Here is a 57,671-nt window from a genome sequence, read left to right as displayed (position 1 = left end):
ATGGCTAAGCAACATGCGATTATTCGTAAGCTGCCAGCCGTCGAAGCACTTGGATCAACCAGTGTCATCTGTACGGACAAAACCGGTACTCTGACCCAAAATAAAATGACGGTTGTAGATTACTTTTTACCGGAAGGTGAACGTGATCAATTCAATCAAGAGCCCGAAGAATGGTCTGAGGAAGCCCGGCGCCTCCTACACATTGCCGTGCTTTGTAACGACTCTAACATTAATGAGGATGGTAAAGAACTAGGCGATCCAACTGAGGTGGCACTTATTGCCTTCAGTAACAGCATGAATAAAGATTACAAGGAAATACGCGACAATTTCCCTCGTGAAGCCGAACTTCCTTTTGACTCGGATCGCAAGCTAATGACGACCTTACACACTTTTAACGGACAAAAAGCAATGATCACTAAAGGCGGACCAGATGTACTCTTTAGTCTTTGTACGCATGTACTACTAAGTGGACAAGAAGTGCCGATGACACCGGAAGTTCTTGATCGTTTCATTGAAGCCAATGAGGAATTCTCCAGCAGAGCACTACGTGTACTTGCCTATGCTTACAAAACTGTACCAAATACGGTCACTGAAGTGGGTCTTGAGGATGAACAAAATCTGGTGCTCGTAGGCTTGACAGCTATGATTGATCCCCCTCGGGAAGCTGTCTATGGCGCGATCGCAGAATCCAAGAAGGCTGGAATTCGGACCATCATGATTACTGGTGATCATAAGACAACCGCACAAGCGATCGGACGTGATATCGGCCTGATGACCGAAAAAGAAATTGCCGTAACCGGTCAAGAGCTTGATGCCATGTCCGACGAAGAATTGGATAAAAAGCTTGAGCAGATTGGTGTGTACGCCCGAGTCTCCCCGGAGAATAAGATCAGAATTGTCCGGGCGTGGCAACGAAAAGGCAAAATCACAGCCATGACCGGTGATGGCGTAAATGACGCGCCTGCCTTGAAGCAAGCAGATATCGGTGTTGCCATGGGTAGTGGAACCGACGTTGCTAAAGACGCGGCTGCCATGATTTTGACTGATGATAATTTTGTATCCATTGTGAATGCTGTATCTGTGGGCAGAACGGTATTCGACAATATCAAAAAAGCGATCGCCTATTTATTTTCAGGCAACCTGGGTGCGATTATCGCCATTCTGTTTGCCCTGATCTTCGACTGGATTAATCCCTTCACAGCGATTCAGCTTCTATTTATCAATCTGGCGAATGATTCACTGCCCGCCATTGCCCTTGGTATGGAGAAACCTGAACCTAACGTGATGAATAGAAATCCAAGGGAACTGAAGGAAGGTATATTTGCCGGAGGAATGATGCAGGCTATTATTACCCGTGGTCTACTTATAGGTATAGCCGTAATTATATCCCTGTATATCGGACTCCAGCATTCCCCTGATATGGGCGTGGCTATGGCATTTACAACCCTGATCCTGTCTCGTACACTTCAGACCTTTGCCGCTCGCTCGAACAGTCAAACAGCTATTGAAGCTGGGTTTTTCAGCAACAAATACGTCATCGGAGCCGTTTTGGTCTGCTTTGCCTTTTACGGGATTGCGGTTCTGCCAGGGGTTAGAGAAATCTTCTCGATTCCAGCTTCATTCGGAATGTCCGATTGGCTGATTGCAAGCGGTCTGGCACTCGGCGCCGTCATCCTAATGGAATTGACGAAGGTTATTCGTAGAGCGTTTACTCCTAAATCAGCTTCTTAATCACAATTGAACAAAAAATCAAAACAGCGATTCTCCAAGGATGGAGAATCGCTGTTCTTCTGTCATTTTCAGATCTGATTTAAACATCTGTATTATGATCAAAATATCACGTAAATTTTTAATATTTGACTATGTATTCACAACATTCATCCCCATGAACATTACATTTCACTTCCCGGACGGAAACTCGTTTCCCACGTATTTTGCTAAGTGCTCCTTCGATAATGGCCCCCTCTAGGTCACATACCATTTTCCCTTCCATAATAGGTAACCCTTCGCAGAAACAATCGTGTACTGCAATTGACATTCCCTTGTCATCTTCATGGGTTATTATTGGGATCCCTATCTTCATTTGTTCGAATAACCCGAATAGTTCATTAACGGAGGTAACACCAAACTCTTCCCCAATTTTTCTTCCTATCGTCAACGTTGTGCCCTTACCATTCATGGGTAACGCTTGGTATAATCCAATAAGTCTAATCGTTCTGAAAAGCTCTAAGGGTACAGCATCACCCAAATTTTCTCTCTTTATTTTTTTCATATCTGTAAAAGTAAAATGATCCATACCCGTAGCCTCCAAATTCTTATGTAATTTATATTTCAAATTTAATTAATATATTGAGTATAAACGTATCCAATAAATGCTTTGTGATCCTACGCACTTCCTATCCCTAATGATTGGAAGAACAAGGGTTAAAAATCATTATTTTATATTCTGACACTTGACTGTTAGCGCTTCATCTATGATAATTACAACCTCACCCAAAAAACTGGGACTGGAAGAAAATTGATTTTGAAAAGAGGCGGTCGTTATTAGCTGGTTAAGTGATCTATATAAATTACAGAAGCAGGAGCTAAAAAAGGACACCGAACCCTCTTTAGTCAATGCCATCTTTCGGATGTATGATAGATTTCCCAGGATTGGACTTAAAGAGCGGATCGGCCAGCAAGATATGTCTCTGGATATCGCTGATGCTTATATTAATGGTAGAAACGCAATGATTGAAGCTGGAGTCGGCATCGGTAAGTCCTTTGCATACCTCATACCCAGCCTGCTCATTAACCAAGTCTCAAGACAACCGATCATTATTGCAACATCCTCCATACAACTTTCAGAACAGATCCATAAAGATCTGAGATTCATCGGAAGCCGGCTCGGATTTACATCGGTTCGCTCCGTAGTCGGAAAAGGCATGGGGCAATATGCTTGCCGATACAGGGCAGCAGACCTGTTACAACCTGATGATTCAAGCTCTCCTCTATCTACACTTGCCCAGCGTATTGTGAATTATGACATTGATGAGAGAGCAGACATTAAGGGCGGGGTTAGTGATGCAGTATGGTCTAATGTTTGTGTGAATGATTGTAAATTTGAACGATGCCATTATAAAAGCACATGTTCATTTTACGAGATGAGAGCGAAGATTAACGCCGACGCCAGCGACATGGATTTTATTATCGTCAACTAGGACCTGCTCATCCGTGATTTGATCAAGAAAAAAGAAGGAACGAAGGGATTAATCACTGAACGGCCAGCTCTGATCGTAATTGATGAAGCTCATAATCTGGAAGCAAAGGTTAGAGATGCTAGAACGCTCGAGTTTACATACCGGGGAACCTGCCGTATTCTGGATGACACCTTACAGATTCTCTTCAAGCAATCCGCAGATAACGGCCTTTTGCCGCAATTTAAATTTTTAAAAAGATGCATGGGTCATATTTTCAAACAGGTAGAAACGGATTTGCTGCAAACAGCCAAGCAGGATAATGACCGGATAAAAGTGTCGGAAATCACAGGGATTCCGTTAAAGCGGGGGGCTCAGGTTTTGAAAGAGTTTAATCTCAGCTTATCCGTCTTAACTTCCAAGCATGAGCGAGAAATCGATAATCTTTTTGAAGCCATGAACGGACTTATAGATCTCTTTGATGTACTCGCCGGAGTCCAGGATAACTACCTGATTTGGGGAAGCAATACCCAGCGTGAGGCCACTATTAGTATCTGTCCTAAAGGCATAAGCCAGTTCCTAAGATATAGCTTATTTAACGGGAAAACATCTGTTATTTTAACGTCAGCAACCATGTGCCAAACCGGAGAAACACTAGAGGAACAATATGCATATCTGACGCAGTCGCTCGGTTACAAGGGAGATTATATGGAGCGCCAGGCTTCGCCGTTTGATTATGACAACCACACCATGCTGTATATTGCTAAGGACATCCCTTACTACAACCATCAGAACAAGGTAGGTTATCTTGAAGCGGCATACAAGGAAATGCTGAGGCTCTGTAATTTAACGGACGGACGGACATTGGTTCTTTTTTCAGCGAAGGAAGATATGAAGTACATTCATAATAAGTTAAAATCCGAGAAGCTAGCATGGGCGGTGCATGTTCAAAGAGAAGGATCGTCTCAGGACGGGGTGATCGCTGAATTCCGTGGCAGTAAAGGCGTCCTTCTTAGTACCGGTGTATTCTGGGAAGGCGTGAACATCGAAGGTTCTGATTTGTCGCAGTTAATTATTTTCCGTCTGCCCTTCCCTGTTCCTTCCGATCCTGTCTATGAATATAAGGCATCTTTGACGAAGGATCCCTTAAATGACGTTTTTGTACCGGACATGCTGCTTCGGTTAAGACAAGGAACCGGGCGACTGATCCGTAGTGAGACTGACCTTGGTGTACTCAGCATACTTGATTCCCGTCTGTCTGCTGCTGCGAAAAAGGATTACCGGGATAAGGCACTGGAATCTTTACCATTTAAAAAGGTTACCGAGGATTTTAGAGTGCTGGAGAAGTTTGTAAAAGAAAAAGAGATACAACTTAGCGTTAAGTAGAATAGGCTGTACCGTCCTCTAAGGAACGCGTATTTTTGAATAGCGATACTGTGTATCGTTTGGAGGATCCTTTTCAGCATGAAAAAAAACAAACAAGCCTGAAGAGCTTCTGTGCCAGGCTTGTTTATTTTTGCTGTATCAGCTCTAAGAAGCTGATGATCCATTTATCATCCTTCATTCAATCATTCAAATTGTTCGTAGCCTCAAATGTGATAATCATTTACCCAAGGCAAAATAACCATCACGCTAGTACCTACCTGAACTTCTGAGTCTACCTTAATTTGTCCCCCATACATTTCTATTAATTGTTTACAAATTGATAATCCAATTCCTGTCCCTTTTTGCTTGGTTGTAAAGAAAGGGTCAAATATTCGATTTAGTTTATCCAGTGGAATTCCTTCTCCATTGTCTTTAAAAATAAGGATAATTTCGTTAGTCTCATTAGCTGTGCTAACTGTAATGTCTATTCTGCCTCTAAACGCTGTGAATGAATCGATACTATTTTTTAAAATGTTAAGGATTACCTGTTCTAGTTGAGAGGCGTTTCCATACGTCATTACTTTCTCTAGAGAATACTCCACGGAAAGAATAATATCATCACTAAGTATGAGTTGATTCACGATGTTATTAACTCTATGTATAACCTCGATAACGTTATATACTACGCCGGTATTTTTCGAACTATCTCCTTTTCGAGCCAGTACTAGGAAGTCCGTTACTAATCCGTTCAGAGCATCAATCTCTTTAATGGTTATATCCAGATACGCACGCAATTCATCCGCCTTGATCACCGGTTCATATAGCCTGTTATTTACAAGCTGGGCAAATCCTTTAATCGAAGCAAGCGGATTCCGTATTTCATGTGCCATACCAGCTGCCATTTGTCCCATAACAGCAATTTTTTGTTCATGCAAATTGTCAATCTGTTGATTTTTATTAGATAAATACCCCTTTGCAAAGCCCGTAAAACCGGTCCAGTTGCTTTCCATTAAACGATTATAAAAAAACAATCGAGTCGTAGAATCATCTTCCATCTCTTCAATGATCTTAAACATCATATTCTGAGCGATTAAGTTTAAATCCTTGCTCATTTCAAGTAAGATATCAAAATGATCACCGAATATTTCTGCAGTATAAATCCCTCGCTCCACCCCCTCTTTTTCTAGTAGGTTTAGGTATTGGTCGTAACCAAAGGAATCCAAGAACAGTGCCTCTATCATACTCATTAATATCGTGCTGAATGTTGAATCTAACAATTCCTTATGCGTCTCTATAAACCAGGCGGATTCGATATTTTTCATAGTTATAGAATGATAATGCCTATCTAAAATAATTGGAACAGCTAGGGTTAATGACGAACGTAATGCATTTGCTCTGTATGACATTTTCATCCTCCCTCTTTGTTGTTTTGTATTCAATATATATGTATATTTTCCTGCTTCAAAAGTAACAGTAAGTCACTATATTTCACAAAACCAATAGTTTTACTTAATTAATAATTATAAGCGCTATAAAAAATGAAACACCCCAAGCTATTCCGCCTGTAACGGAATGATTTGGGGTGTTGATTACTTGTATGATAAATCTATATAACCAAGGGGAGCTTGTTAGCCCCTACTTACCTTCAAAAGACCAACCTTCCTCATTCTAGTATAACTATGCAATTGAAACGATGTAGTCTTTGTACTATCAAAAAAGCATTTGATCCAGGATCATATGCTTTTTACGTTACTCCTTGGTTATTCAAACAGATCATTCACGGAACGAATAGGCTTCACATCCATGGATTCCTTCGATGCGGCTAGATTCAAATACACTCCTACCCAGATGATTGCGCATAAAATGATATAAACCATCTCTTTATCCCCTCCCTTGCGTGGGTTTTATCAGCAATCTATTAATCGTCTCTGTACTCAAAAACATCAATGTTAGTAGGGCAAATACTATGAACCAGAGCATCGATGGAGCAATGAAAAATCCAAGTGGCGCAACCGCAGTAAGGAAACAACTGAACAATGTGATTCTACCCGTACCCAGACGCTCGACCATCCTGTTGCTGAACAGACTGGATGCTAATGGTCCCTCCCGCAATGATCATGGACATGATACCTGCCGAGCCGAGTAAAGAGTCAGGAAGTCCTAAACTGATAAAAGCCAGATATATAAAAATCAAAAACCAGGTAGATAAGCATGCTTCCCCCTCGTGATAAAAATGATTCGTTGCACGCGTAAAGAAATACATTTATACACTTAATAAATATACTTTATAAAGTCTATGTATGAAGTATGCGATATAAGCATTTTTTTGTCAAGCAACCTATTCACTGATCTGGAGCTGTATCATTAGTGTGCAGTGCATATCAGCAATTGGATCAATACTCATATTGATCACCTAAAAAAGAGGCTTGTCCCATAAGTCATTCATCTCATGACTTATGGGACAACCTCTTAATGGAGCTCGACCAAATCCGGCTCCAATGACTTCAATGTCAACCAGCGCAGGCCGGCCTCGAAGTCTTCTTGAAATGTATTTTGCATAACAATCTGTGGATAAATGGGCATTGGATGTCGAAGCTGATAAGCTTCCCAAGCAGATGTCCAGATTTCTAATTCCACCTTATCCTGATATATTACAATTTTGTCCGGAGCAAGAACAGCATTCAGGGTTTGGATAATCCGGCAGGCAGTATCGATGAACGTGTCCTTGCCCATCTCGAGACTCCAGTCAGGCATGTCGGGCAGGAATTTTATTTCCCCTGACATGCCCTGATTACCTTTAAGGATCTTTCCATTCAGATAGATACCCATGCCAGGTGGGTACCTGTTTGGAAAGTAAAGACCGAGCAAGTACTGTTCCTCTCCCTCTCCCTGGTTCATGCAATATCCGCTGATAGCTGCATTAACGTCATTTTCAACCAAGATAGGCAACTCAAATTGTTGCTCAATCTCTTGAATCATCCGTGAGCCAGTCAGCTCATGGTGGCTGCTGACTTTAATTTCGCCGTTGACAACCTGTCCCGGAATGCCTATGCCAATAACCTTGATAGAAGGATACAAGGCTATAGAGTGTTCAATAATATCACAAAAAAATTGTCTTTCGAAGACTGGAATGATATGTTCATCCTTCGCCAGAATCTCGTTCTCCAAATTCACAACGGTGGCTGAAATCAGTACCTGTCCCTCTTTATCCTTCAGATAAATAACCAGCCCGAGGCTGAAGTTGTAATTGTAGCGATAAGTTTGTGCTGGCCTACCGCCATTTGATGGTACAGTCAAGTCTTCGAACAGCTCACCTAACTCGTGCAGCTCCTTGACTAATGAGTTTACTGTTACGACGCTCAGTTTGGTCAGTGTTGCCAGCTGGGGTTTGGTGGCTGTATTTATACGTTTCATCACTTGACGAACGTTGTTAAGATTAATTTCCTTCATTAAGTTGGCGTTTGCTGTTCTCATAAGCCCCCCTGCTCGATGAACGTAGGGATCAATTCATCAGGTATTCCTTTTAAGTATGATTGTACCTTAATGTCGTCTAGTTTTCATCTTCATACCTTAAATACGACAGTGTTAACTATTATATCTCGGGGTCCATCAAACTAAATTGCAAAGAATTGAACCTGGCTCGGATTAACAAAAAGGACCTTTAATGATTAAGAAGAAGAGCCGCCAATTTTAGCCGCTCTCCCATTAGTTCCATCATTCTCATTTTAATTCGTAACTACCCATTTTTGTTGATCAAGAGTAGGATCAAGCTCGCTTAGAGACAGTGTCGACCCATCCGCTGATACTTCCAGCGCTTTCTTATGATGAGCAGAAATAATACTTACGGTACCATCATCATTTTTGTGAAAAATCCAACGCTGATTGTTATATCCGAGATAATGGTATAACTGAATTTTATTTTGCCCTGTGTCTAGATCAAGCGCCTGACCGGCTGTTGTACGAATAGAATAGGAACCTGAATCGTCCCCCGTCGGCACGAATACCCACTTCTGATCCGTAGAATCATTCGCATCCTTCAGGGTAACAGCTTCACCATTTGCGAGATTTGCTGTATAGAGAGATTTCTGTAGTTTTGCATTTACTAGACTGGATGTGGTCAAATTAGCCGGTGTTGCTCCGCTCACGTTAACGTTTTGATATGAAGCATATCCGCCAAATACATGTAATCCAAAGCGACCTTTTGCAAAAGTGCCATCCTGCAGGTCGATCACTTTCTGCCCGTCCACATAAACTACAATATGCGGGCCCTTCGCTTCGATTTTTACTTTATAGGTTTGACCTGGCTGAATGAACGTCGGAACTTTCGCCAGTATTTGACGCTCTTCAAAACGGCCTTCGATTTTATAAAAGAGACGTACGGACTTCATATTCGGATCGAGATTTAAGTAGTATCCGCTGCGTCCATCTTCGCTGGCGCGGAACAACATAGAGCCTGCTCCCCCGGATTTCCCTAACATCATATCTGCTTCATAAGTAAAGTCTCCAGCCTGCTTCTCTGCGATATAATTCGCGTCACTCAAGTAATTTCCACGAATTCCATTTTCACTAATGACCCAGGAGGCTGCAGAAAGATCTTTAGTCCATCCACCTAAGTTCGTATGAAATTCACCATCAGTTACCTTAACTAATACGCTTGTTGATATCTTCCCATTTGGAGTAGAGACAGTAATGATCGACTCGCCTTCTTTTTTAGCTACAATGGTTGCCTGTAAGTTATCTGCTATGTTTAGTTCAACTACATCTTTGTTACTGGAATTCCATTTCAGCGGCTGTGCACCATTGCCTGTTCCATTCTCTACCATTGCAAAGAGTGTGTCGCTTTGCCCCTTGCTCAGTTCACGATCATTTGTATCCATCATTATCTTGATAGCGGAATTGGACTCCTGATTCCATACAGAGCCTAACCGATTCACCTTCAGAGATACGACCTTTACGTTGCCTCCATTGGTGTAAAAGCTCAAAGCTCTGCTGGCTGGATCCGGAAAAATGACATCAGAGAAAACGACTTTACCGTTGTTGCCAAAAACCTCAACAGAAGACTCGTCTACAAGGATACGCATCTTAACACGCTTATTCTCCGTTTGCATTGGCGCTTCATGTCTTGTACTAAATAGACTCGAAAAATCCGTCAAACCAGATGCAGACCGATCCACGAAAATCTGACTCTCACTAGGTTTATATCCAACTACCGTTTTCTGACTTCCACCTACACGAACGTTAAAACCAAATTCACTAACCTGACTACCTGTTGGAATTTCTACTTCAGCTTCAATCTCGTATATACCAGAGGTAACCCCTTTCAATAGATTCTGAGAAGAAGGACTCACCTCTTTGTTAACAGTAGAATACAGCTGACTACGCAGCAATTCCAACTCCTTGATCGGACTTTGAGCGAGCTGAATCCCATCTTTTGTCGTCACTAATGAGACTTCTCTTGGGATTGACAGTACGCCCTTCCAATGGGTCGTTGGGAAAGCAAACGGATAGTCCCAGTTTGTCATCCAAGCCATCATTACGCTGCGATGATCTGGCATGTTCGAAAAAGACATCGAAGCGTAGAATTCTTTTCCAAAATCTGTTCGCAATACTTTCCCTGCCGGATTATCATTAACGAATTTACCTTCCGCTGTTAAATGACCCACAAAATATTCAGCATCTGATCCGCCTGTTTTTGGATTCGCTCCTGTACTTATCATCAGAACCCATTTCTTCTGTGATGTTCCGTCTACCGAAAGTTGAAGCAAATCTGGACATTCCCATACACCGCCGCGAACATAATCCCCGTATCCCCAACTATCTGTCAGGGTCCAATCAAGTAGATTCGTTGAAGTAAAGAAACGAATATGATCTCCACCGGATACAACCATGACCCACCTGTTATTGTCGTTATCACGAATCACTTTCGGATCACGGAAATCCCAACCTCCGGGCTCCCCTCCATTATCGCCTGGATTCTCGATAACCATTGGACGCGCCTTGGAATATTCCCAAGTACGACCTTGGTCCTTGCTGTATGCAAGACCGATACGCTGATTCCCATTCGGGCCATCGGGATTATAGGAAGTGTAGTAGGCAATTAGCCCCTTACCTCCTGAATCCCCGAACAAGCCTGATGCATTCGTCAAATCTGCCACAGCCGATCCAGACCAGACATGTCCATGATCATTCCACGGCAGCGCAATCGGAAGCCGCTTCCAGTTCAGCATATCTTTACTGACAGAATGTGCCCATGTGCCTCCGTCCTGATGGAATAGATGATATTCTCCTTCGAAGTAGACCAGTCCATTCGGATCACTTGCAGAACCATGAATTGGCGTATAGTGATATTGAGGACGATATTTTTCATTATAATAACTGCTAGCATCCGTCACATAAGTATCCTGGAAGTAAGCCGTTCCTTGTTTAACGACGATTCCTGCATATCCATCGGTGTAGGTTTTATCTGTTAGATCGATTGCAGCCGGCGTGTATCCGTCTAGGAAGACCTGAATTCTGTTTCCATTTGCCTTTATCTCTACGTGATGTTTTGCTCCGATCTGACTTGGATAGGTATGCTGTGAACTTGCAATGGTTGTTCCGTTAGCTTTCGTCAAGCTTACACGGACCTGATTTCCTTCCTTCGTAAGGACAGCTTCATATCCCTTTGATCCATCAGCCGATGAACGAAAGGCGAGCGCTGCAACAGAATCAGGACGAAGAGATATATTACCTTCATATACAAAATCAGCAGCTTGTTTGTTATATATTTGCAGTGACTTACTCTGGTTTGCCACCATTCCTTTTTTGCCGCTGATATTAGGCTGCCATTGTCCTTGATTTGTAACCACAGCATCAAGATTTCCTTTCAGATCACTTACGATTATGTTTTGGAACAAAACAGAACCATCCCATACATTGAGTCCTAGCCTACCTGTACGATACGCGTTATCCTGAACCTCAATCACAGGTTTATATGCATTGTCCCAATATACTTTCAGCGATGCCCCCTCTGCTTTCACCTTGAGATGATAGATTTCGCCTGCCTTGACTGTAACTTTTCGCTCCTCTTTTAATTTCCCTTCACTACCACTTGCGTCTTGTAAACGAATCATACCTGCATTCGGTACGATTTGGAGCATGTAGGAACCCCAGCCATCTTCATTAGAACGGAACAATAAGGTCGCGTCAGCTTTCATATCCTTGATCATGACGTCAGCTTCATAGATAAAATCCTCTGACACCGTTTCGGAGATTGCCATTACATTTTCTTTTGGATCGGAAGTCAGTAAGATTCCTTCAGGAGTATCCACCAAGTTACCTTTTCCTTTTATTTGCCAACCTGTCAAATTCGTTTTTGTATTGGTTACGCTTTCAAAAATAGAAAGTCCCTCCTTAGCTCGTTTGCTTACCTCCTGTTCAGCGAGCGCAGCCCATCCAGTCCCGGGATTTGCTACATAAATGCCTGCTGAAGTCATTACAAGTCCTATTGCCATAAGAAAGCATATTGCGACTTTTCCTTTATTTTTCATCTTCTTTGCCCTCTTTTTCTATCATTAATATTGAAAAACAAGAAGGAGGCCAATTCATTACTGCACTGACCTCCTCTATATATTCTTTTACAATTGAGCAGAAATCTGACTTTCCAGTGCTGTGAGTCCAAGAGCCAGAGCACCGCATAATCCCGCCTGTTGGCCTAACCCTGGTGGAACGATATACTCATCTATGTGTTCCAAAATAGTACTTGAGCTGACATAGCCGTTCAGGTTCTGAAGCACAGCCTGACGGATCAGTGGAAACAATTGTGACTGCTGCATAACACCACCACCCAGAATGATTTTCTGAGGAGAGTTAAGCAATATAGCACCCGTAATCGACTGTGCAATATAAAATGCTTCCATTTCCCATGCAAGATGATCCATAGGAAGTTCATGGCCCTTCTTCCCCCACCTTGCTTCAATAGCAGGACCTGCCGCCATCCCTTCTAGGCAGTCCCCATGATAGGGACATCCCCCTGGGAATACATCGTCAGGATGGCGTCTCGTAAGAACATGACCCCCTTCAGGATGCACAAGACCATGAATGAGTTTACCTTCTGAATACACTCCCACACCAACACCCGTGCCAACTGTATAGTACAAACAGCTGGATAACCCTTGGGCAGCGCCCCATTTGGCTTCACCAAATGCCGCTGCATTGACATCCGTGTCCCATCCAAAAGGAACCGAAAAGTTTCTTTTCAAAGTGCCCAGCATATCGTAATTTCCCCACCCTGGCTTTGGTGTTGTAGTAACGTAACCATACGCCCTGCTGTCTGGGCGTATATCGATCGGACCGAACGATCCAATTCCGATAGCTTCTACTTGCTTGCCTTGAAAATATTGAATAACTTTGGGCAACGTCACCTCAGGATGTTCTGTTGGGAAACTAATCTGATCTTCAATTTCCCCATTTTCATTCCCAATGCCACATATAAACTTCGTCCCGCCAGCTTCAATCGCTCCTATACGCATATACATGACTCCTCTCGATGACTAATTCTTGTCTTGCTCAGCAGAGGGAGTAAGCTCATAGATATCCAGGGAAATCAGCAAGTCATTCTCATTTTCTGCAAACACAGCTATACCTTTAGATTCTAGTCCAGGGAATATAAGATCCGTAATCACTGCCTGACCACCATTACTGAACGCCTCAACTGAAGAGCGATCCACATAAATACGGAGATCATTTGACTCATCAAGCGCTTCGAGCTTGGCTGAATGATGTCCTACGAAATGTTCGTGGAAATCATGCTGACCTGAAGCCATCCGATCTACATAAAGCTCCTCTGTCTCACCGTTAATACCGATTATTGTTTGACTATCCGCACCTACTCTTACTTTGAAGCCTACAGATTTACCTCGAGTGAACTCAGCTATAATCTCATAAGATTCCAAGTGAATCTCCTTAAGAAGAGTATTGATTTCTTGCACCGTTGCCTCTTTCACAGAAAGGACTTGTACACGAGCAGATTCCAACTCTTGTACCGGCTTCTGCACAAGAAAGATCTCCCCTTGTCTTGATTCGAGTTGAAGCTCCCTTGCAATCGTCATCGCGCCGCGGAATTCTTCTGCCGGCGTCTTGTTAGCATACATCCAGTTGCTCATCCAGCCGATAAATAGTCGTCTTCCATCTTCAGCCGGTATATCAGACCAGCTTACACCTGCATAATTATCTCTTCCATAATCAATCCAGCGAACTTTTATCGAATCTTCATCTGGCGTGAACACTTCTCCATCAAAATCCCCTGTGAAATACTGAGTTCTTGACCCTTCCACAAAAGCGGGATCCGCACCGATGCTCACAAGCATCACCCATTTCGTGTTCGAATGATCGCCATCAATAGCAAGTGGAAACAAGTCTGGGCATTCCCATACCCCGTCATGAGAACCGATTCCGTTACCAAATTCGCTGGCATATGTCCAGTTAATTAGATCAGGAGAATGAAATAAACACACCGTTTGACCACAAGCTACAATCATCACCCATTGATTCGTATCTTGATTCCAAAATACTTTGGGGTCACGGAAATCAATGAATGTATCATGTTCAAGTACCGGGTTTCCTTCATATTTCGTCCAGGTTCTTCCGTTATCTTTACTGTAGGCCAAGCTTTGACGCTGAATGGCTGGCTTGCCTTCAGGCATATCCAAATGATGCGTAAAAATCGCTACTAAACCTGGTTTACCTTCAAAAAATCCAGTCGTATTATTCCAGTCAACTACAGCACTGCCGGAAAAAATCATACCTAATTCATCTGGAGCGAGAGCGATAGGCAGTTCCTCCCATGTAACAAGATCCTTGCTAACCGCATGGCCCCAGTGCATAGCTCCCATGGTCATTCCACCCGGATGGTGCTGAAAGAACAAATGATATTCACCCTCAAAATAAACCATTCCGTTTGGATCGTTCATCCACTTTTCCTTAGGGGAAAAATGATACACACCTCGGTAATTTTGTTTCGCAATCGTAGACATTATTGTTTTCTCCTTTACTCCCGTAATAAGATCTTAGCTCTAAGATCATCTCTCTTTATATAGATGAAGGTCGTGTATAGCAGTGTAACTGCATCGAACACGGCCTTCACCCCACAATATTAATCATTTGTTATTGGGTTGCTCTATCATATCCGCCTTGTTTAATTTCAAGCCATTCTTGCAAGCCCAGACGGTCCAATTCTTTCAGATATTCATCCCACTGCGCTTCGATTTTACCGTTTTGGTACCATTCCGTGCGCATTCTAAGCACGTAGGCAAAAAGATCCGTTTCAATTGTCGTAAGGCGATCAAGCTCTTGAATGGAGTGGAATACACTCGGCATTACGTTTTCTGCTTTCATCTTTGGCGCCATGATATTCTTGATAATATCCATTCTGCTTTTGGCATCATCCGGCATGGTTGTGTATTTCCCATAATAAGAATCAAGAATAGCTAGGGGTCCACCGACACTTGTTTTCTCACGTAGTTCTACAGGAGCTGCACCCTCCAGTGGCAAATGTTTCAGCATTCCTTTTTCTTTATCAAATTCGAAAATATTCTGCTGTTTTTCATCTCCATACGTCCCCCAGTTGTTCTGTACAGATTGAATCGGATCGAAGAGCTGATCAACCCATTTCGCTGTCGTTTCCAAGTTCTTATTGGCGCTTGTGACAACCATCTTACCTCTTCCCAAACCAAGCGCGTTCGTTCTTGTTACGTTAACTTCACCATCGGGTCCAGCAAGTGGAGGCATAACTTCGTAGCTGTCATTATCTCCGGTGATGTTGGCCTTATCCCATGAGAAGTAAAGTCCGTATTTCTGATCCTTTCCTTTTGCAAGGTAAGTACTCCAGTCTTGTGTGTAGGCTTCAATATCAATGAGTCCTTCTTTATACAGCTCGTTAATAAAAGAAACTGCTTCCTTGTAGTCTTCTTGTGCCGCCGTAAATATCACTTTCCCATCATTGCTCACAACCGCATGGTCAGGGTTCTCACCCAATCCAAACGAAGCAAATAGGAATGCCAGATCTTCTGCTCCCGGCTTGTTAATAAAGGACAATGGAATTTCGTCAGCCTTACCGTTGCCATTTGGATCTTTTGTCTTGAATGCAATTAATACTTCCTTTAATTCTTCTGTTGTTTTAGGCATATCAAGGCCAAGCTTCTTAAGCCATTCCACATTGATCCAAGGCATACTATCTACCGCCTGGATTCTTTCTTTACCGCTACCCAGCTCTTCAATCCATGGAAAGGCATAAATATTGCCATCTGGTGCCGTAATCATACTCTTATATTCTGGTGCTTCTTCCAGCACCTTTTTGAAGTTTGGCATATTATTCTCGATGAGATCATTCAGCGGGACGATGGCACCATCTTTAGCAAGCTTGAGCAGCTCATAGTCACTGTAGTCCGCATTAAAAATAGCATCAGGAAGATCACCGCTTGCCACAGCCAAGTTTCTTTTTTCAACAAATACGTCTTTCGTGAAATTCTTCCAATTAATATGAACATTCGTCTTTTCTTCAAGACGTTTATTAATCAGTTTTTCATTTGGATCCGTTGGTGCAAGTGGAGAGCTTTGCGTAATAAAGTTCAAAGTTACTTTACCGCTGGCGTCCTGTTCTTTACTAGCTGCACTTCCCCCTCCTCCTCCACCGCATGCACTAAGGAACATAAGTGAAGCAAGTACAGTTACAGAAGCTGCTTTCGTCGAAACTCTTGATTTCTTAATTCTTTTCATAGGGTATGACCTCCAAATTAGATATGAATGAATTAATTTTTATCTATGTGCAGCCTGTTTCCTACTTAAGGGAACCGACCATAACACCTTTTTCAAAGTACTTCTGGAAGAACGGATACATAACAATGAGTGGCAAACTGGAAACAACGATGGCAGCATACTTGATGATTTCAGACAATCGTTTCATTTCCGCCATGGCGAGTTGATCGCTGATCATGCCCGGATCTACCTGATTCTGGATCAAGATGGAACGCAACACGAGCTGCAGTGGATGAAGATTAGGATTATCTAAATAGATCATAGCGTCAAAGTAGGAATTCCACTGGCCAACAAAGGCATAAAGAGCGAGCACAAAAACAATCGGTTTGGAGAGCGGTAATACGACACTGAAGAAAATCCGCATCTCCGAAGCTCCGTCTACATTAGCGGCTTCCTTCATTTCATTCGGAACTCCTTTGAAGAAAGTTCTAGAGAGAATGATGTTCCAAACATTGACCGCCCCTGGAATGATCACCGCCCATACTGTATCAAGCAGACCAAGGTTCTTAACGAGCAGATATGTAGGTATGAGTCCACCCCCAAAGAACATGGTGATAATAAACAAGGTCATGAAAAACCCTTTTCCTTTGAGCCTGTCATCGGACAGTGCGTAACCGGCACAGATTGAGACGAGAACGGTAATCATAGCAAATGAAACAGAGTATAAAACAGAGTTTCCAAAACCTCGGATCATGGCCGGATTAGAAAGAATTTTTTTATACCCTTCTAATGACCAGTCCGAAAGATTGAATGATAATCCTTTACTGAGCAGCACAGATGGATCCATAAAAGAAGCAATCACTACATAAATCAAAGGAAGTACGATGATAAGTACGGCCAGTGTCAGGAAGATCGCGTTCAGCACGACGATAAAGCGATCTAATCCGGAATGTTTAATAGGCATAGCTTGTTGCTCCTTTCTTAGTAAAGACCGTCACCCTCATTCAGTTTCTTCACGGTGAAGTTAACTGTGAGGAGCAAGACGATGTTGATGATAGAGTTAAACAATCCTACTGCGGCTGAATAGGCATAATCGCCCGACTGCAAACCAATTTTATAAACGTAAGTCGGAATGATTTCTGAGGTTGGCAAGTTCATCGCCGTTTGCATGAGGTAGGCTTTTTCGAAGCCAATTGACATAATCCCACCAGCTGCAAGGATAAATACGATAGCCATAATTGGACGAATGGTTGGCAGATCGATATGGCGTATTCTTTGTAGAAGATTAGCGCCATCGAGATTGGCTGCATTATGTAACTCAGGATCGACATTAGCAAGCGCTGCTACATAAATAATGGATGCCCAACCGGCTCCGGTCCAAATATCAGATAAAATGTAGATCGAACGGAAGTACTCGGGACGAGACATGAACATAATTGGTTCACCTGTAAGCCAGGTAAAAAACTGGTTAATCGGTCCCGTTGGGGACAAGAAGATAAACAACATCCCGACCACAACGACAACAGAAATAAAGTTAGGTGCATACAAGAACAATTGAATGTTCTTTTTGACGCCTGCACGGCGAATTTGATTCAACATCAAGGCAAGCAGGATCGGAATTGGAAAACTCAGAATTAATCCGAAGAAACTTAATTTAAGCGTATTCAAAAAGATTACTTCGAAATTGGGAGAAGAAAGGAATTTCTCGAAGTTGTACAAACCTACCCATTCACTCCCCATGATTCCTTTGATTGGGCTGAAATCTTTAAAGGCTATAATCGCACCATACATAGGACCGTATTTAAAAATAAGGGTCAGAATCACAGCTGGTGCGAGCAAAATATAAAGAAAGTAGTGCTTCTTTAAATAATCCATTAAGGAACTCTTATGTCGCGTCACCGTTATTCCGTGTTCGGCTTCTATTGGGTTATGCAATGCCTTTACCTCCGTTCTTATCAATGTTTACATCTTGATGCAGTAAGGGCTTTCAATCTCACTTATGTCCTGCTGCTTTTACAATTTACCAAACACTTAATCGTTCGTCAATACATTTTGTAAAAATATTTATGTGCATATGACAAATTATTCTGTTCATAAATGACGCATACTATTTTACATAATTACAAATACAGCCAATTTAAATAAGGATATATACTTTAATCTCATCATTTTCTCAATAACATAAAAACAAAGCTATTTTTTTGCACATATACAACCTAATAAAATGTAAACTAAATTGTGCATTTGTAAATATAATGTTGCTATTTTTAGCAAACTAATATACATTAAAGAGAGTTGGAATAATGGCAAATAGTACACTATTTGTGGCGAATATTAAGAACAAGAATATAGAGGTGAATTACATAGGTGGCCAGAGAAAAAGTAACCATACAAGATATCGCGGATGCTTTAGGAATCTCCAGAAATACAGCTTCTAAAGCCCTAAATGGAACGAACGGTATACCTGATGAAACCAGAAACAAAGTAATTAAGAAAGCAATAGAGTTAAAATATAAACAATTTGCTTTTATGGACACCGAGAGTGTTCAATCCAGAAACTCTGGAAACATCGCTTTATTAACAGAAAACTTACCTAACACTTCCCATTTTGGGTCGAAACTGATCAGTGGCATGGAAAAAAGAATCAGTGCAGAGGGATATAATTTATCCATGCACATTATTAGAGACATTGATCAAGAGTCCCTGTCTCTTCCTAATAATTTTGATGTCTCCAATGTAGACGGAATTATTTGTATTGAATTGTTCAATTCGGAATATAGTAAGTTGATTACAAGTCTAGGTATTCCAACTATTTTCATCGACTGCTCTGCAGATGTCTGTTACCCTGAATTCCAAGCAGATGTACTTCTCATGGAGAACGAACACAGCACATACCAACTTACCAAAAAGTTAATTGAGGGCGGTTACAAATCACTGGGGTTCATCGGGGACTATAATCACTGTAGGAGTTTCAATGAAAGATGGGTGGGCTTTAATCGCGCACTAATAGAATCCGGGATTCAGCTTGATCTCACACAATGCATTCTCGATGACGATCAACTATTTTTCTCAAGTCCAGAGTGGGCAGATACTAGACTAAGTCAAATCAATGAGCTCCCTTCTGCTTTCGTGTGTGCTAACGATTATATTGCGGTTACCTTTATGAAGTCACTCAAAAATGTACTTTCCATTCCTAACGACATCGTCATTTGTGGTTTTGATAACGGTCCTGAATCAAGCATTGTAGAACCCCATCTTACTACGGTTCATATTTATAGTAATGAGATGGGTGTGAAAGCAGCCGAAATGCTACTTTCCCGAATTCATGATCCGAAGCAACCCTATCAGGTTTCTCATATTTATACCAAACTCATCATAAGAGACTCTACACCTAATATCAGTTGATGAATTCATAATTTAGAGATAAAAAAATAACCTATAAAAATGAAGCAAAGAACCCAAGCGATTAAAAATTCCGTCGCTGGGGTTCTTTATGTTTGTTAGACTACAAGAATGACCGTCTACTCCCTTTATTGGGACGATAGCTCTTAATGGCATTAATCAAGCCGATGCACGATGTGATGTCAACAAAGAGGGCGTCTCTTATTCATTCCCCATCGTGCTGATGTCGATGACAAACCGGTAACGGACATCTGAAGCAAGCACACGCTCCCAGGCTTCGTCAATCCGGTCAGCTGAAATGACCTCGATTTCAGATGCAATATTATGTTCAGCGCAGAAATCAAGCATTTCTTGCGTTTCACGAATTCCGCCAATCATCGATCCGGCAAACGAGCGGCGGTGGCCGATCAGCGAGAATACGTTTACTGCCAAAGGATCAGCAGGCGCACCGACATTGACTAATGTACCATCCAGCGCCAGGAGCGAAAGATAGGCATCGATATTAATCTGCGCGCTTACAGTATTTACGATTAGATCGAACGAACCGGCAAGCTGTTTAAATGTCTCCGGATCGCTAGTGGCATAATAATGATCCGCCCCTAATTGCAATCCGTCTTCCTTCTTCTTCAGGGACTGTGATAAAACAGTAACCTCAGCCCCCATGGCATGAGCGATCTTCACAGCCATATGTCCAAGCCCGCCAAGACCCACTACAGCTACTTTTTTACCGGGAGCTGCTCCCCAATGACGCAGAGGTGAATAGGTGGTGATTCCTGCACACAGAAGCGGTGCAGCAGCAGCAAGCGGAATACTGTCAGGGATCCGAACCACAAAATCTTCGGTTACGACGATATGAGTGGAGTAGCCGCCTTGCGTATACTGCCCGTACCGGTCGATAGCTCCATAGGTGCCCGTATTTCCACTCAGGCAATACTGCTCCTCACCTTTATGGCAATTACTGCACTCTCCACAGGAGTCAACCATACAACCTACACCTACCCGGTCGCCCACTGAGTACTTTGTGACTTCAGAACCAATCTGGCTGACAATTCCGGCGATCTCATGCCCCGGAACGAGTGGATAGTTGACCGGTCCCCATTCCCCCCGGGCAGTATGAATGTCCGAGTGGCAAATGCCAGCGTATTTAATCTCAATAAGAACATCGTGCGGCTGCAGATCTCTGCGTTCGATTGTGGTTAGCTTAAATGGACCTTCCTGACTGAATGTAGCGCGTGCATTAACTTTTATCATAGTGAAACCTCTCTTCTGGTTAATAATAAAATCTAAAACGTCAGCTTTACAAAACATATGTTATTACTTAAAGTTAACTCTAAGTCAAGCACAAAATATATTTGAGATTGGAGATAGATGATGAAGACATACTCCATAAGTGAAGTTGCAGAGTCCTTTAACATGACACCACATACCCTGCGTTACTATGACAAGGAAGGTCTTTTCCCTTCTATAGAAAGAACCTCCGGCGGTAAACGTATATTCAAACAATCCGATATGGACGCTTTAAAGGTAATTGAATGCCTGAAGTCATCCGGGATGCCAATTAAAGAAATAAAACATTTCATTGAGTGGTGCTCTGAGGGGGATTCCACCTTACAGCAAAGATATGATATGTTCCTGGAGCGGAAAGCTTCCGTAGAAGCACAGATGGAAGAATTGAAAAAAACGATGGAAGTCATAGAACATAAATGCTTCTACTACAAGACCGCCTTGGATAGTGGTACGGAAGATATCCATAAAAATAATGAAATAAAAAGTTCATCCGCTCATTAGGAATGGACCTTCAAATTACAGTAAAGGCGGGGCAGATTGATCTGCCCCGCCTTTCTTCAATTCATAAACTTTTTAGTTGGTACGCCTTTTTGCCAGAAGCTTCTCCGTAAAATTCACATCAAAAAAATGAATGATGGGTCCCAGACCAAGTGCTGACACCAAAGTTCCTAAGCCCACAATGCCTCCTGCCAGGAAACAAATCAGAGCACAAAGCGCATCCGTAAACATCCGGTGCCAAAAATAAGATATTTTAGGGAAATTCTCTCTCATAATCAGGGACAAGCTGTCGTAGGGAGCTACTCCCACCTTCGATGTCTGATACAGGGAGACCCCAAAACTGCATACCACCACGCCAATTGCTACGATAACCACTCGCTGCCATAACAAATGAGGTTCGCCGAACAGAGATAGCCAATTATTATGAAAGAAAGTAGCAATATATCCTAAAAGAATTGCGTTTACGAAAGTCCCGACTCCAATAAACTTTCGTCCTGTTATGAATTCGATTACAAACAATAGCAGGTTCAGTAAGATCAAAAAATTCGCATATGTTATACCGACGCTCTCTGCAAGTGCCATTGCCATACCGCTGAAGGGATCATTCCCCATACCGGACAGCTTGAAAATACTAATTCCCATGCCCAGAAATACATTGCCGATAATCATAATAAGCAATCGTTTTTTATCGACGTTATGAATATATCCCCTCATATTGTCCATCCTATTTTCATATTAAAAATGCAACTTACAATAACGACGTCATTATATCATATTTTCTTGATTTGGATTGGAAAGAAATACAAAGACTACACAGAAAGGAGACGATTAAATGAAGGACGACAAGAAAGCTCCGCTTGACGGACGCGGCCCGGGTGTTGATCCCATAACCGAACCCGATTCAAGCCTGGCTGGCGATATGGGAGCAACAGGTAAGCTGGAAGAAATCGTGGGTGCTTTGCAGGGCGACCCTGTCCGATATTATTACAGCTAATGAGGTATCCCGTTTTATAATATTCCAGGATCCGGGATACTTTGTTATCTAATCAACTTTCCTAAAAAGGCAACTTATCCGCAGACAAGTCGCCTTTTAGTACTTTAATGTTAGCTTAACTCCGTGAGATCCTACACTTCCCAATGGCTTTAATCAAGCCGATGGAGATTAAATCCTCTATCGCTCTCCAACTCAATAATATCCAGTCCTTCATGTAACAAATGCATATTGTCATTGCCATTCGATTTTAAAGTTATAAATCCAACCTTTGATCGATATGGAGTGGCTGCTATATCAGTTCTTTCATAACTGACAGTTAGTTTAATTGATACAGATTCCAATTTTGCGCGTTCGAGCCATTGTCATCCCAAATTTGAACATTCGTACCGTTTTCAGTGCCTGCGGAAGCTACATCCAAAGCTTTACCATTATGGCTGGCAATCAATTTATAAGCGCTCCCAACCTTGACAATTTTCCACTTCTGATTAGCTCCGGCACCATAGCTCCATATTTGTACATTCGAACCACTAACTGTACCCGCTACATCCAAACCTTTATTGCTATTGACGTTAATGACGTTGTACAGCCCGCCGCCGACATCTGTGATTACCCACTGCTGAGCACCGGTTCCGTTATCATCCCAGATCTGTACATTTGTACCGTCTGAAGTACCCGCAGCAGTTACATCCAATACTTTGCCGCTGCCTACGTTAACCAATTTGTAGATTTTACCTGAAACAATGCCATCGCTTGGCGGTTGCGAGGATCCATACATTTGGTCTTTGACAAACTTACCGGATGCAGTTAACTGTGCATCTGACCACCCACCATACGGGCTTGCGCCTGGTACCAGTGCAGCGGATACCTCCGATTTATCGCATAACGACCAGTTGGCCCAGCTTATTTTTCTATCTTGCATAAAGTCCGTCCAAACCTTAGATTCGGCAAGGAATGGACCGCCATCTCCAGAGGCATCGCTTGTTCCCCACTCCGTGATGAATACAGCTACACCTTTGCTTCTCGCATAATCTATACGGTCTCTTAGCCATTGACCATGAGTACCAGCGTAAAAATGCGTTGTATACATAATGTTGCTGTAATAGAGCGGATTGTTCGCCGCATCCTGCACATCCTGGCTCCATGTTCCGGTTCCTACGATAATAATACTACCCGGAGCAATGGAACGGATAACCGGAATGACTTCCTCAGCATAAGGCTTAATTTTACCGTTCCATGTAGTGGCAGACCCATTAGGCTCATTACATATTTCATAAATCACGTTCGGATAATCCTTATATAAGGAGGCCATTTCACTAAAAAATCCCTTTGCTTGTTGTTTGTAGACGTTCGGGTCTTGCTCACCCAACACATGCCAGTCGATGATTACATAGATGCCAAGATCAATAGCGTTTTGTACAGCTTGTTTCACTTTATTTTTTTGGGAAGGGTCATTGATATATCCGCCATCTTGCGTATACATCGCAGCACGAAACACGGTCATACCCCAATTGTCTCTTAGCCATTTCATACTGTCGTAGTTCGAAAACTGTCCAAACCACTGCAAGCCGTGTGAACTCATACCCTTTAATTGGATCGCTTCTCCTGCCTGGTTCACTAATTGGTTTCCAGAAACTCGCAATTGGCCGTTTTTGGATACTACCGAATTAACTTCTTCGGCCTTTACTTTTTCAGTTGGGACGAAGGATACGGCCATGAAGGTGATAAGAGATGCAAAAAAAAACGCAATCATTCTTTTCAACATGTATAACTACCTCCTTAAATTGTTTGTTGCACTTTTCTCGGCTTACCGAAACCTTCATATACCTGATGGTCAGTGGACGCTCAGATGGAGGTTGTCCGCACCATTCTCTGCTGTACAAGAATTGAAGCGTCTAGGCAATTCCCCGTTAATCCCCCCCTTTATCAAAGGATCACTCGCTTATCTATATGGTATCTCTTGGTGTCTCATTGTCATTTAGCGAATTACGCATTAAGTTGTAAAGATAATCGGATAATTGGTATCTTTATGGATGCCTTACATAATAAAAATCCATAGAGATTTAATGATGTAAAAAGATAAAATAAATAACTTGAGGGATGGATAGGTAGGAAAAAGAAGATCCAAACTAAGAGCCGATGGTAATGTTGGCTAGAACGTTGAAGGAATATAAAGTAGGTGTACTCTGGTGAAATTGCATTATAATGGACAACGGTTCATCTACAAATAAATAGGCTGACTACTGCGTAATAAAAGCACATGGCTACCAAAAAGTAGCGTGTCAAATCGGTATAGTTTAGTTGATAGGCATATAGAGGTGGAAAGGGTCAGATCTAAGAGGTATTATCAATCGAGTATAATAGTTATTTAAATTGAGATTCACAAGATGCGTTCTCAAGCAGGTTTCTCCATAACAAGAAACCGCTTACATTTCTATTTGATTATAAAATATACAAATACTTTTTAATACCCAACATTCTACTACTAAATTTCATATAAAATTTATAGGCTCATTCCTCCTCACACTGGACTCCCCCGCGCTTGGCTAGGGTAAACACTGGCCTGACCCGTTTAGGACTTGAATGATACTGCTGAATTCAACGCAAGGCACATTACAAAAACAATCGACCCGGTCAAAAAGACCGAGCCTTCACTCACCCTTACCTTAAGCGCTTCTACTGTAAAGAATGGGCTTTCCTGTAATCGGAAGGGGAACAACCGACATATTTTCTAAACTTAAAATGAAAGTAATCAACGTTTGGAAAACCAACCAACTCTGCTACTTTATATACTTTATATCCCTGCTCCAACAAGGATTTGGCGCGATCCATACGTACTTTATCTAAATAAGTCCTAAAGGGCTCTCCCGTATAATTCCTGAAAATTTTACCTAAATATGCGTTGTTATAATTAAAGGAATCCGCTAGGCTCTCCAGCTTGAGATTCTTGTGGTAATTCCGCTGAATAAACTCGATCAACTGCTTCAATGAGGTATCTCCATTACTTGATTTAATCTGTCTATTTAAATCAGATAACAACCGCATCGCAAACCTGTTGAGATCAAATCTACTTTGTTGCTGATACAACTGAACGATTCTACCACGAGCATCCTGTATGACATCGTGCTTCGTTGGTAGAGAGAGTAACAACTTGTTTATGGTCGTTGAAATGATCTGCGCATATGCGAGCTTCATATCTTGCTCCCTGTACCCGGCCTGAACCATCTCATCTCCCATTGAAATAATACATTTCTGTGCAGCTTCCATATCTCCGACATCTAGAGCGATCAATAATGTTTGGGAAAACTCTTCCAAATCAAGCGGTATCTCCTGCTCCAATGATGGAAAGTCGGGAGCGGTATGCAGCAAGTCTTCACCTGGCATAAAAAAGCGGAAGGCCAAAAGGTCTATGCACTTTTGATAAGAATGTACTACATCAGTCAATGAATGTACTGGACTGCCAATGGCGGCACAGAAATCAAGCTCTGAACCAAGTAATTGAATAAGCTCCGAATGTAGGGCTTTTCGATCCTCTTCCTGGATTATATCCTCATTTAGAAGAATCCCCGTGTAGGAACCCATGGGAACTACTTCTCCACGTCCGGAAGCCTCAAAGTGTTTCTTAAGCAACGCTTCCATTCGGTATAGCGCTTTTTCGGCTGTTTTTTTCTCGCTGGACAGCTCAATCACCAACACCTGACAGGTTTTCAACATCAGGTTATACCGGATGGCATGCTCCGCCAGTTCCGGGGTGACTGCGCCCAAGTGCAAAGCTTGAATCAACCCTACTTTCATCTTCTCCCGTCTATCTTCTTGCTCCCCATCAAGGATGCTCCTTAAACGATGCAGGTAATCCAATAATTCATCCTGATCCACAGGTTTCAAAATATAACTGTCCACTGTATAGGTCATGGCTCTTTTAGCATTATCGAAATCCGCATATCCACTTAATATAAGAAAATGAACATCGGGATCCTCCTTTCGGAGCCTCTCGATCAGTTCCAATCCATTCATGCCTGGCATACGGATGTCAATGATCATGAGATGCGGCAGCATTGTTTTGTGTTTCTCAATGGCGTCTATTCCGTTAGAAGCCGCATCACAGACTTGGAAACCAGCGTTTTCCCAGGGAATTAGTGTTTTCAATCCTTCCCGAATGTACTGCTCGTCATCTACGATAAGAATCTTATACATGCTTATCTCCTCCAAGCGGAATTCGAAAACTCACCTTCGTTTCTTGATTGCTTTTGCTATCGATGTGAAGCCCATATGTATTGCCGTAAGTCAACACAAGACGCTGATGTACATTTCGTAAACCAATCCTATTTTTTTCATCCTCTACGTCTTCCAGGGAGCTTTGCAATGCTTCGAGCTTTTCTTGATATATGCCTATTCCGTTGTCAACAACCTCGATCTGAAGTTCATCTTGAAGGCGTGTCACGCTTATGAAAATACAACCCACTTCCATCTTATTTTCCAATCCGTGGATGACTGCATTTTCGACCAAGGGTTGTAGGATCAGTGGTGGAACCGGCACGTTTAGGGCAGCAGGTTCCACATCCATCTTGTAGGTTAATCTGTCTCCAAACCTAAATTTTTGGATTTCCAAATAACAATGAATCATTTCAATCTCACTTTTCAGCGGGATGCTCCTGCTGCCGACCTCCAGGTTCTTCCGCATCATTTTTCCAAGCATCTGTACGGTATTGGATATTTCAGCTTCTCCCTTCAAATGCGCTCTCATCCGGATCGATTCAAGGGCATTAAACAGAAAGTGCGGGTTGATTTGGCTTGCCAGCATTTTCAGCTTGATTTCAGTTTGCTTTTGCTGCAGCAAGCTTTTTTGCTGGTTAGATTCTTGAATCTCCGACATCAACGCGCGGATACTGCCCACCATCGAATTGAATTGACGGGAAAGTTGGGCAATCTCGTCCTTACCTTCAATCTGCATTGTTATCGTTAAATTTCCCAAAGCTACCTTGTTGATATGTTTGCTTAGGCGCAATAGGCGTGATGATATTAACATGGAGAAAAAGTAAACCAGCAAAACTGCCACAAACAAGCTGGCGATGATCACGGACAGAGCCAGCATTTTGATCCGATTGGCATCTTTAACAATGGATTCAACGGAATAAATGGAAATAATACGCATTCCATTTAGACTTGATCTTGGCATCAGCTCTTCAATAACAATCTTTGATTTCTTACCATCCACAAGAGCATCGTAGGTTCCTTTGCCGTGATCCATTAATTCAGTATCCAAATGAATGTCCTCCAAGGACCTTCCAGTTAGGTTTTCATGATTTGCTGCCACGATATTGTTATAGCTGTCCACAATCATGGTCTCGAAAGGCTCCTGGCTTACGATGGATTCCAACTCATTTGTACTGATAGCAATTACCAACACTCCGGTTTTATGAGTTTCCAAAAAATCTATTCGTCGGATCAGACACAACTGTTTCTTGTGCGTGTTAACATCCTCAATGAAACTCCACGTAATTAGTCCCCTGGCGTTCATCGCATCTACATACCATGGCATTTGCATGACTTCCGGTGTTGGCTGGTTAAAAATCCAGTTATTTAACATCGTAGGATTCTTGATAAAGAAACGAAAATATTCAATTTCTTTATATAAATCCACGTATTCTTGAAATTTTTTATAGTCGTTATACGTTTTGACTACATCGTATACGGATGTATATTGAGCGGTGACAACCCTACTCAGCTGACGGTCAAATAACAGACGATAAGATACATCGGAAGGAGAATACAATAAATCCTCCGTCCGTTTCTTCAACCGTTCCACATTCTTTACACTCTGATCTAAGGCGTTATTCAATGCCATTTTCCGCAGTTCTAACGTTAAAAAAAAACCTACTATTATGACCGGAACAAATACAGCAATGATGAAGGATAATATCAATTTGTTCCGTATCCTCATGTTATTTAAGAGGTTCATTATGGCATACATTACTCCTATTAAAAGCATTATTAGTAACTTTTACAGCTAACGTTTATCGCGAATCATTTCTGTCTGTCTAAATTTAAGAGCCTGTATTTTATACAGGCTAATTTTAATGTTTAATTATTCATTCCAAAGCTTCACGCGTGCTTGAATCAGCTTCGTATATTCCTTCTCCATCTCTTTCACGCCTGCCTTCTCGATATCTTTCATATAAACATCCCAGATGGCGTCGAATTTTTCAGGTTTTGCAAGAATCGCTTCAGGTATACGCTTCCAGGTAATATCCTTCATTTTCTCAGCTAGCACACTGACTTTGGAGTCAGCTGGAGCAGAAATGTTCCATGCTACACCCCAAGGCTTAACCGGGAATTCAGATTCACCCGGGAATAACTCCTTCCAATTTTTGATGCCGTAGCCTGTTAACACTTCCTTCTCCACATCATTATAGGAAGCTTCAATTTGTTCCGGGAAGTTAGTAGTAATATAGTTGCCTGTAGAATCCTTTACGCCGTCGCCATAGTGCGGACCTATGTTATTATAAAAGCCTATACCTGTTTTTTTGGAGAAATTAATGGAATCGTTGATTTTTTGATCATTGATTTCTTGAGGAATTTTTCGCACACCGTTTTCTACAACGTAATGCATACCCTCAACACCCCAGTAGGTAAGAACTTGGCCTTCCTCGGAGGCGAGATAATCAAGGAATTTAATGGCACGAACCGGATCTTTGCAAGTTTTAGAGATCGAAATACCGTAACCTGCCATGAAGCCAGTTGACTGGAAAGAATGATCTTTGAATTGTTCATTCAGGGTAACCGGATAATGACCGTAGGCATGATCGAATTTCCCCTCTGCCTTCAAGCTTCTCTCACCGTCACCATACTCCCAGTCTTGGTCGATCAAGCCCAATACGCTGCCTGATGCGATTTTCGCTTTATATTGGTCAAATTTTTGTATGAAGGACTCTCGATCCAGCAGACCAATATCGTTCATATGATTCAACCATCTGAAGTATTCTTTCTCTTCAGGACGTCTGAAGTGATACATTGCCTCATAGGTCTCAGGGTTGATATAATATTCTCCATCGTCCGGGGCACCGGTAGTAAAGAATGCAGGATTTGTAACAGAGATCAAAATTCTCCAGTCTTCCGCGAGCAGGGATAGACCGATGTTTTTCTCGCCTTTTTCATTGGTCGGATGCTTGTCGAGATAGGTTTTGATAGCGTTCTCGAAATCCTTAACTGTTCTGATCTTCGGGTATCCAAGCTCTTTCACGACACGATGCTGAAGCTCGAAACCACCGGTTGCGCTAAACCCGATACCATCCACGCCTGCATAAGTTGGAAGTGAATAGATACTATTGTCTGTTTCACTATAACGCAGGCGCTTCATATATTTCCCGTATAGCTTTTTGATATTAGGGGCATGCTTCTCTATCAGATCGGTCAGGTCAAGGAGTGCATCTGCATCAACCATCTTGTTAATATCGTTTTTTGCACTGATCAAATCAGGATACTCGCCACTGACTGCGATAAGCGATACTTTTTGGGAAGGATCACCTACAGCAAATTCTGCATCCAGAGATACACCTGTTTTTTCTGTGATGACTTTCCCGATATCATCCCGCATGTCTACCCAGTTCGGATTTGGATCTTCTGCAAAAAAAGAGAAGGTGATCGGTTCAAGCTTCTCTGAACCTTGGTTGTCATTGCTTCCTTTGTCTGCTCCTTTGCTAGAATTGACATTTGAATTATTGGCTTCTTCATTGTTATTGCCGCTGCAACCGATCATTGTGATTGTTAAAGATAGGACCAGTATTAGCGTTAATATCATTTTACCTGTTTTCCCCTTCATCTGTACTGCCTCCCCTGAAAGATATTGATATATGTATAACAGGTAACCCTGTTGATACCGAAACTAGCTCTTCACTGCACCTAAGGTCATCCCCTTCACAAAGTACCTTTGCAGAAAGGGGTAGACGATCAGAATGGGTACAGTTACAACGATGGTAATGGCCATTTTGACAGATTCCGGTGAAATCCTATTCATTAGTTGTGACATGTTCGGATCATGAATATCATTGGAACCGATCTGCGTGCTTTGCAGCACCTTCATCAATTCGTATTGCAAGGTAGTTAGATGGCGAGCCGTGCTATTATAAAGAAACGTATCAAACCAGGAATTCCATTGACCCACTGCCAAAAAGAGAGCAACAGTAGCCAACACAGGCTTACAAAGAGGGAGGATCACTCTCCAGTAGATCGTAAAATCATTGGCACCGTCCAGCTTGGCAGATTCCTGAAGTGCACTGGGCAGTCCGTCTATAAAAGATCGGATGATAAATACATTCCAAGCGCTTACCATACCGGGCAGTACATAAACCCAAAAGGAATTCATCATTCCAAGATGACGGATCAGGATAAAACCCGGGATCAATCCGCCGGATACATACATTGTCATGACCAGAAAAGTCGAAACCAGCTTTCTTGCCTGAAAATCGGACCGGCTCAGGACAAAAGCGAGCATGGATGAGCTCAGCAATCCTAGTAACGTACCAACAAAAGTTCTGAGCAATGAGATTTTAAATCCGGTAATCAATCCCTTGAAGGAGAAGATGGCATCGTAGTTTGCCCAAGTCCACTTTCTCGGCCAAAGGTATATCCCTCCCTTGACGGTATCCATAGAATCATTTAATGATATGGCCAGTACGTTTAGAAAGGGGTAAAGCGTAATGACAAACGCCAAAGTCATAAAGGAACAGTTAACAATGTCAAATATCTGATCGGACCTAGAAGTGTTAATAGCTCTGCTTTGTCTGTTCATATCCCTGCCCTCCTACATAATGCTTTCTTTCGATGTTCTTTTAAATATCGTGTTCGCTGTAAACAGCAGGATCACTGCAACTACAGAGTTGAATATATTAATGGCCGTACCAAAGGAATAACGCCCAAGCTGTAAACCGTAATTCAAGGCATACAGATCCAAGGTTTCGGCCTTATCAGCAACAATCGGGTTGCTCAACAGGAACTGCTTTTCAAAACCGATATTAATTAAGTTTCCGATGGACATAATCAGCAGAATGATGATTGTTGTCCGAATTCCCGGAAGCGTAATATGCCACATTTGTCGAATCCGGGCCGCCCCATCTACTCTGGCCGCTTCATACAGTTCCGGATCAATTCCCGTCATTGCAGCCAAGTAGATGATCGAATTCCAACCTGTCTCCTTCCAGACATCGGAAGCTGTCACAATTCCCCAAAACCAGTCTGCTTTCGCCAAAAACTGAATAGGTTCAGCAATAATATGCAGATTCATAAGTAGTCCGTTGATTCCGCCATCGATGGACATCATCTTGTTGATGATCCCAGCTACGACAACCCAGGATACGAAGTGGGGTAGGTACGATACGGTTTGCACAATACGTTTAAACATTTGACGGCGCAGTTCATTAAGCAAGAGGGCAAATAGGATAGGAATTGTAAATCCTGCGAATAACCCCATAAAGCTCATAGCCAACGTGTTTTTGAGTGCCATGTAAAACCGTTCATCATGGAACAATTCCCTGAAGTTATCAAGCCCTACCCATTCCTGCTTCATGAAAGACTTACCCGGCCGATAGCGTTGGAATGCCATCGTCCAGCCCCAGATCGGGATATAGTTAAATACGAATACCCAAGCAACAAAAGGTATGGACATCAAATACAAATACTTTTGTTGAAAAAGAGTCCTCCAGAACTTACCCGATTTCCCCCGGGGTTTAAGTGGCTTCGCTGCTGTTAACGCTTCCATTTATATTGCCTCCTTTTCTCTGACTTCATGATAATCTCTTGAAATCGCTTATATAACCCAATAAAATAGTGTATTTAATCATGTGAAAACTATATTTATTATTTAAAGAATGCTAGCCTTAAATTTCATTTTAAAATTGGAGATGTACTTATTAATACCAAAATCCATAGCTGCAGTGCTTTTATATCTTTTGGATACTTTGCAATATTTTTTGAGATATCCATGCTTCTTTAAATAAAAAAAGACCTCGTTTAGGGTCTCTTTATTGTTAACTTAAGCCTTAAATTTTTGATATTCTTTCAGGACGATCTTCATTTGTGACAACAATAAACTAGAAGAAGATATTTCATCTCCTGATGCAAATTGTTCTTGAGTTGCAGCTGAAATATCTTGTATTCCATATGAAGTATTTCAAATACTTTAGCTATATCTATACTCATAAAAAACTCAAAGTTATTAGTAATTATTACGATTTCCGAATTGATTATAAGTTTATTTGAAAATAATGTCAATCTCAATTCCAACTAATTAATGATACTTACGATATATCTAATCCAGAGACTTTGTTCGTCCTCAGAAGCAAATTGCGTAACAGTTTCGTACTTAAGTCCAATTCCTCTCCAGATTGTGGATGCGCTATATTCTGATGAACATAGTGGTAATGGCTGCTGCCCTGATAAATTTTCATCCTTCATGCAACATTTCCTCTATGCCAGTTGTTTACACAGTGTAGAACCAAATAAGCGGTTCAAGACGAGAGGAGAACTTAACTATGAATAAACTTTCTACAGCCATTATGGCCTGCACACTTGCGCTTACATTTCCGATGACGGGTCTTGCCGCTAATGCACCGAAGAACGGGCTGACTGCCACTCATCAGGAGTATCACATTACTGGGAATAAAATAGTGATAAAACTACAGCCGAAAGTGATCAATAATGTCACCATGGTGCCTGCTCGTGCAGTTTTTGAAGCCCTTGGCTTTACTGTCAAATGGGATGAAAAAAAGAAGGCATTCCATGCTGAAAACGGAGAGAGAGAAACTGATTTCGTTATTGGAACAGACAGTTTTTTTGCCTATAGCACTCATTCCCTTGGTATGACTGCACCCACTTCCCTTGGTACGGCTCCCGTTACAATCAGTGGCTCCGTTTATGTGCCTGTGGGACTGTTCTGTATTATACTCGGTAATGAAAATGCCGTCGTTGTAAAAGACGGTAGCATCAGTATTAATGGTGATAAAGTAAGCAAAGACGCCGACAAAAAGGGAACAGAGATTCCAAATCCCTATGTGAGCTATAATACTGTGGAGGATGCACGAAAGGCAATGGGTGTAGATTTTGCGGTTCCTTCATTGCTTCCGAAGAATTACAAGCAGGACGTTATTTCTATCATAAATGACACTGAGATTAAAATGGCACAGATTGTTTATCAGAATGGGGATAATAAACTGTATTATCGTGTATCGCAAAACTCCGGTGACATTAGCGGTGATTACAACGAGTATGAGACCACAAAAACTGTCGCCATAGGAGAGTTAAAGATTACACTGAAAGGAAATAAAGGACTTGTCTCCATAGCTTCTTGGGAATCAAATGGTTTCAACTATTGCTTGATGCCAGATAGCGCACTCTCCGTTGAAGAGTTACAAGCCATCATTAAAAGCATCATATAATTCCAGTTCTATGCAATTACAACAACCCGGAAATAGTTGATTTTCCGGGTCGCTTGTTTGTGATGATTTTAGAGAAAGTGAGGGTATAATGACGAATAATCCCGTCTTTCTACAACCGTCCTTTAATTACCTTTTCAGGATTAAAACAGGATTAAATTTTATCATTTATTTATGTCGTCTCTTTTTTGGCCAATATATTAACCTTAGTAGTGCAGCCAGCAATCAGCCAAGACTTAATTCTGATGCGATGCAGTCACAAGTCAGAGGCGCTAATATACTGCGAGTGGAGATTGCATTAAAAGCACATGGTGATGCTCTCTTGCGGTTATCCCATTCCTATCTTCATAATATATCTGATGCCGAGGATATCTTGCAGGAGACCTTACTCCAGATGCTACGGAAAGCGCCGGTTTTTGAATGCCTGGAGCACGAAAAGGCTTGGTTATTGAGAGTAGCCATCAACTTATGCAAAAATAAAATTAAATATAACCAGCGACGACGCTGGGAGGAATTGTCTGAATCACTCTCTTGTGAGATATCGGAGGATCTCTCCTTTGTGTGGGATACTGTCGGTTCGTTGCCAGTTAAGTATCGAGAAGTAATCCACCTATTTTATCAGGAGGATATGACTACCAAAAAGATAGCCAAGCTACTCGATAAGCAAGAGTCTACTGTTCGTTCCCTACTACACCGGGCTAGGGGCTATTTGAAAGATGAATTAAAAGAGGTGTATGATTTTGAAGAATAAGTATCGGCAGGTGCAGGAAATGATCTATGTTACACCAGATATGGAACAACGGGTTTTGGCTCATTTAGCCCAGGCAGAGCAAAGTATATCCGAGGCGAAAAAGCCCGTTATGCCCCGTATTTCTCTTAAGTTTGTGATTTCCATTGCAGCCTGTTTAGCCCTTGTGGTTTGTTTTATGACGGTTAAGCCTTTTATAATGAAACCGGACACTCCTATACCACCTTTACTAACTACCTCACCCGTTATAGATTATGAGAGCCCGTCCCAGCTGTCTGAAAATCTTCCCTTTCAGCTTTATATGCCTTCGAGTTTATCTAAAGATTATACTCTGGAATCAAGTTCGATTCTGTTTGAGAGAACCGCCCAGCTGATTTACTCAAGCAATACTGACAGAATTAAGTTCCAGATGACAGAAGGAGAGCTGGATGAGAGCGGAGATTTTACTGAATATAGACAAATCAAGACTGTTCCCTCAGACCATGGTAAATTGACCATTAAAGGAAACAACGACCTATTTTCTGTTGTATCATGGTCGCAAAACGGTTTTTCCTTCTCAATTTCCACCAGTAAGCCCTTGTCACTAAAGACTATGGTTGGATTAGCTGAAAGCGTTGCTCCATACTCATCTCAATAATAAAAGAGGCAGGCACATAGTTGTGTTTGCCTCTTTTCAAATTTATCTATCTGAACAGCTAGTATCCTATCAGTGCCACTATTAATTCAAACAAAATCTCATTAGTTATAAAGAAAACAAAGACATGATTTCCATGCGGTTCTAGCACAGTCTTAAATAAATGATTAAAGTCTTTGCAGTGGTATTACATGGGTTAAGTGTGTTATTAGTTGAGTTCATTCGGCAAGGGTAGCCAGCGACGGATGACTTCTTGAATGAGCGGCGCATGGTAAACCAGCTATCCATGAGGGGCGTAGGGTAGCACCCCACTGGCATCCATGGATTCATTCATCCAGAAAACCACCCGAAAGGGTGCTTATCTTTTACCAGGCTACAGTAACAACCATTGCTTTAGGACTTGGAGTATGAAGCGATGGGCTGAAGTCACGGACATCATCATAGCAAAAGCCGTAAGCCAACCGATCAATACTATGGTTATGCCAGAACTTCACAAATTCGTTGGAAGGTGCTGTTTTAAAGAAATAACTTTCATTTCCCCAGTTTGTTGGGTCAACCGTAAGCAGCAGGTGTCTGTTGATTGCCGCACACAGTTGGGCCTGGATCGCCAGTTCAACATCGGTAATCGACGCAGGTTGGCCAGCACTTCTTCTGTCAAAGGCACCTTTGCCTTCCAATGCGTCAGGAGTTGTCGGTTTATCCACATAATATTGGTACGGTGTGAATCCACTGCCGTTATTCGCATCCTTTTTGAATACGAGCTTGTCGGTTCCCGGCACCACATGCCCGCTGTAGGTTACCAGATTGCCTCCGCCGACAGGGACGGAAAATACCAGTTCTTTACTACGGTAAGTATTCCAGATGTCATTAATGTAGGCATCAAAAAAGTGCGTATTGTCTTCACCGTTCACAGGGTGTCCAAATGAGCCTTTACCCGGAGCCAGAATCCGGTATGGAGAGTTTGCCAAGGAAACGAACTTGTCGGATACCTCGTTCTTGTAGGCGGCGTAAATGGCAGCGCGAGATTCCGTTTCGCCGACAGTACGGTTGTAACCGTCGTGTCCGATCAATTGCATTTTTAGCGGGAACCCGAATTGATCCACTCTTGTTGTGTTGCCATGGAATCCGTTTGGACCCAAATTGAATTCGATAAAATCAAAATAAACCTTCTGGTTGGCGTCCGTTGGGGAGTTGATGTCCGGTCCCTGATATCCAAGGCCGACGATATTTCCGGCGCCATCCAGAGCGTCAACCGTACGGATTAATACAGGCTCACCATAGCTCATATAGAGCCTTGCAGATTCGATATCCGGGATGGATACCCAGCTTGCGTCACTCAGCTTATGGAAGTAGTTGGTGTAATAATCATTCGTATTATTGCCGTCTTGGTTATTCTTGTAATAGGTATTGTCCGTTCGTTTCATTTCGACTAGGCTGCCGGTTGCATCCACGTGAACGAATTTTCCCGTTTGACAGGATTTGCCGACAATCTGCCAGTAAACCTGGCTATCTGTGTATTGGCCTTTGCTGTCATTTTTAATCTGGATAGTCAAGCGGTTGCTTCCGACCGGCACATCCGGGCCTCCGCCCGTATTAATGCTGTATGCCGAAATCGCTGCTGGAGAGTCAAAATAACCCGTTTTCACGGCTATGGCCTTGAGAGTCTGGCTTTGCGATACTTGGATGGCTCCGGTGTATAGTGCGGACTGGCGGGTGGGTGTGCTGCCGTCGGTGGTGTAATAAATGGCGGCATCACTTGGTACAGCAGAGATAGTAACATTCTGTGCTGAGGTGTAAGTGCCTGCACTTGGGCTGAACGTTGGAGCGGATAATGTTGCCGGATTTTCTCCTCCGCCTTGTCCGTAGGTGTATGAAACCTGTGCTGTGTCGGTTGCTCCTCCGGTTGCTTCATTAAAATAGGTAAATGAGTATTTAATGACATCGTTCGCAGCTAATGTAACGGGAATTTTATATTCATAGTTGCCTGTAGCTGCATTTTTTTGCATGGAGATATTCTGCTGAACACCTGTTTGACCGCCGGATGTGATAGTGTAATGTACATCCAGGAATCTCAGCGTTAAGCTGGTCTGAAACCAAATTGTGCCTGTGGAGCCGGTCTCACTTATGCCAGCAGTGTAGTCACCCGCCGCATTCACCTTCGTACCCACCAGCGGCAAAATAGCCAGCGCCAGCGTTAACCAAACTGTAAAGATTTTTTTTAACATAATTAGCCTCCGTTTCTTTTTGTTTCTTCTATTTTCACTTCACCATCAGCGAATCGCGTCCACTCCCGATGAATTCCCAGAAAATTTTATTCATTGGAATGAACGAAACAGAGTTTCGAGATTTCTTTGTGTTTGTTTCGCAAAGCTATTATATGCCGGGAAAATAGCCTTACTATACATTCATCTACATAAATCAATGATTTTTTACGAAAATTAACGAAACAGTTGATTTCCAATGCACTGAGGACGTATCAAGATTGAGCATTTAATCGAAGTCTAGACAGCGGGGATAAATCGTTATGTGAAGCGGTAACCCGTACTTGTAAAACTGTTGCACACCAAAAACTCTGCAGGTTTTATTTGAAGCGCCCCCCTTAAAATAGACATTGGAAAAACCATGGGTAAACGTGAAGTAATTCTAGGATGTACATTTTTTATGCCAACAAAGAAAGGAGAAAGTATCGGATCAAAGGGCTACCTCATTTGAGGATAGACGTAGAGATGCACACAGGGTTGAAACCGAGCATGAACGAGAAATGCGTCGTTTGAAATTGGAGGTAAATATCCTGAAAAAGTGGTTAAAATCTTGAATCGGGAGGGTTGAAGAAGAGATATGTCGTCATCGGCGAGCTTAAGCACAAGCAAACCATAAGCCTATGCCTATCTGAAACGCAAGGATAAGGATACTGACGGACGTAAGATCAAAGCCATTTATGAGCACCGTAACAGCACCGTAGGATACCGCCTTATACAGGATGAGTTGTACCTTCAATATCGTCTTGTTGTGAATCACAAAAAGGTTTTGCGACTCATGCGGGACCTCGGTATTAAAGCGACTATACGCCGTAAATATGTTCACAGAACAAGCTGTGAGGCGGCAGTCTCGGATGGAAGGATCGCTGAAAATCTGTTGAAACGAGACTCGTGTTCCACAAATCGTAGTTGTAGTTTGTATCTTGAAAATCTAAACCTATGTATAATTTTACATGATATCAATCTTTTTCTATTTGAATAATTTTCCTAAAAAATATAAAAAAACCTCCAATCCCGTATTTGCGGCTTCGGAAGTTATTCATTGACGACTGCGTTTCGCAGTTACTCTAAGTACAGAATCCCAAAATCACAGCTTCTATGAAAATCTGGTTTGTTCGAATGAACTTTGCTCCATGTTCCAAAATGCGGATAGGTCGTATCGTCGCCGCACTTGTAAAAGTTACCTCTTATCCTTTTTCCCGGTACTGCCCGAAAATCCGAAAAATAAGATTGTACCCAAGCCCATGAGATCGAAAAGCTTAATTCCCAATACACTTCTCCTTTATCATTGATTTGATCCGTGGTGCATAGGACGTGGAAAAGTGCCGGATTGATAGTGATTGGGAAGCGATCATACCGATCCGCTCCTATCTGCAAGAGAATTGCGCCATTCGCATTAAATTCGAAATTCATATAGCGCTGGTCCGAATCCGGAGTAGGCTGAAAAAAGAACTCGATGCAGCTATCCTTATACACGGGATCATTCATGTTTCTATATGTTCGTATTGGATTCTTTTCGTAAACCTTAAACTGAAGCTTCAGATCCTCCTGACTGTAATTTAATCTTGCTGTAACGACCGGGTTATACCCTTTAAGCCATTGATACTGCTTGATGATCTGGACTTCTTCTGTATCTGAACCATCCGTCTGATTTGTCAGGCGGGAAATTACTAAGGTTTCCAATTTTCTTTCCATGGTTCGTTCCCTTCTGTTCGGAATCCCACTGGGGCTAACACAATACGCAGTCTCGATCCCCTCGCCCAATTGAACCTCATGGAATATAATACCGATCTTATAATATCTGTGATCGTTGATGATCCAGCGGTTGGTATCCGACGGCACCGTCCACATCCCTCGGATCGACCGGCTGATGTCGGATGCCGGCCTTCACATGGATGTGGACGATATAGTCCTTCAGCAGGTGTATACCATACACCGGGTCATCCCCTGTTACCATCACCATGTTGGTCCACACTTATTTCGCGCAAGGTAACGTAATTCCTTCATGGATCGCCCGATCGGCCAGGAGAGCGATATCCATCGCCTTGCATGCATCCTCCATTGTCGGTATAGCGGGCAAGTTGTTCTCCAGCATGGACAGGAAATAGTCCAGTTGGGCACCCGTAGGCTTCACGGAGAAGTCCATATTGATCATCCGGACCGTTCCTTTCCGGTAGTCTTCGACCTCGACCAGATTTCCCAGATGCTGATCCTCTCGCGGTCGATCATTCTTGTAGATGATGCGGATCCGGCCTGCCGGTCCGATGAATTCCTTCCGGTTATCAGTCGGAAGCCCCTTACCCCACCCCGTCTCAAAGTAGCCGATGGAGCCGTCCGACAAACGGAGGGTCATGAGACCGTAATTGTAAGTGTACGGCGGGACTTCTTCATAGAGACGCTGCCCTATCCCGTTGACGCTTACCACTTCCGCCCCTGTAGCCCAACGCATCACATCGATATAATGGACGCCGCAATCCACGATCGGCGAGACGTCCCGGAGCAGGGACAATTGGGAAGCCCAATTTTTGGAGGGCTTCAATTGGGATAACCGGATGACCAAGGGGAAGCCGATAGCGCCCTCCCGGATCATCTTCATAACCGCCTGGTACGTGGTGTTATGGCGAAGGATGTGACCGATCAGGACCTTGGTTTTGGCTCCACGGGCAAGCTTCATGAATTCCTGCGTTTCCCGTGCATTACCCGCCATCGGCTTCTCGCATAGGATATGCTTCCCTGCAGCGAGACAATCTTTTGCGATCTCCAGATGGGAGGACGGGTACGTGGCGATAATGACCAGATCCACATCGTCACGCTCGATCAAGACCCGGTAATCCGTGCTCCAACACTCAGCTCCGTATTGGCTTGCCACTAAGGAGGCCCTGTCCCGGTTCCAATCCGCCACGCCGATCAACCGGACCCGCTCCTGTCGTGATATCGCGTCCAAGTGGAGAGAGCCCATATAACCGCAGCCTATCACGACCGCCCCGTACCTTTTCATGATGCATCCATCCTATCCTTCTCACTCGCGGAGGTTATTTTATGTTAATCCAAGCTCCTTGTTGGGAGAAACCGAAGTCTCCCTACTGCGTCTAATCTTCTTGGGCATTGATGACTTACCATTCTTCATGCATATCCTTCTCTTACATTTGTATTATACCGGATTACTACAGAATAACTTTTATCTAGTTATGATGCCTTGTTACCTTTATTATATAAGAATGATGGATAGTTTTATTTAGCTAAGAAAGTTACTTTTTGCACTATTCCGTTATTCCGTCTAATACTATGTATGGGAACTGTCCCGCTATGCCCCCTGTCCAACCATTACGCGCAGTTCCAGACGGTCGCGCCTCGCTTGTACCCGGGAAGGAGGCTGTACAATTTTTCGAGCTGCTCTATGTATGCCATTGCGTTGGAGGAGCGAACCTACACGGTGTTCCCCAGGCAGCTTATCGTTCTGCTTTCCGGCGTCTACCACCGGAAGGCAAAGGAGGCTGATCCGACCACCAAACTGATCGGGATCACGGTGAATTGTAGTAGGTAGAAGCGCAGAACTTAAAATCTTGCGGTACGTGAGTACCGTACGGGTTCGCCCCCCCCGCCCTCAGCAGTTACAAACTTAATTATCTGAATATGCTTTTTTTATTTTCAATTAGCTCAACTACTTAAATTAACAAAAAAGCAACTCCCTTGTTGGCAAGTCGCTTTTAAAACACTCTATAGTGAATCTTTAGTTATTATTTAAGATCCTAGCGCTTAGCCTTATAAAACTCATGATACAGCTTCATGAGTGCCCGCTTCTCTATCCGCGAAATTCCCAGCTCCTTCGCAATCTCCCTCTGTGTCCTCTCTTCCCCGCCTGTATCCAATCCAAACCGACCAACGACAACTTCTTTTTCCCTGTCATCCAATATATCGAGGTTTCGATATATCTTGCTCTTCTCGATCTTCAAATCCACTTCTTTAATAACATCATCCGCTTCCGAACCGAGGATATCAATGAGTGTAATTTCATTACCTTCTTTGTCAGTCCCAATAGGGTCGTGCAGAGATACATCTTTACGAGTTTTCTTCAAGGATCTTAGGTGCATCAGAATTTCGTTTTCGATACATCGTGCAGCAAAAGTGGCCAGCTTTGTGCCTTTGTTCGGGCGATAGCTCTCAATAGCTTTGATCAAGCCAATGGTGCCGATGGAGATCAGATCCTCCATGTCTTCTCCAGTATTATCGAATTTTTTGAGGTTATGGACACGATACGATGTAAAAAACATACCAAATACGATCGTTCCCAATTTTCCAGGAACACAAACATCGGTGCAATTGTCTCATTCATACGTTAAGTTCCTATTCGTTTTTTCTCAATTTCATCTGTGCTATATTCTTGGACAATTTGTCCTTCAGCTTAGCAATATCCTGCGTAAGATTCATCATTTATATAAACACTTCTTTTTATCTTATAGCTTAGTAAAGAACAGCAAAGTGCAATTTGTGTTCACTCAAGTCTGGATGCATTATTTAATATATATTTCCATAATTAACTTGTTAAATGACCAGCACAGTGTTATTTATGTTCGGTGAAAATAAAGTATTAGACTGCCGCTGTTGTCGTTCAACTAACGTTCCCCGTTAGTTGAATATATTCAATGAATTATTCATCCTTTTTTGTGAGGAAAAAGGACTTTCTAACAAAAAACGTATAAATCAATACAATTACTGACCAACTGACATTCCCTATGAATGGTTGTTGATTATGCGATGATAATAGATTATAACTTATTAAACCGAATCCAAATGAGTAAATAATCATTAACCAAAATCCCCATTTTTTTAAACCCATATAACCATAGATGAGGATAAGGGAAGCAACAGCCAATATAACCCTAAATATTTGTTCTGGAAAGTTTGGTAAACCAAACCTATAGGCTATGCCAAATCCATCTGCATCTGCATTAAAGAATATTGCTGTGAAAATTAATACTAATGCACCAATTATGTAAAAACAACTAATTAAAGTCACTCCTAAAGGTCTTTTCACTTTTTTACCTCCTCTATTCAGATTTCATTTAAGCCCTTGTTCCGCAATCCTGCCCGTTAGTTGAATAAAGGTAGCCGATCGTGTTTGAGCTAACGTTCCTCGTTAGCTTCACAATCCATCCACGTGTTCCTCAGCCGCCGAATGAATATCTCAGGTTCATTTGGGTCAAACACCTCAATCCCGTCGTCTTTTATAAGCTGTCTTTTAATCAAATCGTCAATGAGCAGATCGGTTACATCGTGATAATCGTCCAATACATTTTCCTCTTCAATAAAACTAATTTGATCGCCTATATTACTCAAAAGGTACCAGGTCGTCATAGCTGCTGTTACGGGATTTCCGGTTAATTCCTTTGCTTTACTTGCTGGGAGATGGGCAAAGCTTATTATTTCTCCTTTGCTTTTATTGACTAAAATATATCCTTGTCCCATTTAAAATATCTCCTCATTTTCTTAGTTCACTGAACTAACGTGTCCCGTTAGCTTAACCAAACGACGAACCTTAATCATCGCTTGTTTCTATACAAGAGTCCCAAACAAATAAACTGCAAACACAGTAATACTAAGAACCAACATAACTCCTCCCACCCTATAACAGAAAGTAGTTCCAAAATTATTTGGATATTTTTTCGAAATTATCACTGCTGGTAACCAAAATACGATAGCAGCCATAAATGGAATGTGATACCCCTCGGTTTCATTCGTATATATATTCCAATTGAATAACTTAAAAAGATAATGGCTCAACATGAAGTCGTTTTGAAATTTAAAATTAAATAAAAAACCTAAAATAAGAACAACTATTGCAAATGACCCAGTACCAAATGATCTTTTTATTGTCACTTCATTTCGCTCCCCTGCAAATTGTTGCCCCTTGGCTACAATTCTCATAGAGTTGGTTTTCCAATTATATCCTATACGTAGGAACAGTAAATTTGTTGCGTTATCCTGCCCGTTCGTATTATAAGGTCAACCAGTTCTTTCTGGTTGATCCTATTTTCATTTCCATAGAGGATTATGGTAGCCTGGCCGAACGTACCTGCCCGTGGGACTTGATCCCGAGCGCTATAATGTTCACCCCTACTTGTCATGACCATGATTGAGGCTGGTTGGGACGCAAGATCCCGTATAACAAGCGATGCTATGGAGCGACAAGAAGAAACCGTAGGGGCTGCCGGTAAATCTACAAAAACAGGGAGAGATTACATGAATCCAGTCATCGGTCTAGATATTTCTAAGGAAGAAAGCCATGGACAAGCCTTTTTAGAGCGCGGGAAACCATACAGAGGGACCTTTCATTTCGAGCATACTCGAGAAGGGTTGGCAAAGCTGCTTCAAGTTATTCGAGACGTCGAGCATGCATCCAGTCAAAGTCCTTTAATTATTCTAGAAGCAACCGGGCATTACCAAAGTCCCGTTGTTCAGTTCCTGGAGGAGCATCACTATCTATACATTGTCATTAATCCGCTCATCTCAAATCGACTTAGGAAGTCCAACCTTCGTAAAGTGAAGACGGACGCTGCAGATGCTTACCTATTGGGAGAACTGTACTACAAAGAAGAGTTTGAACCTTTTAAGAAAAGAGGTGTGCAACTGCTCAATCTGCGCTATCTAACAAGGCAATACGAGTCTCTATCTAAGATGTGTGTGCAAACAAAGTTGCAATTCCAAGCTGTTCTGGATCAAGTGTTTCCTGCTTACAAAGGTGTCTTCGGTGCTATGTATTCAGGCATTTCTTTACGATTTCTAAGTGAATTCCCGACTTCCTATTCGGTTTTGCAAACGGACGAAGAAACGCTTAATGCCAAATTGAAAGAACTACTTTCGACGAGACGAGGTCGCTCAGAGGACTGGATTAACGAACGGGTAATGCGGCTGTTGGAGGCAGCAAAACAAAACCCCTTCAAACAAACCATGTACGCCAGCCACTTAATCAATTTAAAAGTTCTCATAAGCCTCATTCTTCAGTACCAGGAGCATCTTGCTGAGTTGGAACAGAACATAAATGCCCTGGCTGAAGATATCGAAGAGTATGATTTAATCCAGTCGATTCCCGGTATTGGCCATAAAATTGCTGCAACAATTTTATCCGAAATTGGTGAAATCGACCGATTTGATCATCCAAAACAACTGGTCGCCTTTGCAGGCATCGATCCGAGTGTGTTCGCTTCAGGTAAGTTTACGGCAACCCGAAATCGAATCACCAAACGTGGTTCCAGACAGCTTCGTTATGCGCTGGTTTTGGCTGTCCAGTGTGGACTTATCCGTTCTCGCAATATGCGAATCAAAGAGTTTTACGATCGTAAGAGAGCCGAAGGAAAGCCGCATAAAGTGGCTCTGGTCGCATGTGCAAATAAGCTAGTTCATTGGCTACATGCTATCTTGAAAAGTAAGAAGGCATTCCGTTCGGCTTAACTTATCTAATTGGTTTAACCTTCCAAATCGTTGCTTGAACTGGAGGGTTATTTGGCATGTTTATTTTAACTATATCACATGATATGGCTTCACTTTACTGGTAATGTTGACAAGCTATTAGCTGGTATAGCTGAACAAAGGCAGCCGATCCACTGATCGATTGCCTTTGTGTCGTTATTGAGCTATCGTGTCCCGTTAGCGTGATGATGACCTAGCCTGAGAATACTTTATCAAACACATCTTGAAGGAATATCGCTTAAACGGTCTAAATGCACCTAAAAAACAGTCTAGACAAGAGAATAAACTGTTTTTTGATGAAGAGGCATCGGCGCATGCTCATTATGTTCGCAGGAAATTGTTATCCCAACACTAACTCAAAACGAGCAAAAATATCTTCTTCATACCACATCGTGAAATTAGTTCCCCATGTTGTGTTCAATAGTGTAAACGTAAATTTATTGTTGTCTTGATGGTATTTGTTGTTATAACTTAGATTGTTATTTGTTCCGATTCCCAAAAGAGGGGCATCAATAGGTTTAATATTGATTTTTTTATCGCTGCCATCGTAAATTAACTATTCAATCATGTGTTGCAACTTATTTCCGTGACCTACCACTTCAAAAGGTGAAATAACGGTATCAATTTTACGAATCTTAGTTAAGTACGGCGAATTCAAACGTGGTGTAATGTCAAAAGAATAAATTTCCGGATAACGAATTGCATCTTTATCCTTTAATAATAGTGCAATTTCAACTTTATCTCCAAATTGATATTTAACCTTTACAACTCTTGGAGCACCATACTCCTCCACAGCTCTTTGGCTATACTTTAAAGTTGCAATAATCGAATCATTTTCCATAACTAATTTCACAACATGTGGTGTGAAATTTTCATTCAATTGAATTCGTTTTTGAATTTCCATTCCTGGCTTTAAGAAGTCAATTGCCCACCAATTATGTTGTAATTCACGCAAATAGTTGTAACGTAGGTTATCATAGTCATTTTGCCCAGCAATTGTATAGTTCAGAACCCCGAGTTTGTTGTCCTGATCAAAGTAAAGTGTTCCATCCTTTTCTAAGTGGTTAATTGAACCATCGCTAGCAAACATAACTTGATACCCGTTTACCGAAATCAATTCTTCCAAACCACATTCAATACCTTGGTTTTCAAAGATATGATATGGAACTTCGATAAGTTTTTTAATGTTATTTTGATCTTTAGGCTCCAAACAAGCTATTGCACGATCAACGTTCTTGCGTTGTTCTTTCCATGAAGACTCATAAAATTTGTACGAACGATCAGTCCACTCATTATAAGTGAATTGCATTTCGCCAACAGTTGCATCTTTAACAATTCCATAAGCGTAGGTTAAATCAAGATCCGTAATTTGGTCTAAACTACGCGCTCGTTGGAAGTCTTTCTTTTCATAATTCATATAGTCACTGAAATAGCGTTTGATATCCATTCCCCAAGTATGCTCTGGAACTAACATCGCATAGAAATTAGCATCATCATTTTCTATTTTGTTATCAAACATGTAATTAGTTAAAATCCGATAATCACGAATGATTTTCGGATCAGACATCATTCCATGAATCCATGTGTCCCCAATCTCCTCTGTAATAACTGGCAGTTGGTCACGTACTTCCCAAATTTCATTTGCAAACTGATCCATTGAAGTCAATTCAAGCTCATAGTCTGGATACTCATTCGCCATTTTTGACAAAAAGACGTTAATTTTCTCTTTTGTTCCTGGACCACTATTATCATGAGTATGCATAAACGCCAGCTTGTTATCTATGCAATCAATTCCGATTACGCCACCATAGTCGTCTGAATAAGAGACAATTATCTCACTTTCGCCATTCTTCCATAGAAATGTATCTGGAACTTCTGGAATTGAGCTCGAGCCATTTACACCAATGTGTAGGAATTTAATTCCTTGACGATATAACTCATCAACAATCCCGATAGTATGTCCTGGGACGTCAGTCATCTTTGCGCTTGTTGTTTTGTATCCATAACGAGCATCTAACTTCTTTGAGATTGAAGTCATGTAATGTAAAGTTTGAGGTGTCATAGTTTCAGATTCAAACGTACACGGGATTGCGTGCCAGCGAATGTAACCTTTCTTTATGGCGTCGTCTAGCTTTTTACAAGCTTCTTCATCCATGTTTTTGAAGTAATATTCAATAATAAAGCTACCTGTTGTCCAAACAAAGTCTTTGCCCTCTTTTCTTAAGTCTTCAGCTAAAGTGATTGCGTTTTGAATGTAATCATGGCAATACTTGTGCAAGACATTTTCTGCTAAATCGGTAAAACCAATGTCAAAATGAGTTTTGTTTACCACATAGATTTTTTTCATTTCTATAATCACGCCTTTCTTAGTCATAATACGTCGTGAAATAATTGCTTTCAGGCTTTTACTCCACTTTTGTTTCTACAAGGTTCGGCCATTCCAATTCGGACTCAGAATCATGATCTCTCATAAAAAACCTCTTAATAATCCCAGGCTGTCGAGACTTTCTCGACAGCCTGAGGACATCATTGAATGATGTCCTCTTCGACGTGGGTTATGAGCTATCAAATATGTGGATTAAAATCAAATGCGACCCAAACGTATGCAACCCTGCAATAATACCAAGGGTAAGCTTATGTTTCTTCTCGAAATGCTCTTTCTTTAATAATTCGAACAGCGTTTTCTTTAGCTTTATTCGAAAATTCAGCTATGTTCTAACATAGGCCTTGATTGTCCCCATTTCTTTTCCTACGCTATTACCATGGGGGCGTATCGAATAGCTGCCAACCATTGCAGGAATGATAAATGTTTCAGCATAATGAACTATAAATGGCTTAAAGGCATTTGTAGGGCTTTCGACTATAGCTTCCTCCCCCTCTATTAGATTGAGAACATTGACACCGCCATCAGTGTTATGGATGACTGGTCCTGAGAACCAATGTCTTCTAGTTTCAATAAACTGCCTGTCGTGTAAGCCTGTCTTTTCTTCGATCCATCCATCGCCTTCACCCATTTGTTCTAGACAATTGATTATATTTTCACTGACCCACTTCTCGTCTCTTTCCCATTGAATAGAATTGATTCCGTGTTCAAGATGGACAGGTCTTGGTATCCCATCCATCCCCAACCGTCCCCAGTCCCATAATTTAAACGTGAAGTAATTGGGTGTTGCACTTATTTCTAATACCAAGGAATCTTTACCCTGCGAATGAATAGTACCTGCTGGTATTAAAAAATGGTCATGCTTTTTAGCTGGAAATTGATTAATATACTTTTGGTCGTCAAATTTACTGCCTTCATCATATGATTGTTTTAAATCTTGAATCATTTCATTGGAATTTATATCATCCTTGACACCCAAATATACGATAGCATCTTCTTTTGCATCAACGATGTAATAGCTTTCATCTTGCGTATAATGCACCCCAAACGTTTGTTGCGCATAATCAACCAATGGATGAACCTGTAAACTAAGATTTCCGCCCCCAAAAGTATCTAAAAAGTTAAATCGAATCGGGAACTCCGCGCCAAAACGTCCATATACCTTTTCACCCAAAAGATCAACTGGATGTCTAAAAACAGCATTAATAGCTGGGACTTCAATTTTTACATCCCCGTATCTTAAAAAAAGACTATTTTCTTCTGGTACACCATTAAAGCTCCAAGCATAGTTTTCAACTGACGGATCAAGACCAAGCTTTTCTTTCATCCATTGCCCTCCCCATACTCCAGGGGCAAAGTAAGGAATCACTCTAAAAGGCTGGCTGACTGTTTGCTTTAATCCAGCTAAGTAGGTTGCCCCCTCTACCAGCTTTGGTTCATTGCTGCAGTTCGTATCTAATAGATAATCTATTTTTTCAAACAACTTCCTTTTATGTCTGTCCGCAACTGGCCATTCAAAGAAATAGCCTCTTTTAATCTTTCTAACCGCATCCTCATTATGGTTGTCTGCTCTCCAATTTGAAATTTCATTATTACTATATCTTTTTTGGATTTCCCACCTTGCCAAATCAGCATATATGAGAATATCAGGATCACATACAAGAGTAGCACCAGAACCATAAATAATGATTAAACCGCTATCAATGTTACTAATAGCACTTCTAGCCTCTTCCAAACGTTCATCATCTAAAAAATCCCCAAAATTATGAAGCGATATCTTCCCAAATACTCTATCCGTTGTTAGATGAAATTTAATCATATCCGTTACTTTATCGCTAGAATAATATAAATCATCTGCAAAAATTGTATAGGCAGGTTCCATTACTGAAACAAGATTAGCTTTTAGTTCTTCCATTCTTACGCCAGGATAACAATCGACGGTAACGATAGTCTTTTGCTTTCCTAGTTTTTTTATTGCCCGATTAAGCTCATTCTTAATGTTTCCGTAATCTTGCCAAGCATGATCATTTGAATTGGATACTAGTATCTCTGGGTACATATTAAAATTAGCCATTATTTTATTCCTTCCTTCTAATAGATTGCTTTAATAGATTTGCTACACCTTTAAATGTACTCAGTGAGGTTTCTTCAGAACATTCAATGTTTACCGTTTTGTTCTCAAGCGTTTCATAAACCCCATTCATAAACAAATCTTTACTTTTTGTAATTTGACCGCCAAGAATGATCGCATCTGGTTTAAAACTTTTTATATATGGATTTAAAGCTTTTCCTATATATTCTCCAAACATTCGGAATGCCATCTTTGCCCTCTGGTCTTCATTTTTGCCCATAGCGGCTAATGTTTCCACTTCGTTGTCTGATGTACTAAGGCCTAATTCATTCGCCAGTTTTAAGATACCTCTTTTAGAAATATAGTCATCGACTATGGATTGCTTAAATGGTTGATTATAGATCCATCCATTTTCCGGTATATCTTGTCTGTCTTTTACCAATTTTCCATTTTCCATAAATGCCGATCCTGCCCCCGTACCAATCGTTAAAAAGATGGATTTGTTGTAACCTCCAGCCTTGCCGGATACATGTTCTCCTAAAGCAAACAGGCTAGCATCATTATCAAAAACAATCTGAAACTCATTACTTGTCTTTGAATGAAAAGAACTTTCTTGTTTAAGACGATTTATTAATAGATCACGAAGGTTCACTTCGTATATCTCTTCAAATTTATCGATACCTTTGATGTAACTTATCCCGCTTTCATAATCAAATGGACCTGGAAATGCATAGCCAACTCCAGTTATTTCGAAGTCTTTATCCAAAATTCCATTTGTTTGCTGCTTAATGATGAACACCAAATGTTCAATGATACCTTCTTTAGTCTCTTTTGATTTCGAGGGGAAGATGGCATACGAGTTAGGAACTATTTCCCCATCGTCGTTTAAAACAGCTGATTTTATAAACAATCCTCCGACATCAAATGCGATCGAATATTTATTCATTACAACTCTTCACATCCCTTTTTGGCAAAATACCCTTTTTATATTGGATCATTCAATATTTAATTTTAGTATAAATCTTGTTCTCTCCTTAATCTTTTGAGAAACCAGTCATATTTTTATAAAATCGAGACATTCGTGATACACTCGTGGAGAAATATGCTACTATCAAAGCGGGAACATTAATGTGGTTCATCATTATTTTGAAAGGGGAAGACAGCCATGGAATGGACTGATTTGTTTATAGATGGTTCAATTGCTCTTAATCAGGAATCTATTCAAGTCAATGGAAGTGATGTTTCCATTCTAATTCACTATTGGGGTGCTCAACCCGATCATTACAATAACAAGCCACATCAACATTCTTATTTTGAACTGTGTTATATTGTCAACGGTGAAGGTGAGTATATGGATGATGGACATTCATTTCATATAACGAGTGGGTCCCTTTTCCTTTCCCGCCCCTTCGTTAAACACCAAATTTTAAGCGAAACTGGATTGGAAATTATTTTTGTTGGATTTGAAATTATAAAAACAAAATCAACAAAGAAATTAATAGAACTTTTCACTAATCTAGAAAAAACGAAAAAATTCATTATTAATAATGCTAGCCAATCTCCCGTTGTAAAACTATGGACTTCAATCCTCGTTATGGCCTGTGATTTTTACCTATTGTTCAACGACTGCTTTCAAGGCTTATGTTCTTCTTTCTATTCAAGTATTGTTGGTTTATTTAATGAACAACAAATTAAATACAAAAAGAATAAAGAAATTCGTATTTATTCGTCCTTAGTCTATCAAGCGAAGCTATACATCCATGACAACCTATCTCAATCATTGAAAATGAGCGATGTAGCGGATTTTATTCACATTTCAGAAAGACACTTATCACGTATTTTCCAGGATGAATTAGGCCAATCGTTTTCAAATTATATTAAAAGAGAGAGAATGAGAAAAGCCAGCATCCTCCTCTCAGATACCGACCTTACCCTCAAAGAAATTTCAGAAATGTCAGGTTTTAAAACAGTTCACTATTTTACCACTGTTTTTTCAGCAGAAATGGGAATGCCGCCTGGGGAGTTCAAGAGAAAGCTCAACCAACAAACGCTGTTAGTACCAGAATATACTGAAACTTATTTACAGAGCGCTTCTATAAACTGATCAAGAATCTGAATAGCGTTTTTTTGTTTTCAACCAGCAAATCAAAGCACTTTGGGGATATACGTATTCGACTTGTTTTATATATTAATCTTATAAGAAAACCGACAAGTGGTAGTATGCCCTTCAAGTAGTCACTCAAAAAAAACTGATGTTATCATGAGGAACGAGTGAAACTTGGAGGGGTGTTAGGTATTGATGATTTTGCTATCCGGGAAGGTCATACCTGCAATACGGGGTTGCATGATTTGCGTGGTGACTCTTTGCAGGACATCATTCTATGCAGGACATCGAAAGAATTACTTGCTTATTATGAGAATCATCCTGCGATGGGTCTGCTTAATCCGGTTGCCGTGGTTATAGATTTAGCGCATTTTTCCCGCAGTAGGGGCAACTTAAATGCACGATCAAGGGAGTCACTTTCAGAAATATTGAATCGTTCGCTTCATTTGGAATGAGTTTACTTACACGAAACTATGGTAGACCTAAAAATAATTTCGAAGCCAAGGATATCTATGAGCGTGATTTCGTTACCCTCTTTGTCCGTTCCAATCGGATCGTGCAGGGTTACGTCTTTACGTGTTTTCTTGAGCGAACGCAGGTGCATCAGGATTTCGTTTTCAATACAACGAGCAGCAAATGTGGCTAGTTTGGTTCCTTTGTTTGGACGATAGCTCTCAATAGCTTTAATCAGGCCGATGGTGCCAATGGAGATCAGATCCTCCATGTCCTCCCCAGTGTTATCGAATTTCTTGAGGTTATGGACACGATGTGATGTCAAAAAAAATTAGCCAATTACAGCTTTACTATTATCAATAACAATTAATTGATCAATCAACTCTAAGTGAGATATCAGATTAATCATACTTGTTAAATTGCGTCTAACAATATCTTCGGCTTCAATATGATAGCCACCGTTTTTCACACGTAGAGCAATACATTCAATATTTAGCCGAACATCTGCTAGTCCCACATAAAACACAATAATTTCAAAGCCTTATTCCTTTGTATCCCTCATCTGCCTTATAACGTTACCACCCGCTAAAGTGGTTTCCACAATGAAATCCCACTTATTCCAGATATACTACCTGGCTATTCTTATGGCTTCTTTCCCAGCAGATACTTTACTCTTTTCAGGATGCCCATTATTGATCTTGCGGGCTAGTGCATCTGGAATCATCAGCGATTCTGCTTTATGCCATTCTCCCATATAGAAATCTTCCACTTTCATGAAATGAAAAACATAATATTCTCCGTTCATTATTAGCTGTTCCTCTTCTTTTTGATTTCGTGAAATTCAAGATTTTTGATGATGCAGCCGGATGATGATACTCAATATCCTACAACCCTAAAACATATCATACAACGTTATATATTTAATAAAATAGTTTACATATACATTACACGCAATAATTAAAAAAGCCTTTTTCTCCTTTTTATAAACTCAAAATATATTAAATTCATAATATTTATTGACTGAAACAAATACAAGTGTTATATTTCCTAACATTAAATAATAAAATACATAAAGGAAAAGGAGATTACGCACATGAATAAGTTCAAACGTCTACGTGAAACTAAAAGAGATCATTCTGGTTCCACCCGATCTGAATATTCACCAGCAAAAAAAAATTGGAGTAAAAAGCAATTTATAGCTACTTCAATTGTGTTATCTGTTATTGCTACGAGTGTAATTCCGTTCCAAACAGCTGATGCTTTAACTAGAGTTACTTCAGAAAGTGGCACAGTATGGGAGATTCACGATGTTTTTGCTCCTAGCTTAGACACAGGAAGTTTACGTACAGTTGGTGCTACACAAGTACAAGCTTTCGGCAATATCTTTGTTAAAGTGTCCTCGCCTTCAGCTCCACTGATGAATGGTCAAATGATGCGTGGTTTTGACTTGAAATACGATGGCGTTAATAAGTTTACTTCGGCTCAATCTGTAAATCTAGGAAATGTAACTGTAACACGTGAGGTGTATGTGGATACTATTCATAATCGAACGAGATTCTTTGATACATTCACTAATAAAAATGATGTCGCTATAAAAGTTGATGTATCATTCGGTGGCTCTTTAGGATATGGTACAACAACAAATGCTTCAGTAGTTAAGGCAACCTACTCAGGCGATCTAAAGGTAACTACAGATGATTCATGGATTGTTGTAGATAGCAGTGCCAGAAACAATAAGCCGCTAGGCGTTGCAGTGGGATCTCCAAAACCGTTTGATAATGGATTAACAGGTCTAGGGAATCAGCAACAGGATCCATTCACAGTACCCTTAGCTGAGTATGGAAATGAAGCGAATTTCTATGGGTTCATTAATTCACTAAATATTGGGCCGGGCGAATCGAAGTCCCTAGTAAATTATGTACAAGTTGGAGAAGCTGGTGAAGAAGGGTTGAAAAATCTGGTTGCTATGCTAGATGGACTTAATAGTCTGCTGGATGTAACAGGATTAACAAACGCACAAATTCGTTCAATTAGCAACTGGGATATATCTGCTATAGAGGGACTTGATACTGGAGATCATCTGGATATTCCAAATGCTCCTGCGGCCAAAGAATTAATAACTTCATCGCCGTATGATGTTAAGAATAAATCAATTGCAGAAATGCAGAAGGATATGATTAATGGTAAAACTACTTCTGTACAAATTACTCAAGCCTATTTAGATAGAATTAAGGTATACGATGAGGGACAATTGGGATTCCATGCATTCCTGTATGTATCTGAAACTGCGCTTAACCAAGCAAAAGCTGCTGACGATGCCCGTGCACAAGGTGTAAAAGGTGATTTATTAGGTATTCCAATTGCGATAAAAGATATTTATGACACAAAGGATATGCCTACTACAGGTGGCAGTAAAGCTCTTGAAGGCTGGCAGCCTGATTCCGATGCATTCCAAGTGAAAAAGCTGCGGGAAGCTGGAGCTGTAATTATTGGTAAAGTAAATACTTCTGAGTTTGCTAACAGCGGAAGCTTTAGTGAGAGCGGCTGGCAGCAAACATGGAATGCACTCTATCCATCAAAAACATCTTTTGGCTCAAGCGGCGGGTCTGCAGTATCTGTTGCAGCTGATTTTGCAGCAGCAGCAATGGGATCGCAAACAGGGGTATCTCTCTATGCACCAACTACAGGCGCTAGCTTAAAAAGCTTCCGGGGTACAGACGGTATGGCAAGTACTACAGGAGTACTTCCACTCACTTGGGGACAAGATTATGCAGGTCCCATTGCTAAAACAGTAACTGACCTAGCTATTATATTGAATACTACAACGGGTACGGACCCACAAGATATTTTCACAGTCACTGCTGATGCAGATCATAAGCGTCCAGTGGATTGGAAGGAATCTCTGGATGCTAATGCATTGAAAGGAAAGAAAATTGGATATATTCCTGCATCCTTTGTATCTGCATATGCTGATGATGATACTGGACGGGCAGTGATGGATAAGTTCTCAGAGCTTCAAGCAGCGGGGGCGACAATGGTTGAAATGTCAACTGTACCATCAGGCCCTAGTCGTCCTTCAGGTATTAATGGATCTACTGAAGGTTGGGCACGTTATATTGAGCTTCATAAGGACTTCCCTTATATTGATGGAGCAAGTGTACTAGCTTCAGATAAGGTGCTTATCTATAATCAAAGAGGATATAGTACTCCAACTCGTATGACTGAACAAGCTGTACAAGATTACATTAAGTATAGAACCGACTATAAGGAAGTTATTAAAAACTGGATGGACGCGAATGGCGTTGATGCTGTTGTTTATGCAGGTTTTATTAGTGACGTATATAACAATGACGCATCAGCTTCTCAATTAAGTTCTGACCGTAACACGGGCGTATTAACCTCTAATGTGGGTCTCCCTACGGTAGTTGTTCCTGTAGGAACGAATGACAGCGGATATTCTATTTCTATGCAACTGGTTGGTAGAGCATGGGACGATGCAAAAATTTTAGGCATGGGCTACGCTCTTGAGCAACAAAGTCAAGCTAGACTACTTACAACATTTGCTCCAGCACTTCAATATGTTTCAAACTCTACTAATCCTAATCCAAACACAGATAATGGACCAACCAATCCAAATACTGGAGGAGGTACACCTCCAGCAGTAACAACGCCTATAGAAACAACGGCACCTGCAGAAACAATAACACCAGCAGATAAGCCGAAAGTTGTTAGTTTTCTAGATACAATGAATCATTGGGCAAAAGCAAGCATTGACGCACTAATTGCTAAGGGATTATTGACCGGTTATTCCGATGGAACATTCCGTCCAAATTCAGGTTTGACTCGTGCCGAAGCAATTAAAGTAATTGCAACTTACATGGGACTTGAAGGACAAGAAAGTAACTTTATAGATGTATCTCCAACTCATTGGGCGAATAAGTTTATTGGTGCAGCTGCTGGATCAGGCTTGATGAACGGATATAGTGACGGAAGATTCCGTCCAGATGAGAAGATTAGTCGTGGTGAATTAGCGGCACTAATCACTCGAGCTTTTAAGCTAACAGGTACTGGAAACACATCATTCAAAGATGTTACAAGAAATGCATGGTATTATGATTCCATTGATGCACTCGCATCCAATAATATTATTACAGGATACGCAGACAGTACATTTAAGCCTGAAAAAGATATTACTAGAGCAGAGTTTGCAGCAATTGTTTCCAGATTACTAGGAACTATTAATTAAAAGAAATTCAATTAAAAATGACAGAGTACTCGAGTAACCACGTTTACAGGAAGGGCCATCCCGAAAGGGATGGCCTTATAACTTGCCGTTACAGATAGTGCGATGAACCGTATCATAAGTAGGGCGAACCCTATCCACACAAAAAACGACTCATCCGTAGACAAGTCGCTTTTCAAGTTTTATTATTAATGGATTATTACTGTGTAATTGTCATCAGTCTTACCGCTTCGCCTTATAAAACTCATGATACAGCTTCATGAGCGCCCTCTTCTCAATCCGCGACACATAACTCCGCGAAATCCCCAGCTCCTTCGCAATCTCCCGCTGCGTCCACTCTTCCCCACCTGTATCCAGCCCAAACCTACCCACCACAACTTCTTTCTCTCGGTCATCCAGAATATCAAGATTACGATAAATCTTACTCTTCTCGATCTTCAAATCCACTTCTTTAATGACATCATCAGCCTCGGAGCAAAGGATATCGATGAGTGTAATTTCATTACCTTCTTTATCCGTCCCAATTGGATCGTGCAGAGATACGTCTTTCCGTGTTTTCTTCAAAGATCTAAGGTGCATCAGGATTTCGTTTTCAATACAACGGGCAGCAAAAGTGGCTAGCTTTGTGCCTTTGTTCGGGCGATAGCTTTCAATGGCTTTGATCAGACCAATGGTGCCGATGGAGATTAAATCCTCCCTGTCTTCCCCAGTATTATCGAATTTTTTGAGGTTGTGGACACGATGCGATGTAATACTAGAAATGGACAGAATTATGCATGTCTCTGGGCAAGCAAACAATTAAATAGCCACGTGGAGTTCTTACGCTCCTATGTGGCCTTTCACTTAACTATCTTGAATTTTCTTCTTCAATTACAATATTTCTACTACTATTTTCCCAATCATATATTTTTCCAAACATTACCTCCATTCCGCAAGTTGTACAACTAAATAGATATCTTGATTGTATTGAATTTTCTTCTCCCTTACTAATATCACAAATAGTTACTCTAATTTGGGAGTGATCCCAGTCTGATTGACTACAACAGTTACAAACCAGTTCCTTTCCCCATATTTTAATAGTAGCCATGTTACCTCCTAAAAACTAATATTCTTAGCCGATTGATCTTAATAATACTGTATAAAAGTGAGGTTTGGTATTTGCATTCTCGTATGTCATAAGCCAATTATCAACATTTCTTTTAACCTCATCTGTAATATTGCAATGAAAAAGTCCCTTAACTACAGAGAAAAACTCAGGGCATCTTTCACCGCCTTTTCGTCCCCCTGCTGCGTCACTTTCTCTTGACGTACCCCGGTACGCCTGCGAAAAAGTTTCTGGCTTGGAACTAAATTCGGCAAAATCTGCTCCTTTAGGAGTTCTAAGACACACCCTAATCGAACTTGACCCTTTCGACAGTATTCGCGGGATTCC

45 protein-coding genes and 2 pseudogenes (1 of these 47 only partly in view) are annotated in these 57,671 nt (G+C 41.4%); 14 read left to right on the top strand and 33 right to left on the bottom strand.

The annotated features are described in order from the left end of the window. Positions 1-1,731: the 3' portion of a cation-translocating P-type ATPase gene (locus tag NYE25_RS28230; RefSeq protein WP_341147413.1), read on the top strand. 924 nt of this gene lie to the left of the window's left edge; the window shows 1,731 of its 2,655 coding nt (coding positions 925-2,655); the start codon falls outside the window, past its left edge; the stop codon is at positions 1,729-1,731. Positions 1,732-1,849: 118 nt separating this feature from the next. On the opposite strand, the gene NYE25_RS28225 is transcribed toward NYE25_RS28230, so the two are convergent. Then, positions 1,850-2,296 carry a V4R domain-containing protein gene (locus NYE25_RS28225; RefSeq protein ID WP_042185883.1) on the bottom strand — a complete coding sequence of 149 codons (447 nt, stop codon included), beginning with the start codon at positions 2,294-2,296 and terminating at the stop codon, positions 1,850-1,852. 334 nt (positions 2,297-2,630) lie between these two features. On the opposite strand from NYE25_RS28225, the gene NYE25_RS28220 reads away from it, so the two are divergent. Then, on the top strand, positions 2,631-3,200 hold the full coding sequence (locus tag NYE25_RS28220; RefSeq protein ID WP_341147412.1) for a DEAD/DEAH box helicase: 570 nt from the start codon (positions 2,631-2,633) through the stop codon (positions 3,198-3,200). Positions 3,201-3,218: 18 nt separating this feature from the next. Continuing rightward, the gene (locus NYE25_RS28215; protein WP_341147411.1) at positions 3,219-4,562 is read left to right on the top strand and encodes an ATP-dependent DNA helicase; all 1,344 of its coding nucleotides are present in this window, start codon (positions 3,219-3,221) and stop codon (positions 4,560-4,562) included. Positions 4,563-4,765: 203 nt separating this feature from the next. Here NYE25_RS28215 and NYE25_RS28210 read toward each other — a convergent pair whose 3' ends face one another. The 9 genes and pseudogenes from NYE25_RS28210 to NYE25_RS28170 form a co-directional block, all read right to left on the bottom strand. Beyond that, positions 4,766-5,947, bottom strand: coding sequence for a sensor histidine kinase (locus NYE25_RS28210; RefSeq protein ID WP_076298177.1), 1,182 nt, complete (start codon positions 5,945-5,947; stop codon positions 4,766-4,768). Positions 5,948-6,494: 547 nt separating this feature from the next. Continuing rightward, a pseudogene (locus NYE25_RS28205) lies at positions 6,495-6,804 on the bottom strand (hypothetical protein); the annotation flags it as partial. A gap of 206 nt (positions 6,805-7,010) precedes the next feature. After that, a complete protein-coding gene (locus NYE25_RS28200; protein ID WP_445667188.1) occupies positions 7,011-7,991 on the bottom strand; it encodes an ROK family protein in 981 nt (326 codons plus the stop codon). A gap of 275 nt (positions 7,992-8,266) precedes the next feature. After that, positions 8,267-12,070 (bottom strand): GH32 C-terminal domain-containing protein, encoded by a 3,804-nt coding sequence (locus NYE25_RS28195; RefSeq protein WP_341147409.1) that lies wholly within the window; start codon positions 12,068-12,070, stop codon positions 8,267-8,269. An 87-nt stretch (positions 12,071-12,157) separates the two neighbouring features. Continuing rightward, on the bottom strand, positions 12,158-13,051 hold the full coding sequence (locus NYE25_RS28190; RefSeq protein WP_341147408.1) for an ROK family protein: 894 nt from the start codon (positions 13,049-13,051) through the stop codon (positions 12,158-12,160). A gap of 21 nt (positions 13,052-13,072) precedes the next feature. Then, positions 13,073-14,554 carry a glycoside hydrolase family 32 protein gene (locus NYE25_RS28185; protein WP_341147407.1) on the bottom strand — a complete coding sequence of 494 codons (1,482 nt, stop codon included), beginning with the start codon at positions 14,552-14,554 and terminating at the stop codon, positions 13,073-13,075. A 130-nt stretch (positions 14,555-14,684) separates the two neighbouring features. Then, entirely contained in the window at positions 14,685-16,295 is a 1,611-nt protein-coding gene (locus NYE25_RS28180) for an ABC transporter substrate-binding protein (protein ID WP_042185869.1), read from the bottom strand. A 61-nt stretch (positions 16,296-16,356) separates the two neighbouring features. Next, positions 16,357-17,238 (bottom strand): carbohydrate ABC transporter permease, encoded by an 882-nt coding sequence (locus tag NYE25_RS28175; protein WP_042125286.1) that lies wholly within the window; start codon positions 17,236-17,238, stop codon positions 16,357-16,359. Positions 17,239-17,255: 17 nt separating this feature from the next. Then, complete coding sequence (locus NYE25_RS28170) at positions 17,256-18,149, bottom strand: ABC transporter permease (RefSeq protein WP_341053321.1); 894 nt, start codon at positions 18,147-18,149, stop codon at positions 17,256-17,258. A 492-nt stretch (positions 18,150-18,641) separates the two neighbouring features. Between NYE25_RS28170 and NYE25_RS28165 the strand changes: the two genes are divergently transcribed. Beyond that, positions 18,642-19,679, top strand: coding sequence for a LacI family DNA-binding transcriptional regulator (locus tag NYE25_RS28165; RefSeq protein WP_341061442.1), 1,038 nt, complete (start codon positions 18,642-18,644; stop codon positions 19,677-19,679). Between the two features lie 198 nt (positions 19,680-19,877). Here the strand turns inward: NYE25_RS28165 and NYE25_RS28160 are convergent, their stop codons facing one another. Next, positions 19,878-20,927 carry an NAD(P)-dependent alcohol dehydrogenase gene (locus NYE25_RS28160; protein ID WP_341147406.1) on the bottom strand — a complete coding sequence of 350 codons (1,050 nt, stop codon included), beginning with the start codon at positions 20,925-20,927 and terminating at the stop codon, positions 19,878-19,880. 120 nt (positions 20,928-21,047) lie between these two features. Between NYE25_RS28160 and NYE25_RS28155 the strand changes: the two genes are divergently transcribed. Then, positions 21,048-21,464 carry a MerR family transcriptional regulator gene (locus NYE25_RS28155; RefSeq protein ID WP_341147799.1) on the top strand — a complete coding sequence of 139 codons (417 nt, stop codon included), beginning with the start codon at positions 21,048-21,050 and terminating at the stop codon, positions 21,462-21,464. A gap of 72 nt (positions 21,465-21,536) precedes the next feature. On the opposite strand, the gene NYE25_RS28150 is transcribed toward NYE25_RS28155, so the two are convergent. Then, a complete protein-coding gene (locus NYE25_RS28150; RefSeq protein ID WP_076284368.1) occupies positions 21,537-22,175 on the bottom strand; it encodes a YczE/YyaS/YitT family protein in 639 nt (212 codons plus the stop codon). Positions 22,176-22,293: 118 nt separating this feature from the next. Here NYE25_RS28150 and NYE25_RS28145 point away from each other — a divergent pair, with 118 nt between their 5' ends. Beyond that, positions 22,294-22,455, top strand: coding sequence for a hypothetical protein (locus tag NYE25_RS28145; protein WP_341049537.1), 162 nt, complete (start codon positions 22,294-22,296; stop codon positions 22,453-22,455). Between the two features lie 316 nt (positions 22,456-22,771). On the opposite strand, the gene NYE25_RS28140 is transcribed toward NYE25_RS28145, so the two are convergent. The 7 genes from NYE25_RS28140 to NYE25_RS28110 all read right to left on the bottom strand — a co-directional run bounded on the left by NYE25_RS28140 (position 22,772) and on the right by NYE25_RS28110 (position 32,901). Further along, positions 22,772-24,217 carry a cellulase family glycosylhydrolase gene (locus NYE25_RS28140; protein WP_445667159.1) on the bottom strand — a complete coding sequence of 482 codons (1,446 nt, stop codon included), beginning with the start codon at positions 24,215-24,217 and terminating at the stop codon, positions 22,772-22,774. A 911-nt stretch (positions 24,218-25,128) separates the two neighbouring features. Then, complete coding sequence (locus tag NYE25_RS28135; protein WP_341049538.1) at positions 25,129-26,646, bottom strand: response regulator transcription factor; 1,518 nt, start codon at positions 26,644-26,646, stop codon at positions 25,129-25,131. After that, positions 26,639-28,375: a sensor histidine kinase gene (locus tag NYE25_RS28130; protein ID WP_341147405.1), complete on the bottom strand. Its 1,737-nt coding sequence runs from the start codon at positions 28,373-28,375 to the stop codon at positions 26,639-26,641. Before NYE25_RS28130 ends, NYE25_RS28135 begins: the two co-directional genes overlap by 8 nt. A 162-nt stretch (positions 28,376-28,537) precedes the next feature. Continuing rightward, entirely contained in the window at positions 28,538-30,271 is a 1,734-nt protein-coding gene (locus NYE25_RS28125) for an ABC transporter substrate-binding protein (RefSeq protein WP_341147404.1), read from the bottom strand. Positions 30,272-30,334: 63 nt separating this feature from the next. After that, a complete protein-coding gene (locus tag NYE25_RS28120) occupies positions 30,335-31,240 on the bottom strand; it encodes a carbohydrate ABC transporter permease (protein WP_341147403.1) in 906 nt (301 codons plus the stop codon). A gap of 12 nt (positions 31,241-31,252) precedes the next feature. Beyond that, a complete protein-coding gene (locus NYE25_RS28115) occupies positions 31,253-32,206 on the bottom strand; it encodes an ABC transporter permease (protein ID WP_341147402.1) in 954 nt (317 codons plus the stop codon). A gap of 524 nt (positions 32,207-32,730) precedes the next feature. Further along, positions 32,731-32,901, bottom strand: coding sequence for a hypothetical protein (locus NYE25_RS28110; RefSeq protein ID WP_341049545.1), 171 nt, complete (start codon positions 32,899-32,901; stop codon positions 32,731-32,733). A 77-nt stretch (positions 32,902-32,978) separates the two neighbouring features. Between NYE25_RS28110 and NYE25_RS28105 the strand changes: the two genes are divergently transcribed. From NYE25_RS28105 to NYE25_RS28095, 3 genes are all read left to right on the top strand, one after another. Beyond that, positions 32,979-33,881 carry a stalk domain-containing protein gene (locus NYE25_RS28105; protein ID WP_341147401.1) on the top strand — a complete coding sequence of 301 codons (903 nt, stop codon included), beginning with the start codon at positions 32,979-32,981 and terminating at the stop codon, positions 33,879-33,881. Positions 33,882-33,969: 88 nt separating this feature from the next. Continuing rightward, entirely contained in the window at positions 33,970-34,629 is a 660-nt protein-coding gene (locus NYE25_RS28100) for an RNA polymerase sigma factor (protein WP_341147400.1), read from the top strand. Beyond that, positions 34,619-35,263, top strand: coding sequence for a hypothetical protein (locus NYE25_RS28095; protein ID WP_341147399.1), 645 nt, complete (start codon positions 34,619-34,621; stop codon positions 35,261-35,263). Before NYE25_RS28100 ends, NYE25_RS28095 begins: the two co-directional genes overlap by 11 nt. Positions 35,264-35,625: 362 nt before the next feature. On the opposite strand, the gene NYE25_RS28090 is transcribed toward NYE25_RS28095, so the two are convergent. Beyond that, the gene (locus tag NYE25_RS28090; protein WP_341147398.1) at positions 35,626-37,485 is read right to left on the bottom strand and encodes a beta-1,3-glucanase family protein; all 1,860 of its coding nucleotides are present in this window, start codon (positions 37,483-37,485) and stop codon (positions 35,626-35,628) included. Positions 37,486-38,149: 664 nt separating this feature from the next. Here NYE25_RS28090 and NYE25_RS31355 point away from each other — a divergent pair. After that, positions 38,150-38,500, top strand: coding sequence for an IS3 family transposase (locus tag NYE25_RS31355; protein ID WP_445667187.1), 351 nt, complete (start codon positions 38,150-38,152; stop codon positions 38,498-38,500). An 80-nt stretch (positions 38,501-38,580) separates the two neighbouring features. Here NYE25_RS31355 and NYE25_RS28085 read toward each other — a convergent pair whose 3' ends face one another. The 6 genes from NYE25_RS28085 to NYE25_RS28055 all read right to left on the bottom strand — a co-directional run bounded on the left by NYE25_RS28085 (position 38,581) and on the right by NYE25_RS28055 (position 43,443). After that, the gene (locus NYE25_RS28085; protein ID WP_341049550.1) at positions 38,581-39,213 is read right to left on the bottom strand and encodes a carbohydrate-binding family 9-like protein; all 633 of its coding nucleotides are present in this window, start codon (positions 39,211-39,213) and stop codon (positions 38,581-38,583) included. 280 nt (positions 39,214-39,493) lie between these two features. Next, positions 39,494-40,477 (bottom strand): Gfo/Idh/MocA family protein, encoded by a 984-nt coding sequence (locus NYE25_RS28075; protein WP_341147797.1) that lies wholly within the window; start codon positions 40,475-40,477, stop codon positions 39,494-39,496. Between the two features lie 790 nt (positions 40,478-41,267). Continuing rightward, positions 41,268-41,789, bottom strand: a complete 522-nt coding sequence (sigK, locus tag NYE25_RS28070; RefSeq protein WP_076284431.1) for an RNA polymerase sporulation sigma factor SigK — start codon at positions 41,787-41,789, stop codon at positions 41,268-41,270. Between the two features lie 377 nt (positions 41,790-42,166). Further along, positions 42,167-42,553, bottom strand: a complete 387-nt coding sequence (locus NYE25_RS28065; RefSeq protein ID WP_076284374.1) for a hypothetical protein — start codon at positions 42,551-42,553, stop codon at positions 42,167-42,169. Positions 42,554-42,642: 89 nt separating this feature from the next. After that, positions 42,643-42,984 (bottom strand): hypothetical protein, encoded by a 342-nt coding sequence (locus NYE25_RS28060; RefSeq protein ID WP_076284375.1) that lies wholly within the window; start codon positions 42,982-42,984, stop codon positions 42,643-42,645. 87 nt (positions 42,985-43,071) lie between these two features. After that, a complete protein-coding gene (locus NYE25_RS28055; RefSeq protein ID WP_076300643.1) occupies positions 43,072-43,443 on the bottom strand; it encodes a hypothetical protein in 372 nt (123 codons plus the stop codon). A gap of 315 nt (positions 43,444-43,758) precedes the next feature. On the opposite strand from NYE25_RS28055, the gene NYE25_RS28050 reads away from it, so the two are divergent. Next, entirely contained in the window at positions 43,759-44,967 is a 1,209-nt protein-coding gene (locus NYE25_RS28050) for an IS110 family transposase (RefSeq protein ID WP_341145660.1), read from the top strand. 574 nt (positions 44,968-45,541) lie between these two features. Here the strand turns inward: NYE25_RS28050 and NYE25_RS28045 are convergent. The 3 genes from NYE25_RS28045 to NYE25_RS28035 form a co-directional block, all read right to left on the bottom strand. Then, positions 45,542-47,332, bottom strand: coding sequence for a DUF5054 domain-containing protein (locus NYE25_RS28045; protein ID WP_341147397.1), 1,791 nt, complete (start codon positions 47,330-47,332; stop codon positions 45,542-45,544). Between the two features lie 361 nt (positions 47,333-47,693). Beyond that, complete coding sequence (locus NYE25_RS28040; RefSeq protein ID WP_341147396.1) at positions 47,694-49,442, bottom strand: class I mannose-6-phosphate isomerase; 1,749 nt, start codon at positions 49,440-49,442, stop codon at positions 47,694-47,696. Positions 49,443-49,446: 4 nt separating this feature from the next. Next, the gene (locus tag NYE25_RS28035; protein WP_149647812.1) at positions 49,447-50,385 is read right to left on the bottom strand and encodes an ROK family protein; all 939 of its coding nucleotides are present in this window, start codon (positions 50,383-50,385) and stop codon (positions 49,447-49,449) included. Positions 50,386-50,604: 219 nt separating this feature from the next. On the opposite strand from NYE25_RS28035, the gene NYE25_RS28030 reads away from it, so the two are divergent. Together NYE25_RS28030 and NYE25_RS28025 are read left to right on the top strand one after the other, a co-directional pair. Continuing rightward, positions 50,605-51,543, top strand: a complete 939-nt coding sequence (locus NYE25_RS28030; RefSeq protein WP_339801590.1) for an AraC family transcriptional regulator — start codon at positions 50,605-50,607, stop codon at positions 51,541-51,543. A gap of 167 nt (positions 51,544-51,710) precedes the next feature. Then, positions 51,711-51,998, top strand: a complete 288-nt coding sequence (locus NYE25_RS28025) for a hypothetical protein (RefSeq protein WP_341147395.1) — start codon at positions 51,711-51,713, stop codon at positions 51,996-51,998. Positions 51,999-52,036: 38 nt separating this feature from the next. Here NYE25_RS28025 and NYE25_RS28020 read toward each other — a convergent pair. Together NYE25_RS28020 and NYE25_RS28015 are read right to left on the bottom strand one after the other, a co-directional pair. Beyond that, positions 52,037-52,321, bottom strand: a pseudogene (locus tag NYE25_RS28020) (sigma factor); the annotation flags it as partial. A 303-nt stretch (positions 52,322-52,624) separates the two neighbouring features. Next, positions 52,625-52,801 (bottom strand): hypothetical protein, encoded by a 177-nt coding sequence (locus NYE25_RS28015; RefSeq protein WP_341147394.1) that lies wholly within the window; start codon positions 52,799-52,801, stop codon positions 52,625-52,627. A 288-nt stretch (positions 52,802-53,089) separates the two neighbouring features. Between NYE25_RS28015 and NYE25_RS28010 the strand changes: the two genes are divergently transcribed. Continuing rightward, the gene (locus tag NYE25_RS28010; RefSeq protein WP_341147393.1) at positions 53,090-56,242 is read left to right on the top strand and encodes an amidase family protein; all 3,153 of its coding nucleotides are present in this window, start codon (positions 53,090-53,092) and stop codon (positions 56,240-56,242) included. 219 nt (positions 56,243-56,461) lie between these two features. Here the strand turns inward: NYE25_RS28010 and sigK (NYE25_RS28005) are convergent, their stop codons facing one another. Next, positions 56,462-57,013: an RNA polymerase sporulation sigma factor SigK gene (gene sigK / locus NYE25_RS28005; RefSeq protein ID WP_341147796.1), complete on the bottom strand. Its 552-nt coding sequence runs from the start codon at positions 57,011-57,013 to the stop codon at positions 56,462-56,464. 73 nt (positions 57,014-57,086) lie between these two features. Then, the gene (locus NYE25_RS28000) at positions 57,087-57,326 is read right to left on the bottom strand and encodes a hypothetical protein (RefSeq protein WP_341147392.1); all 240 of its coding nucleotides are present in this window, start codon (positions 57,324-57,326) and stop codon (positions 57,087-57,089) included. Positions 57,327-57,671: the final 345 nt, after the last annotated feature.

Origin of the sequence: Paenibacillus sp. FSL E2-8871 (assembly GCF_038000345.1) — a bacterium.
Lineage (GTDB): Bacteria > Bacillota > Bacilli > Paenibacillales > Paenibacillaceae > Paenibacillus_AQ.
The sequence above is the reverse complement of the archived record's forward strand: the minus strand, read 5'-3'. Positions and strand labels throughout refer to the sequence as shown.

Coding starts and splice junctions, on each gene's coding strand:
- NYE25_RS28225 (WP_042185883.1), bottom strand. CDS start 2,296: ATGGATCATTTTACTTTTACAGATATGAAAAAAATAAAGAGAGAAAAT.
- NYE25_RS28220 (WP_341147412.1), top strand. CDS start 2,631: ATGTATGATAGATTTCCCAGGATTGGACTTAAAGAGCGGATCGGCCAG.
- NYE25_RS28210 (WP_076298177.1), bottom strand. CDS start 5,947: ATGTCATACAGAGCAAATGCATTACGTTCGTCATTAACCCTAGCTGTT.
- NYE25_RS28200 (WP_445667188.1), bottom strand. CDS start 7,991: ATGAAGGAAATTAATCTTAACAACGTTCGTCAAGTGATGAAACGTATA.
- NYE25_RS28195 (WP_341147409.1), bottom strand. CDS start 12,070: ATGAAAAATAAAGGAAAAGTCGCAATATGCTTTCTTATGGCAATAGGA.
- NYE25_RS28190 (WP_341147408.1), bottom strand. CDS start 13,051: ATGCGTATAGGAGCGATTGAAGCTGGCGGGACGAAGTTTATATGTGGC.
- NYE25_RS28185 (WP_341147407.1), bottom strand. CDS start 14,554: ATGTCTACGATTGCGAAACAAAATTACCGAGGTGTGTATCATTTTTCC.
- NYE25_RS28180 (WP_042185869.1), bottom strand. CDS start 16,295: ATGAAAAGAATTAAGAAATCAAGAGTTTCGACGAAAGCAGCTTCTGTA.
- NYE25_RS28175 (WP_042125286.1), bottom strand. CDS start 17,238: ATGCCTATTAAACATTCCGGATTAGATCGCTTTATCGTCGTGCTGAAC.
- NYE25_RS28170 (WP_341053321.1), bottom strand. CDS start 18,149: ATGGATTATTTAAAGAAGCACTACTTTCTTTATATTTTGCTCGCACCA.
- NYE25_RS28160 (WP_341147406.1), bottom strand. CDS start 20,927: ATGATAAAAGTTAATGCACGCGCTACATTCAGTCAGGAAGGTCCATTT.
- NYE25_RS28155 (WP_341147799.1), top strand. CDS start 21,048: ATGAAGACATACTCCATAAGTGAAGTTGCAGAGTCCTTTAACATGACA.
- NYE25_RS28150 (WP_076284368.1), bottom strand. CDS start 22,175: ATGAGGGGATATATTCATAACGTCGATAAAAAACGATTGCTTATTATG.
- NYE25_RS28145 (WP_341049537.1), top strand. CDS start 22,294: ATGAAGGACGACAAGAAAGCTCCGCTTGACGGACGCGGCCCGGGTGTT.
- NYE25_RS28140 (WP_445667159.1), bottom strand. CDS start 24,217: ATGTTGAAAAGAATGATTGCGTTTTTTTTTGCATCTCTTATCACCTTC.
- NYE25_RS28135 (WP_341049538.1), bottom strand. CDS start 26,646: ATGTATAAGATTCTTATCGTAGATGACGAGCAGTACATTCGGGAAGGA.
- NYE25_RS28125 (WP_341147404.1), bottom strand. CDS start 30,271: ATGAAGGGGAAAACAGGTAAAATGATATTAACGCTAATACTGGTCCTA.
- NYE25_RS28120 (WP_341147403.1), bottom strand. CDS start 31,240: ATGAACAGACAAAGCAGAGCTATTAACACTTCTAGGTCCGATCAGATA.
- NYE25_RS28115 (WP_341147402.1), bottom strand. CDS start 32,206: ATGGAAGCGTTAACAGCAGCGAAGCCACTTAAACCCCGGGGGAAATCG.
- NYE25_RS28110 (WP_341049545.1), bottom strand. CDS start 32,901: ATGAAGGATGAAAATTTATCAGGGCAGCAGCCATTACCACTATGTTCA.
- NYE25_RS28105 (WP_341147401.1), top strand. CDS start 32,979: ATGAATAAACTTTCTACAGCCATTATGGCCTGCACACTTGCGCTTACA.
- NYE25_RS28100 (WP_341147400.1), top strand. CDS start 33,970: ATGACGAATAATCCCGTCTTTCTACAACCGTCCTTTAATTACCTTTTC.
- NYE25_RS28090 (WP_341147398.1), bottom strand. CDS start 37,485: ATGTTAAAAAAAATCTTTACAGTTTGGTTAACGCTGGCGCTGGCTATT.
- NYE25_RS28085 (WP_341049550.1), bottom strand. CDS start 39,213: ATGGAAAGAAAATTGGAAACCTTAGTAATTTCCCGCCTGACAAATCAG.
- NYE25_RS28075 (WP_341147797.1), bottom strand. CDS start 40,477: ATGGGCTCTCTCCACTTGGACGCGATATCACGACAGGAGCGGGTCCGG.
- sigK (WP_076284431.1), bottom strand. CDS start 41,789: ATGTTTTTTACATCGTATCGTGTCCATAACCTCAAAAAATTCGATAAT.
- NYE25_RS28060 (WP_076284375.1), bottom strand. CDS start 42,984: ATGGGACAAGGATATATTTTAGTCAATAAAAGCAAAGGAGAAATAATA.
- NYE25_RS28055 (WP_076300643.1), bottom strand. CDS start 43,443: ATGAGAATTGTAGCCAAGGGGCAACAATTTGCAGGGGAGCGAAATGAA.
- NYE25_RS28050 (WP_341145660.1), top strand. CDS start 43,759: ATGAATCCAGTCATCGGTCTAGATATTTCTAAGGAAGAAAGCCATGGA.
- NYE25_RS28045 (WP_341147397.1), bottom strand. CDS start 47,332: ATGAAAAAAATCTATGTGGTAAACAAAACTCATTTTGACATTGGTTTT.
- NYE25_RS28040 (WP_341147396.1), bottom strand. CDS start 49,442: ATGGCTAATTTTAATATGTACCCAGAGATACTAGTATCCAATTCAAAT.
- NYE25_RS28035 (WP_149647812.1), bottom strand. CDS start 50,385: ATGAATAAATATTCGATCGCATTTGATGTCGGAGGATTGTTTATAAAA.
- NYE25_RS28030 (WP_339801590.1), top strand. CDS start 50,605: ATGGAATGGACTGATTTGTTTATAGATGGTTCAATTGCTCTTAATCAG.
- NYE25_RS28015 (WP_341147394.1), bottom strand. CDS start 52,801: ATGAACGGAGAATATTATGTTTTTCATTTCATGAAAGTGGAAGATTTC.
- NYE25_RS28010 (WP_341147393.1), top strand. CDS start 53,090: ATGAATAAGTTCAAACGTCTACGTGAAACTAAAAGAGATCATTCTGGT.
- NYE25_RS28000 (WP_341147392.1), bottom strand. CDS start 57,326: ATGGCTACTATTAAAATATGGGGAAAGGAACTGGTTTGTAACTGTTGT.